The 55,935-nt window shown below is 69.9% G+C and carries 54 protein-coding genes and 1 pseudogene; 27 read left to right on the top strand and 28 right to left on the bottom strand.

The features are described 5' to 3' along the window. The first annotated feature begins 23 nt into the window (after positions 1 to 23). Positions 24 to 692 (top strand): class I SAM-dependent methyltransferase, encoded by a 669-nt coding sequence (locus ACWGIS_RS13670; protein WP_453362579.1) that lies wholly within the window; start codon positions 24 to 26, stop codon positions 690 to 692. A gap of 152 nt (positions 693 to 844) precedes the next feature. On the opposite strand, the gene ACWGIS_RS13665 is transcribed toward ACWGIS_RS13670, so the two are convergent. Next, positions 845 to 1,489, bottom strand: a complete 645-nt coding sequence (locus ACWGIS_RS13665) for a DsbA family oxidoreductase (protein WP_453362679.1) — start codon at positions 1,487 to 1,489, stop codon at positions 845 to 847. Positions 1,490 to 1,621: 132 nt separating this feature from the next. After that, a complete protein-coding gene (locus ACWGIS_RS13660; protein WP_453362578.1) occupies positions 1,622 to 1,768 on the bottom strand; it encodes a hypothetical protein in 147 nt (48 codons plus the stop codon). A 101-nt stretch (positions 1,769 to 1,869) separates the two neighbouring features. Between ACWGIS_RS13660 and ACWGIS_RS13655 the strand changes: the two genes are divergently transcribed. Next, positions 1,870 to 2,397: an HflX-like GTP-binding protein gene (locus tag ACWGIS_RS13655; RefSeq protein ID WP_453362577.1), complete on the top strand. Its 528-nt coding sequence runs from the start codon at positions 1,870 to 1,872 to the stop codon at positions 2,395 to 2,397. Between the two features lie 417 nt (positions 2,398 to 2,814). Here ACWGIS_RS13655 and ACWGIS_RS13650 read toward each other — a convergent pair whose 3' ends face one another. Beyond that, the gene (locus ACWGIS_RS13650) at positions 2,815 to 3,633 is read right to left on the bottom strand and encodes an enoyl-CoA hydratase/isomerase family protein (protein ID WP_453362576.1); all 819 of its coding nucleotides are present in this window, start codon (positions 3,631 to 3,633) and stop codon (positions 2,815 to 2,817) included. A gap of 996 nt (positions 3,634 to 4,629) precedes the next feature. On the opposite strand from ACWGIS_RS13650, the gene ACWGIS_RS13645 reads away from it, so the two are divergent. From ACWGIS_RS13645 to ACWGIS_RS13635, 3 genes are all read left to right on the top strand, one after another. After that, complete coding sequence (locus tag ACWGIS_RS13645) at positions 4,630 to 5,190, top strand: NADPH-dependent FMN reductase (protein ID WP_453362575.1); 561 nt, start codon at positions 4,630 to 4,632, stop codon at positions 5,188 to 5,190. 757 nt (positions 5,191 to 5,947) lie between these two features. Further along, entirely contained in the window at positions 5,948 to 6,316 is a 369-nt protein-coding gene (locus tag ACWGIS_RS13640) for a DoxX family protein (protein WP_453362574.1), read from the top strand. 279 nt (positions 6,317 to 6,595) lie between these two features. Beyond that, positions 6,596 to 7,264 carry a class I SAM-dependent methyltransferase gene (locus ACWGIS_RS13635; protein ID WP_453362573.1) on the top strand — a complete coding sequence of 223 codons (669 nt, stop codon included), beginning with the start codon at positions 6,596 to 6,598 and terminating at the stop codon, positions 7,262 to 7,264. Positions 7,265 to 7,495: 231 nt separating this feature from the next. Here the strand turns inward: ACWGIS_RS13635 and ACWGIS_RS13630 are convergent, their stop codons facing one another. The 3 genes from ACWGIS_RS13630 to ACWGIS_RS13620 are packed head-to-tail and all read right to left on the bottom strand — an operon-like array spanning position 7,496 to position 10,295. Next, on the bottom strand, positions 7,496 to 8,203 hold the full coding sequence (locus ACWGIS_RS13630; protein ID WP_453362572.1) for an NADPH-dependent F420 reductase: 708 nt from the start codon (positions 8,201 to 8,203) through the stop codon (positions 7,496 to 7,498). Positions 8,204 to 8,221: 18 nt separating this feature from the next. Further along, a complete protein-coding gene (locus ACWGIS_RS13625) occupies positions 8,222 to 9,253 on the bottom strand; it encodes an LLM class flavin-dependent oxidoreductase (protein WP_453362571.1) in 1,032 nt (343 codons plus the stop codon). After that, positions 9,246 to 10,295, bottom strand: coding sequence for an LLM class flavin-dependent oxidoreductase (locus tag ACWGIS_RS13620; protein WP_453362570.1), 1,050 nt, complete (start codon positions 10,293 to 10,295; stop codon positions 9,246 to 9,248). Before ACWGIS_RS13620 ends, ACWGIS_RS13625 begins: the two co-directional genes overlap by 8 nt. Positions 10,296 to 11,142: 847 nt before the next feature. Between ACWGIS_RS13620 and ACWGIS_RS13615 the strand changes: the two genes are divergently transcribed. The 5 genes from ACWGIS_RS13615 (at position 11,143) to ACWGIS_RS13595 (ending at position 15,637) form a co-directional block, all read left to right on the top strand. Beyond that, positions 11,143 to 11,454, top strand: a complete 312-nt coding sequence (locus ACWGIS_RS13615) for a WhiB family transcriptional regulator (RefSeq protein ID WP_453362569.1) — start codon at positions 11,143 to 11,145, stop codon at positions 11,452 to 11,454. Between the two features lie 217 nt (positions 11,455 to 11,671). Further along, entirely contained in the window at positions 11,672 to 12,274 is a 603-nt protein-coding gene (locus ACWGIS_RS13610; RefSeq protein ID WP_453362568.1) for a TetR/AcrR family transcriptional regulator, read from the top strand. A gap of 201 nt (positions 12,275 to 12,475) precedes the next feature. Then, a complete protein-coding gene (locus ACWGIS_RS13605; protein ID WP_453362567.1) occupies positions 12,476 to 13,162 on the top strand; it encodes an SDR family NAD(P)-dependent oxidoreductase in 687 nt (228 codons plus the stop codon). 184 nt (positions 13,163 to 13,346) lie between these two features. After that, positions 13,347 to 13,757: a nuclear transport factor 2 family protein gene (locus tag ACWGIS_RS13600; protein ID WP_453362566.1), complete on the top strand. Its 411-nt coding sequence runs from the start codon at positions 13,347 to 13,349 to the stop codon at positions 13,755 to 13,757. Between the two features lie 389 nt (positions 13,758 to 14,146). After that, complete coding sequence (locus tag ACWGIS_RS13595) at positions 14,147 to 15,637, top strand: hypothetical protein (RefSeq protein ID WP_453362565.1); 1,491 nt, start codon at positions 14,147 to 14,149, stop codon at positions 15,635 to 15,637. A gap of 232 nt (positions 15,638 to 15,869) precedes the next feature. On the opposite strand, the gene ACWGIS_RS13590 is transcribed toward ACWGIS_RS13595, so the two are convergent. Both ACWGIS_RS13590 and ACWGIS_RS13585 read right to left on the bottom strand, forming a co-directional pair. Next, positions 15,870 to 16,475, bottom strand: a complete 606-nt coding sequence (locus tag ACWGIS_RS13590) for a dihydrofolate reductase family protein (RefSeq protein WP_453362564.1) — start codon at positions 16,473 to 16,475, stop codon at positions 15,870 to 15,872. 240 nt (positions 16,476 to 16,715) lie between these two features. After that, entirely contained in the window at positions 16,716 to 17,564 is an 849-nt protein-coding gene (locus ACWGIS_RS13585; protein ID WP_453362563.1) for a class I SAM-dependent methyltransferase, read from the bottom strand. A 497-nt stretch (positions 17,565 to 18,061) separates the two neighbouring features. On the opposite strand from ACWGIS_RS13585, the gene ACWGIS_RS13580 reads away from it, so the two are divergent. Continuing rightward, positions 18,062 to 18,706 (top strand): MBL fold metallo-hydrolase, encoded by a 645-nt coding sequence (locus ACWGIS_RS13580; protein WP_453362562.1) that lies wholly within the window; start codon positions 18,062 to 18,064, stop codon positions 18,704 to 18,706. A 9-nt stretch (positions 18,707 to 18,715) separates the two neighbouring features. Here ACWGIS_RS13580 and ACWGIS_RS13575 read toward each other — a convergent pair whose 3' ends face one another. Beyond that, positions 18,716 to 19,141 carry a MarR family winged helix-turn-helix transcriptional regulator gene (locus ACWGIS_RS13575; protein WP_453362561.1) on the bottom strand — a complete coding sequence of 142 codons (426 nt, stop codon included), beginning with the start codon at positions 19,139 to 19,141 and terminating at the stop codon, positions 18,716 to 18,718. A 165-nt stretch (positions 19,142 to 19,306) separates the two neighbouring features. Next, entirely contained in the window at positions 19,307 to 20,269 is a 963-nt protein-coding gene (locus ACWGIS_RS13570) for a threonine ammonia-lyase (RefSeq protein WP_453362560.1), read from the bottom strand. A 209-nt stretch (positions 20,270 to 20,478) separates the two neighbouring features. On the opposite strand from ACWGIS_RS13570, the gene ACWGIS_RS13565 reads away from it, so the two are divergent. Next, positions 20,479 to 21,651, top strand: a complete 1,173-nt coding sequence (locus tag ACWGIS_RS13565; protein ID WP_453362559.1) for a hypothetical protein — start codon at positions 20,479 to 20,481, stop codon at positions 21,649 to 21,651. Between the two features lie 153 nt (positions 21,652 to 21,804). Here the strand turns inward: ACWGIS_RS13565 and ACWGIS_RS13560 are convergent, their stop codons facing one another. The 6 genes from ACWGIS_RS13560 to ACWGIS_RS13535 form a co-directional block, all read right to left on the bottom strand. Continuing rightward, the gene (locus tag ACWGIS_RS13560; protein WP_453362558.1) at positions 21,805 to 23,844 is read right to left on the bottom strand and encodes a condensation domain-containing protein; all 2,040 of its coding nucleotides are present in this window, start codon (positions 23,842 to 23,844) and stop codon (positions 21,805 to 21,807) included. A 127-nt stretch (positions 23,845 to 23,971) separates the two neighbouring features. Beyond that, positions 23,972 to 24,931, bottom strand: a complete 960-nt coding sequence (locus ACWGIS_RS13555; protein WP_453362557.1) for a 4'-phosphopantetheinyl transferase family protein — start codon at positions 24,929 to 24,931, stop codon at positions 23,972 to 23,974. An 89-nt stretch (positions 24,932 to 25,020) separates the two neighbouring features. Beyond that, positions 25,021 to 26,337, bottom strand: coding sequence for a hypothetical protein (locus tag ACWGIS_RS13550; RefSeq protein ID WP_453362556.1), 1,317 nt, complete (start codon positions 26,335 to 26,337; stop codon positions 25,021 to 25,023). A 77-nt stretch (positions 26,338 to 26,414) separates the two neighbouring features. Next, positions 26,415 to 27,359, bottom strand: a complete 945-nt coding sequence (locus ACWGIS_RS13545; RefSeq protein WP_453362555.1) for an SRPBCC family protein — start codon at positions 27,357 to 27,359, stop codon at positions 26,415 to 26,417. Between the two features lie 113 nt (positions 27,360 to 27,472). Next, positions 27,473 to 28,306: an AfsR/SARP family transcriptional regulator gene (locus ACWGIS_RS13540; RefSeq protein ID WP_453362554.1), complete on the bottom strand. Its 834-nt coding sequence runs from the start codon at positions 28,304 to 28,306 to the stop codon at positions 27,473 to 27,475. A gap of 1,138 nt (positions 28,307 to 29,444) precedes the next feature. Beyond that, positions 29,445 to 29,900, bottom strand: coding sequence for an ATP-binding protein (locus tag ACWGIS_RS13535; protein ID WP_453362553.1), 456 nt, complete (start codon positions 29,898 to 29,900; stop codon positions 29,445 to 29,447). 254 nt (positions 29,901 to 30,154) lie between these two features. Here ACWGIS_RS13535 and ACWGIS_RS13530 point away from each other — a divergent pair, with 254 nt between their 5' ends. Together ACWGIS_RS13530 and ACWGIS_RS13525 are read left to right on the top strand one after the other, a co-directional pair. After that, a complete protein-coding gene (locus ACWGIS_RS13530) occupies positions 30,155 to 30,577 on the top strand; it encodes an Hsp20/alpha crystallin family protein (RefSeq protein ID WP_453362552.1) in 423 nt (140 codons plus the stop codon). 91 nt (positions 30,578 to 30,668) lie between these two features. Beyond that, a complete protein-coding gene (locus tag ACWGIS_RS13525; RefSeq protein WP_453362551.1) occupies positions 30,669 to 31,064 on the top strand; it encodes a DUF2267 domain-containing protein in 396 nt (131 codons plus the stop codon). A 302-nt stretch (positions 31,065 to 31,366) separates the two neighbouring features. Here the strand turns inward: ACWGIS_RS13525 and ACWGIS_RS13520 are convergent, their stop codons facing one another. From ACWGIS_RS13520 to map, 4 genes are all read right to left on the bottom strand, one after another. After that, positions 31,367 to 32,788 carry an FG-GAP-like repeat-containing protein gene (locus tag ACWGIS_RS13520; protein WP_453362550.1) on the bottom strand — a complete coding sequence of 474 codons (1,422 nt, stop codon included), beginning with the start codon at positions 32,786 to 32,788 and terminating at the stop codon, positions 31,367 to 31,369. Between the two features lie 191 nt (positions 32,789 to 32,979). After that, a complete protein-coding gene (locus ACWGIS_RS13515; RefSeq protein ID WP_453362549.1) occupies positions 32,980 to 33,513 on the bottom strand; it encodes a cupin domain-containing protein in 534 nt (177 codons plus the stop codon). A gap of 295 nt (positions 33,514 to 33,808) precedes the next feature. Further along, entirely contained in the window at positions 33,809 to 34,075 is a 267-nt protein-coding gene (locus tag ACWGIS_RS13510) for a hypothetical protein (protein WP_453362548.1), read from the bottom strand. Positions 34,076 to 34,496: 421 nt separating this feature from the next. Then, positions 34,497 to 35,264 (bottom strand): type I methionyl aminopeptidase, encoded by a 768-nt coding sequence (gene map, locus ACWGIS_RS13505; RefSeq protein ID WP_453362547.1) that lies wholly within the window; start codon positions 35,262 to 35,264, stop codon positions 34,497 to 34,499. Between the two features lie 62 nt (positions 35,265 to 35,326). Here map and ACWGIS_RS13500 point away from each other — a divergent pair, with 62 nt between their 5' ends. Further along, entirely contained in the window at positions 35,327 to 35,602 is a 276-nt protein-coding gene (locus ACWGIS_RS13500; protein WP_453362546.1) for a helix-turn-helix domain-containing protein, read from the top strand. A gap of 215 nt (positions 35,603 to 35,817) precedes the next feature. Here ACWGIS_RS13500 and ACWGIS_RS13495 read toward each other — a convergent pair whose 3' ends face one another. Next, positions 35,818 to 36,534 (bottom strand): hypothetical protein, encoded by a 717-nt coding sequence (locus tag ACWGIS_RS13495; RefSeq protein WP_453362545.1) that lies wholly within the window; start codon positions 36,532 to 36,534, stop codon positions 35,818 to 35,820. 309 nt (positions 36,535 to 36,843) lie between these two features. Here ACWGIS_RS13495 and ACWGIS_RS13490 point away from each other — a divergent pair, with 309 nt between their 5' ends. The 3 genes and pseudogenes from ACWGIS_RS13490 to ACWGIS_RS13480 all read left to right on the top strand — a co-directional run bounded on the left by ACWGIS_RS13490 (position 36,844) and on the right by ACWGIS_RS13480 (position 38,111). Continuing rightward, on the top strand, positions 36,844 to 37,386 hold the full coding sequence (locus tag ACWGIS_RS13490; RefSeq protein WP_453362544.1) for a GNAT family N-acetyltransferase: 543 nt from the start codon (positions 36,844 to 36,846) through the stop codon (positions 37,384 to 37,386). A 112-nt stretch (positions 37,387 to 37,498) separates the two neighbouring features. Further along, positions 37,499 to 37,615: pseudogene (locus ACWGIS_RS13485) on the top strand (phytoene dehydrogenase); the annotation flags it as partial. Between the two features lie 340 nt (positions 37,616 to 37,955). Then, the gene (locus ACWGIS_RS13480; protein WP_453362543.1) at positions 37,956 to 38,111 is read left to right on the top strand and encodes a DUF6131 family protein; all 156 of its coding nucleotides are present in this window, start codon (positions 37,956 to 37,958) and stop codon (positions 38,109 to 38,111) included. A 243-nt stretch (positions 38,112 to 38,354) separates the two neighbouring features. Here ACWGIS_RS13480 and ACWGIS_RS13475 read toward each other — a convergent pair whose 3' ends face one another. Then, complete coding sequence (locus ACWGIS_RS13475) at positions 38,355 to 39,275, bottom strand: NADP-dependent oxidoreductase (RefSeq protein ID WP_453362542.1); 921 nt, start codon at positions 39,273 to 39,275, stop codon at positions 38,355 to 38,357. A 649-nt stretch (positions 39,276 to 39,924) separates the two neighbouring features. On the opposite strand from ACWGIS_RS13475, the gene ACWGIS_RS13470 reads away from it, so the two are divergent. The 3 genes from ACWGIS_RS13470 (at position 39,925) to ACWGIS_RS13460 (ending at position 43,055) form a co-directional block, all read left to right on the top strand. Further along, the gene (locus ACWGIS_RS13470) at positions 39,925 to 40,719 is read left to right on the top strand and encodes a PIG-L deacetylase family protein (RefSeq protein WP_453362541.1); all 795 of its coding nucleotides are present in this window, start codon (positions 39,925 to 39,927) and stop codon (positions 40,717 to 40,719) included. A gap of 157 nt (positions 40,720 to 40,876) precedes the next feature. Continuing rightward, on the top strand, positions 40,877 to 41,926 hold the full coding sequence (locus ACWGIS_RS13465; protein ID WP_453362540.1) for a hypothetical protein: 1,050 nt from the start codon (positions 40,877 to 40,879) through the stop codon (positions 41,924 to 41,926). Between the two features lies 1 nt (position 41,927). Beyond that, positions 41,928 to 43,055 carry a hypothetical protein gene (locus ACWGIS_RS13460; protein ID WP_453362539.1) on the top strand — a complete coding sequence of 376 codons (1,128 nt, stop codon included), beginning with the start codon at positions 41,928 to 41,930 and terminating at the stop codon, positions 43,053 to 43,055. A gap of 240 nt (positions 43,056 to 43,295) precedes the next feature. Here the strand turns inward: ACWGIS_RS13460 and ACWGIS_RS13455 are convergent, their stop codons facing one another. The 3 genes from ACWGIS_RS13455 to ACWGIS_RS13445 all read right to left on the bottom strand — a co-directional run bounded on the left by ACWGIS_RS13455 (position 43,296) and on the right by ACWGIS_RS13445 (position 45,553). Beyond that, the gene (locus tag ACWGIS_RS13455; RefSeq protein WP_453362538.1) at positions 43,296 to 43,511 is read right to left on the bottom strand and encodes a hypothetical protein; all 216 of its coding nucleotides are present in this window, start codon (positions 43,509 to 43,511) and stop codon (positions 43,296 to 43,298) included. 112 nt (positions 43,512 to 43,623) lie between these two features. Next, positions 43,624 to 44,157 carry a GNAT family N-acetyltransferase gene (locus ACWGIS_RS13450; RefSeq protein WP_453362537.1) on the bottom strand — a complete coding sequence of 178 codons (534 nt, stop codon included), beginning with the start codon at positions 44,155 to 44,157 and terminating at the stop codon, positions 43,624 to 43,626. Between the two features lie 367 nt (positions 44,158 to 44,524). Continuing rightward, positions 44,525 to 45,553, bottom strand: a complete 1,029-nt coding sequence (locus ACWGIS_RS13445) for a hypothetical protein (protein WP_453362536.1) — start codon at positions 45,551 to 45,553, stop codon at positions 44,525 to 44,527. 586 nt (positions 45,554 to 46,139) lie between these two features. Between ACWGIS_RS13445 and ACWGIS_RS13440 the strand changes: the two genes are divergently transcribed. Then, complete coding sequence (locus ACWGIS_RS13440) at positions 46,140 to 47,279, top strand: DUF475 domain-containing protein (protein WP_453362535.1); 1,140 nt, start codon at positions 46,140 to 46,142, stop codon at positions 47,277 to 47,279. A gap of 529 nt (positions 47,280 to 47,808) precedes the next feature. On the opposite strand, the gene ACWGIS_RS13435 is transcribed toward ACWGIS_RS13440, so the two are convergent. After that, positions 47,809 to 48,297, bottom strand: coding sequence for a TIGR02611 family protein (locus ACWGIS_RS13435; protein WP_453362534.1), 489 nt, complete (start codon positions 48,295 to 48,297; stop codon positions 47,809 to 47,811). Positions 48,298 to 48,851: 554 nt separating this feature from the next. Between ACWGIS_RS13435 and ACWGIS_RS13430 the strand changes: the two genes are divergently transcribed. From ACWGIS_RS13430 to ACWGIS_RS13420, 3 genes are all read left to right on the top strand, one after another. Beyond that, on the top strand, positions 48,852 to 49,325 hold the full coding sequence (locus ACWGIS_RS13430) for a hypothetical protein (protein ID WP_453362533.1): 474 nt from the start codon (positions 48,852 to 48,854) through the stop codon (positions 49,323 to 49,325). A gap of 269 nt (positions 49,326 to 49,594) precedes the next feature. After that, a complete protein-coding gene (gene chvE, locus ACWGIS_RS13425; RefSeq protein WP_453362678.1) occupies positions 49,595 to 50,683 on the top strand; it encodes a multiple monosaccharide ABC transporter substrate-binding protein in 1,089 nt (362 codons plus the stop codon). A gap of 154 nt (positions 50,684 to 50,837) precedes the next feature. Then, a complete protein-coding gene (locus ACWGIS_RS13420; RefSeq protein WP_453362532.1) occupies positions 50,838 to 52,562 on the top strand; it encodes a SpoIIE family protein phosphatase in 1,725 nt (574 codons plus the stop codon). Between the two features lie 27 nt (positions 52,563 to 52,589). Here ACWGIS_RS13420 and ACWGIS_RS13415 read toward each other — a convergent pair whose 3' ends face one another. Continuing rightward, positions 52,590 to 53,366: an acetoacetate decarboxylase family protein gene (locus ACWGIS_RS13415; protein ID WP_453362531.1), complete on the bottom strand. Its 777-nt coding sequence runs from the start codon at positions 53,364 to 53,366 to the stop codon at positions 52,590 to 52,592. A 112-nt stretch (positions 53,367 to 53,478) separates the two neighbouring features. Continuing rightward, a complete protein-coding gene (locus tag ACWGIS_RS13410) occupies positions 53,479 to 53,724 on the bottom strand; it encodes a hypothetical protein (RefSeq protein ID WP_453362530.1) in 246 nt (81 codons plus the stop codon). A 374-nt stretch (positions 53,725 to 54,098) separates the two neighbouring features. Between ACWGIS_RS13410 and ACWGIS_RS13405 the strand changes: the two genes are divergently transcribed. Then, positions 54,099 to 55,298 (top strand): hypothetical protein, encoded by a 1,200-nt coding sequence (locus tag ACWGIS_RS13405; RefSeq protein ID WP_453362529.1) that lies wholly within the window; start codon positions 54,099 to 54,101, stop codon positions 55,296 to 55,298. A gap of 11 nt (positions 55,299 to 55,309) precedes the next feature. Beyond that, positions 55,310 to 55,897: a hemerythrin domain-containing protein gene (locus ACWGIS_RS13400; protein WP_453362528.1), complete on the top strand. Its 588-nt coding sequence runs from the start codon at positions 55,310 to 55,312 to the stop codon at positions 55,895 to 55,897. The last annotated feature ends 38 nt before the right edge of the window (positions 55,898 to 55,935 follow it).

The raw sequence follows: 55,935 nt of genomic DNA, 5'->3' as shown, positions 1-55,935 counted from the left end.
GGCCGGGGTCATATCGTTGGGCGATGCGCGCACACCCAGTAGACCGCCCGGCCGATCTCGACACCGTCCGTGAGTCCTACGACCGCGTGGCCGACAACTACGCCCACATGGTGCTGACCACGGGGATCGGTGACATCCGCCGCGACCCTTGGCACAAGGCGTCGATCGACGCATTCGCCGACAGCGTCGGAGAGTTGGGGCCGGTCCTCGATGTCGGCTGCGGCCCCGGAACGGTGACCGCCTACCTCGCCGAACGCGGAATGGACGTGTCCGGGGTGGATCTCTCGCCTCGCATGATCGAGAACGCGCGCCGTCTCCATCCGGAATGCCGCTTCGATGTCGCCTCGGCCACCGAACTCGACCTGGAGGAAGCGTCCCTCGGCGGCGTGCTGGGGTGGTGGTCCCTGTTCAACCTGCCACGTGACGTCCTTCCTCAGGTTCTCGCCCTGTTCACCCGCGCCCTGAAGCCAGGCGGCTACCTCATCACCGCGACTCACGTCGGCGAAGAGGACGCGGTGCGCACCGAGGCCTACGGCGGCGTGGCCGTCCGCTGGACGACGCACAAGTGGCGGCCGGAGGAGCTAGTGGAGCTGATCGTCAACGCCGGCCTGTACCCGGTCGCCGAACTCCGGCTGCCGCCCACGGATTACAGCGGGCCGGGTGTGGTCGTCATGGCCAAGCGCCCTGACTGACGGTCAACACACGCGCCAGGTTGGGGATTTGGAGGCCGTTCAGGATGCCATCGCGCTTCGGGCTGAGTGCACACGCGAGCGGATCGGGCGTTCGGGCCGCCAGCAGGTCGCCTCCCCGACCCGGGCCCGGGGGCGGGGGTGATGTTCACCCCCTAGGCGGCCGGGCGATTCGCCCACGCCTGCTCCAGCGCCCGGGTGAACGCCTCGGGCGACTGGACACCGCTCACGCCGTAGCGCCGCTCCAGCACGAAGAACGGCACACCGCTCGCACCCAGTTCGGCGGCGAGCCGCTCGTCGGAGCGCACCTCTTCGGCGAAGGCGTCCGGATCGGCCAGCACCTCGCGCACCTCGGCCTCGTCCAGCCCGGCTGCCACAGCGAGCGCCACCAGGGTCCCCTCGTCGTAGATCGAGGACTCTTCGGCGAAGTGGACACGGAAGGCCTGGTCCAGAAGTTCGCTCTGCCGGCCACGGGTCTTGGCGAAGTGAGCGAGACGATGCACGTCGAAGGTGTTGCCGAAAACCCGTCCACCGACCCGGAATTCGAGCCCGACGGCGTTCGCCATACCCTTGGCCTGTTCCTCTCGGGCTACCTGCTGCTCATGGGTACGCCCGTACTGCGCCGCGACGGCATCGATGATCGGCACCATGCCGTTCTCCGCCTCCGGATTTAGCTCGAACGAACGGTGAACGACCTCCACCTCGTCGCGGTGCGCGAAGGCGGCGAGCCCCTTGGCGAAGTGCGCCCTGCCGACGTAGCACCACGGGCAGGCGACGTCTGTCCACATCTCGACTCGCATCATCTGAGCTCTCCATTCACAGTGCCGACGGACTCGTCCCGTCGACAGGTTGCGGTCCCGGTCTGGTCGATCATGCGGGCATCGCTCTCACTGAAGAATAGGCGACCGCCCGTCTATGAACAAAAGGCCAGCTCAGGCGGCTGAACGGTACCGACTGCGCGAGGTCAGCCCCACCATCACCGCGACGTACACCTCGCCCGGACAGGCGAGGGCGCGAAGCTCGGCTCCCGTGGTGGACGTCCGGCGCATGTCGACCCGGTCGACTTTCGCGAGCGCCATGCTGTCGAGTGCGCGATCAACGTCGATAACGCCACCGCGCTGTCGCCACGAGATACGACGAGCTCGCGGTCCGCTACGGGGCGACCGTCACCATCGCCGTCGTGAACGAGTGGCTCTGCATGTGCTCGCCGAGCCGGGTCAAGGGGAAACCCGATATCGCTCCAGGCAACAAGGCCTTTAACCTGTGGCGCATGCATCAGCCCCGCAGGCGCGACCGGCGCCCGGCTCGCCGCGTGCCCTCGGAGCCGACCCGGCGCCGGGCGTTTCGACTCACGGCCATGGGTGCTGACGTAGTCCTGGTTGGCTACTTCTCTGCGAAGCAGAAGGACTTCGAAACGCTCATGGCGTCGGCAGCCGGAGAACTGGCAGCGCGCGGTGCTCGGGTTGGCGTGCAGATGGTGCAACGGCGAGGCGTCTCGGCCGGCGGGGTCCAGAGGATGGGTCTGCCCTACTCCTCCCGGACTCTGCTGAGCTACGGGAAAGTCCGTGAAGTGGCGCAGGCCTGTGACCAGGCCAACGCTGACGCAGTGATCTTTGTTGCTTCCTTGACCGAGCGCCAGCAGCGCACGCTCACGGGCCTGCTTGGCCGCCCCGCTGTGAGTCTCTCCGACATCCTTGCTCCCGACTGACAGCGCACTCGCAGCGGGCTGACGAGAAACGTTTTGGCTGCCGCGAACGCGCGCCGTTCATGACGTACACGCTGGGGCCCTGATCGCTCAAGCCGATCCCTCAGGGACAGCGGCCATGAACGCGGGGTCAACCGCATTCAGGACGTCTCGACCGCCGCAACGCGCTCATAGCGGGCCGCGCGTCGATGAACGAAGTCGCCCTGCGCGTCGGCGCCGGCGCCGGCGCCGGTCACGCCCTGCCCGCACTGCGTTGTGCGTGGTCCGGCGGCCAACAAACTCGATGGAGCTACTCGTTCGCACACGGCAGCGCACCCAACCACATGAGGACGGCAGCGCTGACTGATCGTAGGAGGACGGCCTGTAACCGCCGCGTCCGCGATGCCGAAGCGTGTCGCAGTCTTGTTCACCTACCTCACCTCACCCCGCCACGCGACGGCCGAGGTCGAGCTCCACACCGTCGGGCCGCTGAAGGCCGCGATCGAACAGGGAACGGACGCGGTCGGCGTTCTCGGGCCGGCCGGACGTCTGGAAGAAGGCTTGCAGGCTCGCGCCGTAGGACTGGTCCGTGGGAAGCGACTCGACATCCACCAGGGCCTTGATCCGGGTGACGGCAGTCTTGTCGAAGCCGGCGACGCGACGGGCGAAGCCGTCCACGAACCGCTCCAGCTCGCTCTCGGGCACGACACGGTTGACGTAGCCGTACGCCGCCGCCAGATCGGCGGGGAAGTCGTCGGCGCCGAGCAGGATCTCCAGTGCGCGCCCACGACCGACGATGCGCGGAAGGCGGCCTGTGGGATTGCCGCCGGGGACCGAACCGACGCTTACCTCGAACTGCCCCAGGATGGTGCCGGGCCCGGCGAAGCGGACGTCCGTCGCGAGGACGAACTCGCTGCCGGCCCCGCGGGCACGTCCGTTGATCTCGCTGATCGTGAGCGCGGGGACCTTGCCGAGCCGGTAGAGGTTGTCCGCGAAGGGGTGCAGGCCGGAGGCGGCCGGTGTCATGGCAGCGACGCGGGACCTGTCGGACAGCATGTCCCAGTGGGCCATGAAGAAGTCCGGATTGGCACTGCGAAAGACGACGGCGGTCAGTTCCGGTGCCTCTTCGATGCGGGTGACCAACTCGGCCAGCTGCTCGATGGTGTCGGGATCGATCAGGTTGATCTCGCCGTTGGAGAAGGTCACCCGCCAGTAGGACGTGCTGACCTCTTCGACGGCGAACTGCTGCTCGGCGCTCATCAAGACTCCTTGAGAGGTGAGTGGGGTGCAGATGCGAGGCGACGTCCCGCCGCAGAGGAAGAAGCCGTCGGTGGCCGAAGAAACCCTCGATCCGCCCACCGGTACCACGGGCTACGGACAGCCGAGAAGACGACGCCCACCTCGCAGGCGGCGTCGCGCGGCCGGCCCCGACTGTGTCCATGGGCGCCCCGAGCCGGCCGACCTCCAAACTGAGATCCACTTGAGCACCTGACTGGAGCAGCCAGCGAAAAGAGGCAAGCCGGCAGCATGCCGAGGCAGCATCACGCGTCTGCTTCAAGTGACACACGTTGTCGCACCGACCGCACGCCGGAGCTGTTCGGCGATCACTGCGGCCTGCTGGTTGTGCGCGAGGCACTGCACGGAGCGACCTCCTACTTGGATTGCAGGGACCGCTTGACCGTCGCGAACGACGTGTTCCCCCAGGACCTCGGAGTCCGATTCCACGGCGCCCGCCATGTCTGGAGTCCGTAGGAGCCGAGCCGATCGTGCTCTCCGTGTTCGGATGGACGCCTGTCGTGAGCAGCGGACCACCGCCCTGGTGATCGCGGCACCCACCCCTACCCTCCGCACCTCACGACCGGCCCAGCATTCCCGGCAGCGACAGAGCACGACGGTTCCCCTCGTCGCGCCTGGTGAGCCCGCCGGATCGTCGTCCGCATACGGACGGGCGGGTTCGGGACGGCCGTCGCACCAGCTCCGCTGTACGCCGGCGGCCCTCGGTTCAGGTGATCCGATCCCCCGCTCTCCGGCCCATCGCCTGGCGCCGCCCCTGCAGCTCTGGTACCGCTTCCCCGCCGAGGAGGCACGACTCCGGTTCCGGTCGAAGCCTCGACGGAGCCTGCCCACGTCCGGCGGCACAGCGCCGAGGACGCGGCCGAATCGACATTACTTGACTCGACAAGTTTCGGTGTTATATTGCTTGTAGTAGCAATTAAGTCGGGCGGCTTACGGGTCACCCACACGAAAGGCTCTGGTATGACCAAGATCGGAATCATCCTCGGCAGCACGCGTCCCGGCCGGAACGGTGAGGCCGTGGCCCGTTGGGTGCTGGACGTCGCCTCGAAGCGCTCGGACGCCGAGTTCGAGCTGGTCGACCTCCTCGATTACAAGCTCCCGCACCTGGACGAGGCGCTGCCGCCCTCGATGGGGCAGTACGCCCAGCCGCACACCCAGGAGTGGGCGCGCAAGATAGCCTCCTTCGACGGATTCATCATCGTGACGCCCGAGTACAACCACTCGACGTCCGGCGTGCTGAAGAACGCGATCGACTACCTCTTCGCCGAGTGGAACAACAAGGCCGTCGGCTTCGTCAGCTACGGCGCCATGGGCGGTGCCCGTGCGGTCGAGCACCTGCGCCTCATCGTCGGCGAACTGCAGATGGCCGACGTGCGTGCTCAGGTCGGCCTCTCGCTCTTCCACGACTTCGAGAACTTCAGCGTTCTCAAGCCCGGCGACCACCAGGTCGAAGCGCTGAACGCGACCCTCGACCAGGTTCTGGCCTGGAGCCGCGCGCTCGCCCCGCTCCGCGCCGCCTGACCGGCGGGACCTACCCGCGTCACGGCCCCCACGCGCAGACCGACGTCACCAGACGTACGGCTGATGACGTCGGTCTCACGCCGGCGCAATCGGCTCCGCCCTCCCGCAGTCCCACGAAGACCATGAGGGACCGTCTGCTGCGGACGGTTGTGCGGAGGCGGTGAGCGGGGACAAGGGGGTCCATGTGCCCGTGGGCGGGTGGACCCCCTCGCGTCCCGCGTTCGACCACGGATGGGATTCCCGTCCCTCATGATCGAACCCCGTGATCGACACCCGTACGCGGGCAGAGCCTGGCGCAGCACACGCCGGTTCGGCCTACCGTGCGGACTAGAACAGCCGTCTCGGGCGAATCGGAACCAGTACTCCGCGATACGCAGCTCTGACGAGTCTCTTGCGCGGATCAGCGCCGACCAGTGCGGATCGGCACGGAAGGGCCGGGTGCACCGCTGAGCTGAGCCCCTGCGCTCCCGCCTCGCCGCTCGCCGGGATCACGGCAGTACGTGGTCCGGTCGCCAGCCGGGGCCGTGCGCACTTGCCCACTCCCGCGTCCTCACCCATCGGCGGCGACGCAGCCATGCTCGGCCCCTCCGATGCCGCTCACTGGGCGGGCAGCTCGGCGTCCGCGCCTCCCACATGCCCGTCCCCCACCGCGAACGGGCCGCGCTGCCATGTGCCCGACGGACGACGCACGTCCCTTCAGCCCGCTACGGGCGGACCACATGGCCACATCACCCTTCAGCCTCGAACAAGGATCCTCGTGTACATCGCCGCTGTCATCCTCAGTGTTCTCCTCGCTCTCTTCTCGCTCGCCGCGGGTGCCCCGAAGGCCCAGCTGAAGGGCGACGTGCCGGAGGGCCTCGTCGCCAAGGGACTCAGCTCCGGCCTGGTCCGCTTCATCGGACTCTCCGAAGTGGCCGCCGGTTTTGGCCTGTTGGCCGGCATCTGGTGGCAGCCCCTCGGCATAGCCGCCGCCATCGGCATGGTCCTCCTGCTCATCGGCGCGATCGGCTACCACGCGAAGTGGGGCGACTACGCGGACAGCAAGACCCGCAACGCCGCGATGGCGCCGGTGATCTTCTGCCTGATCTCGATAGCCACGGCCTGGACTCTGGCAGCCTCGCTGTAAGGCAACTCACCCTCCCCGGGCCCACCGAGGAGCTGCGCAGTGGCGGCCTGACCGAGGCCACCTCCCGTACTGAGTACGGGAGGTGACGCGGTTCGGCCGCCGCTCACTGCACGCTTCCGGCGACAGCCTTCGCCGACTCGACTGCCCGACGCCTCCGTGTTGACCGCGAAGCTCGCAGGGTTGCTCGGACGTTGATCGCCGAGGCGTGAGCCCACTCCAGGTTCGACCACTTGCTCACCGGGCAACGGCGATGTCGGTGCATCCGTCTACATTCGCCTCGTGACTGAGCCTTCTTACCTGTCTCAGGTCCGGGAGTCGTACGACACCGTGGCCGACGCTTACGCCGCCCTGGTCAAGCCGCCATCAGAGCTGGACCCGTTGTCCCGCTCGATGCTGACCGCGTTCGCCGAACTCGTGCGGGCATCTGACCGAGGACCGGTCGCAGACCTGGGCTGCGGCCCGGGCAAAGTGACGGCTCACCTCGCGGGACTCGGGGTGTCGCCGATCGGCATCGACGTGTCCCCGAGAATGATCGAACTGGCGCGCACCGCCTTCCCAGACCTGTGTTTCTCCGTGGGATCCATGACCGCCCTGGAGTTCGCAGACGACGCGCTCGGAGGCATCCTGGCCTTCTACTCCACCCATCACACGCCTCCGCAGCTGCTGCCGCTCGTGTTCGCCGAGTTTCACCGCACCTTGGCACCCGGTGGACATCTCCTCCTCGTGGGCCACGTCGGTTCCGGTGAGCACCGTCGTCCTGCACAGGCCTACGGCGGCCTTCCCGTGTCCTTCGAGTCCTATCGCCTGCCTGCAGGCCGGCTTGCGCAGTTGCTGAACGGGGCGGGGTTCGCCATCGACGCTCAGCTGGTGCAGGAGCCCGACGAGAAGTTGAACTGGAAGATCGCCGGCTTCCTTGCACACAAGCCGACCTCCGAGATGCCAGCTTGACTCCTTGGCCCCCTCAGCGCCTTTGAGAGCCCGAACGTGCAAGCCGTCCTCGGAGCGGTCACCCAGGTCCAGCAATGTCGGTACTACGCAGCTCGCTCGCTCAGCAGGGCGGCGTGCGGGCGTGGCCAGACGCCGCCCTCGGCCCAGTCCAGCAGCCGACGCCAGGTGTGGCTCCCGTCGACGCTCGCCGAAGTTTCCCTCTCGCTTCGCCTCACGTGAGGCCGACAGGTTTCAGTTCGCGTCCGCCGCCTGAGTCGAGCGGGCCTCGGTGATCAGTCGTCCGTGTTCCGACCTGGGGAACCGTTCGAGCATCGCGCGGAGTTCGCCGGCGGCGACGTTGGCCCCGAAGAGCTCGGTACCCGGACCCAGCCGGACGCCTTCCGCGAGCGAGCCGGCGTCGACGGGGTCGAAGCCGAGGGCGTCGACCAGGACGGCGACCGCCGACAGGTCCGCCGGGCCGTCGCCGGCGATGGCGATCGCTTTGCGCCCGGCGGTGCCTTGCGGCGACGCCCCGTCCTCCAGGTCGTGGTAGCCCATGTGGTTGAACGCCTTGACGACCCTCGATTCCGGCAGGAACGCCTGAACCATCTCACTGGTGGAGGTGCGTGGATCGGTGAATTCGTCACGCACGCCGTCGACCTCCCACCAGTAGTTCATCGCGTCGATGACGAGCTTTCCGCGCAGCGCGTCGACGGGGATACCGCGGTACTTGCCCAGGGGAAGGGCGAGGATCGCGACGTCCGCCTGGGCCGCCGCCTCGGCCGCGGTGACCGCGACCGCGCCCGGGGCGAGGACCTCGACGGTGAGCGCGATCTTGTCCGGTGCTCCCGAGCCCGCGACGAGTACGCGGTAGCCGGCGGCAACGGCCAGCCGGGCCAGCACGGTTCCCACCTTTCCGGCGCCCAGAATGCCGATCGTGCGTACGTCTTCGATGTCCATTCCGTCTCCTTCCACGGGTCAGCCTGCGAGGATGTCGCGGACCATGGGGATCACCTTCGTGCCGTACAGCTCGACCGAACGCAGGCGAGCGCTGATCGACTGCGAGCCTGCGGCGTAGATGAGGTCGAACCGGCCGACGCCCAGTTCGCTCACGGCCCGGGCGATCTTGCGGGCGACCGTCTCGGGAGAACCGATGTACAAGGAGCCGTGCGCGATCTCGGCCTCGTACTCCTCCCGGCGTATCGGCGGCCAGCCGCGCAGGGCGCCGATACGGTCCCGGATCACCCGGTAACCCGGCCAGTGCGCCTCGCGGGCCTCCTCGTCGGTGTCGGCGACGAAGCCGGGCGAGTGCATGGCGACCGGATGGGCGGTGGTGCCGAACTGGGCCGTGGCGCGCTCGTACAGATCGATGTAGGGCGCGAACCGCGCCGGGGAACCGCCGATGATGGCGATCATCAGGGGAAGTCCGTGCCGAGCGGTGCGCACCACCGACTGAGGGGAACCGCCGACGCCGACCCACGTGGTCAGGTGGCCGGACTCCGTCGTCGGGTAGACCTCCACATGGTCGAGCGGCGGCCGTACCGTCCCCTGCCAGGTGACGGGCTTCTCCTTGAGCAACTGCACGAAGAGGTCGAGCTTCTCCTCGAAGAGGAGGTCGTAGTCGGCGAGGTCGTAGCCGAACAGCGGGAACGACTCCGTGAACGAGCCGCGCCCCAGGATGACTTCGGCTCGTCCGTCGCTCAGCGCGTCGAGCGTCGCGAACCGCTGGAAGACCCGGACCGGGTCGTCGGAGCTGAGGACGGTCACGCCGGAGGACAGACGGATGCGCTTGGTGCGGGTGGCGATGCCGGACAGCACCGTCTCCGGGGTGCTCACCGAGTACTCGGGGCGGTGGTGCTCGCCGAGTGCGAGGACGTCGACGCCGATGTCGTCCGCGAGGATCGCCTCGGTGACGGTCTGGCGTATCGACCTGGCGTGGGAGACGAGAGCACCGGAGTCGTCTTGGGGCACGTCGCCGAAGGTGTCCAGGCCGAGGATGAGATCAGACATGTGTGACTTCCTTGCTCAACATCTCCCGCACGCGCGGCGCGACTTCACTGCCCAGCAGTTCGATGCTGCGGGCGCGGGCCTGGCGCGGAAGATGCATGATGTCGTATTTGAGGTCGAAGCGACTCAGGTGCAGGTCACGGGCGACTTCCGCGATTTTGCGGGCGACCGTCTCCGGGGACCCGACGAACAGCGCGCCATCGTCCAGTTCGGCCTCGTAGCGCTGTCGGTCCGGCTTGTAGAACCCGCGCTCCTCCGCGAGCCGGGTCACGACCGGTTCCCAGTACTGCCACCAGGTCTCCCTCGCCTCTTCATCGGTGTCGGCGACCAGCCCGAGTGAATGCTGACCGATGGGCTGGGGGTCGTGTCCTGCCTGCTCCAGCGCCCGGTGGTAGAGCTTCACGTGGCCGGCGAAGCGCTGCGGCCGGCCGCCGATGACGGCAAGCATCATCGGCAGGCCGTAACGGGCGGCACGGAGGACGGAGTTGGGACTGCCGCCCACGCCGATCCAGGTGGGTATTCCTCCGGGGCGCATCCGCGGACGCAGCTGTTGGTCGGTGATCGAGGTACGGGTCTCCCCGTTCCAGGTCACCCTCTCTTCCCTCTGCAGCCGCAGGAAGAGGTCCAGTTTCTCTTCGAAGAGCTGCTCGTAGTCGGCGATGTCGTAGCCGAACAGGGGGAACGACTCCGTGGCCGAGGCGCGCCCGAGGACCAGTTGGGCGCGGCCGTTCGACACCGCGTCCAGCGTGGAGAATTCGTGGTAGAGCCGCACCGGGTCATTGGTGCTCAGCACCGTCACGGACGTTCCCAGCCGTATCCGCTCCGTGGCCGTGGCCATGGCGGCGAGCAGAACGGGAGTGGCGCTGTCGACATGTCCCGGCCGGTAGTGCTCACCGACACTGAACACGTCGACCCCCGAAGCCTCGGCGAGCTTCGCCTCCTCCACGAGGAGTCGGACGGTCTCGGCGTCGTCGAGCGTCCGGCCGCCGTCCGTCGCGACTTCGCCGAAGGAGTCGAGGCCGACCTCGAAGGCGCTGGTGTGCATGGCCTTTCCTTCCGTTGCTCCGTTGCCACTCCCGGACGGTGACGAACCCGGAAGGGTTTACTTGACTCGTCAAGCATGCCTTCATGTGTTTGACTAGTCAAGTAGATGGGCATGCATGTGTCCCGCTTCACCGCGGAGGCGTCAGCCGACGCCGATTTCATGGTTCGGACACAGGACCCGCAGCTCAGCGGCGCTCGCTGTCCCGACCGGCCGGCCTCTCGCCGACTCGCCGCAGACGCCGGTGACGGACCGACCCATCGACGCCGCACCGCCGTAGCGACCACATGGCCGCCCGCAGCAAGAGCCGAGACCGTCCGGCTACGAGCACTCGGCACGGCTCGGCACGGTCCACGCGGTCGACCCGACGCGACGCGGACGACCTGATGCGGCGCGAACGACCCGGCGCGGCGCGCACAACACGGCCCCGACGGGCCCCGCCGGTCGCAGGCAGGCAGGCCGGTCGGTGGCAGCCGGCCGGGCCGGTCGGCCCGACCGCCGCATTCCCGGCAGACGAGGATCCCCTGCGGCATGCCTTCCGAGCCGACGAGGTGGCGACCAGCAGCCCTCGTGCACATGGCCAGGCAGCCGCCTCTCCCACTTTGGGTCCTTACCTGCCAACGCAGCCCTCAACCGGACCGCCGTCGGTGACGCGCCGACCTCCGGGCAAGGCTCAGTCGACACGCGCGAGTAGGCGGTGCACCTCTCGATGCTTTCGCCATTCGCCCTCAACGGGTCTTATCTTGCCGGATTTTGATTAGGGATCAGATGACGTAGCGTGATGCCTGACCTGATGGGGGACGACCATGTGCGTTCGCAAGGGAGCCACGAAAAGGGGGCGGCACGCTGTATGGCGAACACCGACTGGATGAGACAGGGGTCGTGCCGGACAGCCGACCCGGACGAGTTGTTCGTGGAGGGTGCCGCGCAGAAGCGCGCCAAGGCGCTCTGCACCGGCTGCCCGGTCCGTACGGAGTGTCTGGCTCACGCCCTGGACGGGCGCATCGAGTACGGCATCTGGGGTGGCATGACCGAGCGGGAGCGGCGCTCCCTGCTACGGCGCCGGCCGACCGTCGTCTCGTGGCAGGACCTGCTGCGGACAGCCCGGTTCGATCACGCGCGCACCAGCAAGGACCCCGTCTTCGAAACCAGGGCAAGCTGACGGCCGCCAGGGCCCGGCCCCGGAGTGACTCGGCAGCGGTAGTCACGACGCGCGTCGTCGCTCTCGGCCACCGGGATCGGCGTGGCATGACCACCTGATCACCTTCAATCGTGAAGTCGAGCCCTTCGCCGTCACCGCTATCGATCGGAAAGGGCACTCCGGCCGACCGCTGTCACGTTCTGGATTCCCGGTTCCAAAACCTCTTAGCATCGTCCACATGGGTAGGCCACGATCGTTCGACGAGGCCGCGGTGCTTGACGCGGTGGCCGCGGAATTCCGGGTGCACGGCTTCGCCGACACCTCGACCGAGCAGCTCTGCGAGGCGGCGGGGGTGCGGCGCAGCAGCCTGTACAACGCCTTCACCTCCAAGGACGAACTGTTCGTGCGTGCCCTGGAGAGGTACGTGGCCGGGTACCGCGAGGCACGGACACGGCTGCTCACGGACGACCGGCTCAGCGGGGGCGAGCGGCTTCGTATCCACATGGAGGGGGTCGTCGAGGAGGAGCGCCTCGCGCGGGAGCAGGGGCATGCGGCCGGCTGCATGGTCGTACACACTTTGATGGCTCCGGACCTGCGGGAACGGGACGAGCGCGTGACCCGCATCCTCGACCGGGACCTGCGCGACCACATGACTCTCCTGGAGGAGGCGATCCGGGCCGGTCGCCTCGACGGCAGCATCCGGGCGGACGTCGATCCGCAGGAAGGTGCCTTGCTGATACTGGCGGTCATCTCCGGCTTGCGCGTGACCGCCCAATCCGGGGTGGAACCCGCACTGCTGCGACAGGTCTCACTCAGCGGCCTGCGTTCGCTGCTGAGTTGATGGCGTGACCGTCCTTGACGGGCAGTCGCTTGCCTTCATTTTAGATTTTGAAGTACAGAACAGTGCACGACAGCATCAGCCGATCACACATCAACTGTCACGCCGGCTGACCGGCCGATCCACGGAGTCGGCGTCATCAACTCCATGAACAGTCCGAACATCGTCAACGGCCCAGTCGAGCCACGTAATCGAAGGACACGCATGACCATCACACTCATCACCGGGGCCAACAAGGGCATCGGCTTCGAGACGGCCAGGCAGCTCGTGGCGTTGGGCCACGTCGTCTACGTCGGCGCCCGGGACGTCGAGCGGGGCGAGAAGGCCGCCGCGGCGCTCGGCGCACGCTTCGTGCAGCTCGACGTGACCGACGACGCATCGGTGAGCAGGGCTCTCGCGACGATCGACTCGGCCGAGGGCCGGCTCGACGTGCTGGTGAACAACGCCGGCATCCTCGGGAACGGCGCCCTGGACGGTCCCACGGCACTCCGGGCTTTCGACACCAACGCCGTGGGGGTGGTGCGCGTCACGGAGGCGGCGCTTCCCCTGCTGCGCAAGTCGGCGAACCCCACCGTGGTCACCGTGTCGAGTAGCGCGGGATCCTTCTGGGCGGTGACCAATCCGCAACGGCCGGAGTTCAACCTGCCGTTGGCGCTCTACTCGGCGTCCAAGTCGGCGGCCACCATGCTCACGGTGCAGTACGCCAAGTCCCAGCCCGGCATCAAGTTCAACGCCGTCGAGCCCGGTACCACCGCGACCGACCTGACCGCGGCGTTCGGCGTCGGAAGGACGCCGGAGGAGAGCGCCAGGGTCGTCGTGCGCCTCGCGACTCTCGACGCGGACGGCCCGACCGGAACGTTCCAGGACGAGAACGGTGAAGTGCCCTGGTAGGAGCCTGGAGCGGTCGGGGCGGCCAGGCATGGGCCGTGCCCGACCGTCCGCGGTGTGCCTTGGCGCAACTGCCCCACTCACGCGGGTGTTGCCGAGGACGCCCGGAAGCACATCCCTGCCGACCACGATCGGCATGACGAAGAGGAGCACGGAAATGGTGAGCGGGAACGTGAGGGAGGAACCAGTGAGTCAGCGGCATGAGATCGTCCGTGCATACTTCGAGCGAGTGGACCGGGGAGACCCACGAGCAGCCGATCTCTGTACTGACGACGTCGAGCTGTACTTCCCGAAGTTCGGGTTCGGGCGAGGCAAGGGCGCCATCGCCGACCTGGCGCGACGGCTCGACCTCGGGCACCTCGAACATGACCTCGACGGCCTGGACATCATGACGAGTGGAGATCGCGTGATCGTCGAGGGACGCGAATGGGGTACCACTCGCGACGGCCGCACATGGCCCGACGGCGAGGTGTCCCAAGGCCTCTTCTGCAACGTCTTCACGTTCCGCGGCCTCCTGATCAGCAAGCTCCACATCTACACGGACCCGGACTTCACCAGCAGCCATCAGGAGAAGGTCAGGCAACTCCACGTAGGCTGATCCTTCGCGCTGTCCGGGGCTCAGCGGGCCCCGCGACGCCCCGGGGCGGTGATGGTCGGCGATTGCGGCGCTCGGCCTCGGGTCCAGCGTCGGCGTCGCCGATCACCGCTCCCATGAACGGGCAACGGCACAAGGCACTTTCGCCACGGCGTGCAAATGCTGCGGACGCACGGCACGCGGCTTGATGGCTCAGGCTCGCATCGCGGGCTCGGGCGGCGGCGGCCGTGCCGACGCGCCGCTCGACGCCGCCACCCTGAACGCCACATCCCTGCGTACCCTTCCGTGCCGTGGCGTTCACCGTTCCGTCGCTCGGTGGCAGGCATCGGGCCATGTCGCTGACCGGACCATCAGGTGTGATCGAGAGCCCCGTTCCCCCACCGCGTCCGGCGGTGCCGATGCCGCACGGTGTCGCCGCCTGGAATGCGACGGACACCCGCCGGTGGCTGGCAGCACGCCCCGGCGTGTGGTCGCACCCGCTGCCCACAGCCCTCGCCCTGGGCGCTGCGTTCGCCGTTGCGACGGACGCCCCGTCCGGCGAGCTGCACACGTACCTCTGCGGTGGCCACGCATCGTGTGATCCCCGGTGGTGGGTCACCGCGCACCTGGGACTCGCCGTCGTGGTCGTCCTGCACTGGCTGCGGCGCCTGCCGCTCCTGGCGGCGTCCGCTCTGCCGCTGATCGTCCTCGGCACAGCGGTGCAGCCCCGCATCCCGGCTGCGACGTGCGCCGCCGTGGCCGTCGCGGCCGGGTACGCGGCGCTCGGATGCCTGCACCGCCTGCACGTCGCCCGCCGGCAGAGACACCTCGCTCTCCATGCCGCCGGTTCCGCGCGGTTGCCCCTGCCGGAGGATGTCGACACCAGTGGTCGCAGCGGACCGGACATCGGCTGCGGTGTGCCCCTCCTCGCGTTCGCTCTGCTGGCTCTCACACTGTCGGCTTTCCACAGCACCGTGCTGTGGAAGCCCTCGGACTGGCAGTACCTCGGGCTCTTCACCCTTGTGATGGGACTGAACACGGGCGCAACAGGACTGGCGGCACGACGCAGGATCGCCGTCCTGCGCCGGTCACCGGCGCCCGCGCTCCGGGTGCTGTTGCGTCCCGGCGGCGGCGCCGACGACCGGCGAACGGACATCTTCGCCGCGGACGACGCCGAAGGAAGCTCACCCGTCTTCTCCTGCTGGACCAGCCTCCCCTCGGACGGCGTGCTGCGCGAGGCAGTGCTCTACGGAGTGCCGTGCACCGGAGCCGAGTTGATCCTTCGCACGGAGGAAAAAGGCGGGTTCACCACCGAGCCGGTACGGCCTCAGTACCGCGCGGAGCCGCCCGCCGACAGCTGGGAGACCGGCGCGGGAGTGGTGCGGTGGCGGGCCGGGATCGTGGCCCGGTCGATTGTGCTGGCGTATCTGGCGCTGCTGCCGCTCCTGGTCGCGGGAACACAGGGGCCCACCCCGAACTTGCCAGGCGCGTACGTCCTAGCAAGCGTGGTGGCGGTGTCGGTGCCGCTCGTCGTCACCGTGCTCAACTGGCAGGTGCTGGCCGACCGCGACGGTCTCAGGATCACCACCATGGTCACGACTCACCGTGTGCCGTGGGACAAATTCCGCAGCGTCACCGCCGACGACTCGGGATTTCAGGTCCGGTACGCCGTCGACCGCACCGCGGAGGTCTACCCCGCACTGCCTCCCCGCTGGATCGCCGCGCTTCTGTCCCGTCGACCACGCGCACGTGCCGCGGTCGACGCGATCCGCGTCCTGGCGGCTGATCCGGCACTCAGACCGACCGAAGCGGCGCGGGCGGCGCGCCCGCACGAGCGGGTGGTGGGTCCGGCAGTCGCCGTCTACTGCCTGGCGATATGCATCGCCTCGGTGCTCGTCGCCTGACCGCGCACAGCGCAGTGCACGGACGACGATGCCGGTCCGGCTTTCCCGCGCTCGATGACGTCGCCGGGCGTCGGGGAAGCCGGGGCGGCAGAGGCCACCGGCTTTCGACCGCGAGGCCAGAGACCGCGGGCGGCGCAGTGCCGTCGAGCGGTGCATCAGCCGCCTGGAGCCATGGCGTGGCACCGGCACCGGGCACGGAGGACCTCGACATGACGACTGTCGCCTGCGACTTTCAGTAGCTGTCGTAGTCGGGCTCGCCGGTCGGTCGGAAGACGCCGACGACGGTGCCGCCCTTCGTCGTCGACACGCTGACCGGCTCCAGCGCGGTGGGGATCGCGCCGTCGGCGAACAGCCGCTTGCCGCTGCCGATGATGACCGGGTGAATGGTGAGCCGGTACTCGTCGACGAGGCCGTGCCGCATGAGCGTCTGGGCCAGGTCGCCGCTGCCGACGACATTGATGTTGCCGCCGTCGGACGCCTTCAGCTTGCGTACGGCATCGGCGGTGTCGCCCTCCAGCAGCGTGGAGTTCTGCCACTCGACGGACGTCAGGGTGCGGGACGCGACGTACTTGTGCATGGCGTTCATGCGATGGGTGAACGGGTTGTCGGGGTCGGCGGTCGGCCAGTACGAAGCGAAGATGTCGTACGTCTTGCGGCCGAGCAGCATGGCGTCGGAGTGCTCGTACCAGCCGGCGATGGCGGCGCCGACCTCGTCGTCCGACACCGGCTTCTGCCAGCCGCCGTGCTCGAACCCGCTCTCCGCGTCCTCGTCCGGGCCGCCCGGCGCCTGCATGACGCCGTCCAGCGTCAGGAACGTGCAGATGATGACCTTGCGCATGGTGCGCTCCCTTCGTCGACAGGTAGACCGCAAAGCCGCCGAAAACTCATCGGCGGAACAGCGCGGCGCAGCACCCAGGCCGCCACTCGGGTTAACGGCTTCGCCCGTCGGGCCGCCCGGTCATCCGATCCCCCGGTCTTCCGGTCTTCCGGTCTTCCGGTCTTCCGGTCTTCCGGTCTTCCGGTCTTCCGGTCTTCCGGTCTTCCGGTCTTCCGGTCTTCCGGTCTTCCGGTCCTTGGTCTACGCCGCCGCTCGGGCGCACAGCATCCAGCAGGCCGCGGTGAAACGTACTTCCGTGCCATGGACGTACGGGTCGAAGGCCGGGCGGACCATCTCGACGGCCCGGGCGCGCGTCCCCTCGTCCGCGTCGCGCAGTTTCAGGCCGACCGGGCCCAGGCGGGTGAAGTAGCCGACCAGTTCGGCTTCGGGCAGGACGCAGGTCACGTCGATCGGCCGGATGTCGACGTCGGCCCAGCCGCTTTCCCGCAGGATGCGGCCCACCCGGTCCGCGTCGGCGAAGCCGAACTGGCCCGGCTCGTCCGCGCGGCGGACCGGGAGGTCCGGCAGGAGCGGTGCCGCGGCGCGCTCGGCCGTCGTCATGAACGGATTGTCCTCGGGACCGCGCCACGCGATGGCTCGGAGGAGGGCGTCGTCCGCGGCGGCCCGCCGCAGGTTCGCGAAGGCGCGGACGGGATCCGGGAAGAACATCACCCCGAAGCGGGACACCACCGCGTCGAAAGCTCCCGGGTCGAAAGCGTGCTCCTGCGCGTCTCCGACGAGGAAGGACACGGAAGTCCGCTCACGCTCGGCGCGCTCCCGGGCGGCGGCGACCGCCGCCTCGGAGATGTCGAGGCCGACGCAGCCGCTCGATGTGCCGAGTCGCCGCGCGATGGCCAGGGTGGTGGAACCCGTGCCGCAGCCGACGTCGAGCACCCGGCCCCCCGGGGCGGCGGCGACCGCCTCGACGAGCAGTTCTTCGAGCGGCCTGAAGAGGTTCTCCAGGACGTCCTGCGCCGCCACCCAGGCGTTGCCTGCCGCTCCGTTCCAACGGGCCGCCTGGTCGCCCTCGTTGCGCTGTGCGCCGCCCATGGTCGCCTCCTCAGTTCTCCTCGTCGCGCCGAGGCGACACTGTGCCGCCTCCGTACGACCCGAGGTGAAGGCCATGATGTACCTGGGTCTCGCCGGTGTGACGCGGCGCGCCGACATTTCCGCATGGCCGCCGCGCGGCTTCCTCGCCTGAGCCGGCTCCTGGCTTCCGGCTCCTGACTTCCAGGCTTCCGGCTTCCGGCTTCCGGCTTTCGGCTTTCGGCTTCCGAGCCTTCTCTCGACCGGCCGACTCCGCTGTGTCCGCTCAGGCGGGCCGGACTCAGCCCGTACCAGCTCGCGCACCTTGACGACGTCGGCCCGCCACCCACTCCCTCGTCATCGTGACTTTGCCCGCGCAGGCCCGACGGCATCGTGGTCGGTGCCGCGCCCGCGAAGGCAACGCAGCCGACGCCATCTCCCCCTCCGACAACCGACAGCACCCTTTATTCGCAGCCTACCTGTACAGTTTGGCTGTACATATTTTTCGGCGGAGGATCACCATGAAGCTCACCAAGCACGCCCACGCCTGCGTGACCATCGAGAAGGACAGCGCCCGCCTGGTCATCGACCCCGGCACCTTCACCCCGGACGCGGCGGCGGCCGTCGCCGGCGCCGACGCCGTCCTGATCACTCACGAGCACTTCGACCACTTCGACGAGCAGCTCGTCGCCTCAGCCCTGGAGGCGCGACCCGAGCTGCGTGTCTACGGCACAGCCGCCGTCGCGGCCACCCTCGGCAGCCACGGCGGCCGCGTCCGCGCCGTCGCCGCGGGTGACACTTTCACCGTCGGCGCCCTCGACGTCTCGGTCCACGGACACCGGCACGCCCTGATCCACGCCGACATTCCCTGCCCCGACAACGTCGGCTACCTCTTGGACGGCGGAGCCGTGTACCACCCGGGCGACGCGTACTTCGCACCCGACGCCGCCGTACGGACCCTCCTGCTGCCGACCAGCGGCCCCTGGACCAAACTCGGCGAAGCCGCCGACTACGTCCGCGGCGTCAAGCCCGAGCGGATCATCCAGATCCACGAACTCATGCACAGTGAGCTCGGGCAGCAGTCCACCGCCAACATCCTCGGCGAGAACGGACTGACCGGAACCCCGATCACCCTGCTGGCCCCCGGCAGCACCGTCGAGCTGTGACGCAGCGCCTCACGCGTCCCGCAGACGGTCGGTCACCCGGGCCAACAAGCCCACGCAGTCGTGCAGTTGCCGCTGCTCCTCCGTATCCAGGGCTTCCCTGATCGCGGTGCCGAGCCGACCGGACCGCTGCTCCCGTTCGGCCTGCAACCGGGTCCGTCCGGCGTCGGTGAGGTGGACCAGGAGCTTGCGCTTGTCGGTGGGGTGGGGCTCGGTGCGGACGAAACCGTCGGCCAGGAGTTCCTTGACGGTCTTGGCGGCCGATTGGTGCGTCACCCGACGGTGGTGTGCCAACTCGGCCGTCGTCTGCGGACCACTGCGGTCGAGGTGGCCCAGGGCGGCGGCTTCTCCGGACGGCATGGTGTCCACCGTGCGTACGGCGCGGACCAGCTCACCGATCGTGTGGCGCAGCTCTTCGGCCAGCGCTTCGTCGTCCATGACCGCACCCTACCCGCAGCACTGAACCCGACTGTACAGTTCGGCTGCGCATTGCATGCCTGGGCCACTGCGGCGAGCGACACCGGCGTCACCCCTCGGCGCACGCTGCGCCTCTCCCGTACCGCCCAGGCCCCATGCACCCGGTATGCCGGTCATCGAGGTGCCCTACGCGTGCACCCAGCCGCGGTACGCGTCCATGTCGACGTTGCTGCCGCAGACGATGACGGCGAGGTGCCGGCCGGCGAAGCGGTCCCGGTCCTCCAGGACGGCGGCGACGCCGAGGGCCGCGGAGGGCTCGACGACCAGGCCGGCGCACTCCAGGAGCATCCGCATGCCGGTGACGATGGTCGTCTCGCGGACGAGGACGGCGTCGTCGGCCACCGCGAGAAGGTCGTCCAGGACGGCGGGGATGGGGTACCGGCCGGCGACGCCGTCGGCGATCGTGTCGGTCGACTCCGTGGTGACGACTCGGTGCTGGTGCCACGAGCGGGTCATCGCGGGTGCGCCGGCTGGCTGCACGCAGACCACCTCGACGTCCGGCGACAGGCTCTTGAGGACGAAGCCCACCCCGGTTGCCATCGCGCCACCGCCCAGGGCGAGCAGGACGGTGTCGAACGGGTCTGCTGAGCCCGCCAGTTCGAGACCGATCGTCGCCGCGCCCTCGCAGGTCTCGATGTCGAGGCTGTCCTCGACCAGCCGTATGCCTCGCGATCGCGCGAGGTGCGCGGCACGTTGGCGGGCGCTCTCGAAGTCGCCGTTCACGACCTCCAGTTCGGCGCCCACCGCGCGGACGCGGTCGAGCTTGGCTGCGGGCGCCGTGCGTGAGGCGACCACCGTCACCTGAAGGCCCCGACGGCGGCCGGACCAGCCGAGTGCCTGCCCGAGGTTGCCTGCACTCGCGCACACCGCCGCGGCGCTGCCCCGGTCCGCCAACTGCTGTGCGACGAGTTCCGTGCCACGCGCCTTGAAACTGCGCACCGGATTCGCCGTCTCCAGCTTGATGCTCACGGTGCAGCCGAGCTCACGTCCCAACGCGTCGCACCGGTACAGCGGTGTGTCCAGGAAGACCGGGTCGATGATCCGGCGGGCCGCGCGGATCCGGTCCAGATCGAGTCGCGTCGAAGGCATGCGCAAGAACGTAGCGTGCAGGACGGGCAGGCGGAGACGATGTCGATGAGACGAGAGCAGAAGCCCTTTGCGGCGGTCTCGTCGCCCCGGCGTCTACCCGTCTGTCGAGCCGGTTCCCTGCGGAAACCACTCTCACCTGGGGTGCGGCTTCACGTAAACTCCGGCCCGCTCCCCCACCCGCCGATGATGATCGAGACTCAGGGACACACATGCCCGTGCTGCGCCGCCTCGCCGCTCTCTGCGCGGCTCTCGTGATGCTCGCGGGATGCAGCGACTCCCGGGGAGAACACCAGGACCCCTCGCCCCGTACCAGCGGTCCGGACGGCAACGGGCGTGCACCCGCCTGGAGTTACGACTACACCGGTCGGAGCACCAACGCCTCCTTCACGGACATCGCGGCGGCCTCCGCCGACGACGCCTGGGCGGTGGGCAAGAGTCCCGTCACCGGCTGGGTGGACGATCAGCGGACACTCCTCTTCCACTATTCCGGGAAGGCATGGCGCCGCTATGAGCTTCCGCCCGCCCTGCGCCGCCTCGACGAGCTCCCGACCGTCCGGCTCGACTCCTCCGGCCCCGGGGACGTCTGGCTCTTCGCGGGCGTCCTCACCAATCCCGACAGGAGCCGTCCGCCCCTGGCCGCGCACTGGGACGGCGCGGTGTGGCAGACCGTCGGCCTACCCCGGGACTTCCCGCAGATCGTGAGGGGCGCCGCCGTCTTCGGTCCCGAGGACGCCTGGGTCGTCGACGGTTCGCGCACTGCCTGGCACTTCGACGGACGGCGCTGGCGCGCCTTCCCGCTGCCCGCTCGGGCACAGGCACTGGCAGGTGTGTCCGGGCGGGATCTGTGGGCGGTGGGATCCGATCCGACGCCTGCCCGCGATCCGGGTGCTGGCGCGGCGCACTGGGACGGCAGCCGGTGGACGAAGGCGACGATGCCCGAACTGGCACCGGGCCCGGAGGGCGACCCGCACTACGCCGGACTCACCGGCGTCATCGCCCTGTCGGCGGACGATGTGCGAGCCTTCGGCACCGTCTTGAGCGAAGGCGGGGACACGGACGCCTACTACGCTCCGCTCGCCATGCGATGGGACGGTTCGCGGTGGAGTGAGGAGGAAAGACCTCCGTGTTGCGTGAGCGGCCGGGCCGCGGGCGGCCTCCTTCTCACACCCAAGCGCTACCTGACAGCATCCGGCGAGGCGAGGCGGATCACACAACCGCGCTGCCGGATCCCACGGTCGGGCAAGGGTGGGTGCAGGCAGCACCTCGAACTCGAGGACTACGCGGCGATCCCGGGCACCCGACAGGTCTGGGGCGTCGGTTCGCTCAGAGGTGGCACGCCTCCTCCCCGCCCGGTCATCGTGCGCCTCTTCACGGCTCGCTGACCCGGGACACCCGCTCGGTTCGTGGCGCAGCCGCCGACGCTGTCGCGCCGCCGGGCACAGCTCAATCCGGCTGTCACCGGGGGTCGTTGGCACCGCCGGCGTGACCGTTGTCCGATGGCCGCCCACCCGACCGCGGACCGCAGTGGTCCGCGGTCACGTGCTGCGCGCCAGCACCGCCCCCAGGGCCCGGGACAACGCCCGGGCGCTCGGGTCCGCGCCGCCGGTACCGGTCATGACGACGGTCGGTGCCCTCCCGGTGCGCCGAGCGGTGCGACGGGCGATGTCGTGAGCGGGCCCGGCGGCGGAGCCCGATCCGCACAGGAGCAATCGCCGTCCCTCCCCGGCCAGTTCGGGCAGGGGCCCGGACGGCACCCGAAGACCCGTCATGTTGAGGGAGAGGATGCGCTGCGGCCCCTCGTGCTCGCGCAGGAGGGTGTCGTACACGCCGGGTGTGACTCCGGGTGCGGTGAGCAGGCACACGACGTCCGCTCCCGGCTCCCCGGCCCGCAGTACCGCCGGCCGGAGGCCCGCGCCGTCGGGCGGGGGTGATGCCATGCCGGGCACCGAGGAGCCTGCCAGCAGGTGCAGGGCGTCGCCCACCGTCAGCTGCTCGTCCCGGTGCTTCGGCAGACCGTCCAGCAGGTGCAGGCACTGGTCGAGGACGGTGCGGACGTCGGCGGCCGTGAATCTGGCCCGGTCGTACAAGGCGGTCAGTACGAGGGTGCCCTCGCTGTCGTGGTGCGCGGCCAGGGTCAGCGGGGTCGCCGTGTCACCGCCGGTACTGTGCGGCGCGCCCGCCCCGACGCCTTGCGCCGCCAGTTCGGCCCGCACGTTCTCGGTGAGGCCGGGCTTGCTGTCGAAGCGCACAGTGGTCTCGACGAGGCCGGCGTCCGGTCCGCGTCCGCTCCACCGGCGGACGTCCTCCTCGCAGACCCAGGCGTACGGGGGCAGGTCGAGCGCGGCGTCCCGAACCCGCAGCAGCAGGTCGGACAGCGGCGCGGCGGGCTCCACGTTGACGGTGACGGGCAGCGTCTCCCCCAGCAGCCCGGGGGTGTCGGCCGCGCCCCGCAACGACATGTCCCGCCCGGAGACATGCACACCGAACGCCACCGGCAGCGGCCCCCGGGACCCGGCCGCCCGGTACAGCAGCAGCGCCCATACGACGTGCAGCACGCTGCTCTCCCCCGCCCCCCGGTCCGCCGCCCACGCGCACAGCCGGTCCGTCTGGGAGGCGCTGAGGCGGCACTCGATGCGGCCGCGCCCTCCGCCGGGCAGGGGTGGCCCGCTCTGCCGGCCCACCCTGACGGCGGCAGCGGCCGGCGGCGCGGCCGAGGCCCAGAACGCGCTCGCGCCGGCCGGGTCCTGCCGGTCACGCCACCGGGCGTGGTCACGGAGGTCGGGGCGCCGCTGCCCGCCGGGCAGGACACCGCCGGCGAGGTAGGAACGGTAGAACTGCCGTACCAGCAGCCGCACTCCGCGTTCGTCCAGCAGGGCCGCGTGCCAGCTGACGACCACACGGGCGAGCCTTCTTCCGGTGCCGTCCCCGTGCGGCGCCCCGTCCAGCAGCAGGACGCGCAACAGGCCCGGCCGGTGCAGCTCGAAGCCGCGGGCCCGCTCCCGCTGGAGCAGTTCGCCCAGCGCGACTCCGGCGTGCGCGTGGTGGACTACCTCCACCGCCACGCGGTCGTGGAGCACCAGGCGAGCGGCACCCGCGAGGTCGAAACCGGCCCGCAGGACCGTCTCCCGCTCCGCGACGGACTGCCAGGCGGTGATGAACCGCCCGGAGTCCAACGGCCCCGTCCAGTCCCACCACAGCTGCTCCACGTACCGGCCCGACCCGTCCGAGTCCTCGACCGCCGCCGTGAGCAGGCGGCGCTGATCCCCGCTCACGGGGAGCGTGTCCGCCTCCGGGGGTGCCAGCAAGTCGGCCAGCAGGTCGTCGGTGAGCGACGCGCGGGATCCGGTCCGGGCGTGCAGCGTGAGCCGTTGGGCGGACCGGCCGGTGTGCCCGGTGTCCGCGCCGTCGGCCAGGGCGACGTCGTAGGACCGGTGGCGTGCCGCGACACGGGCCGCGACGGCCTCCGCACCGGTGCGGGTGAGCGAGCACAGGTCGAAGACGAGCGGCGTCCCGGTCGAGGACGGTTCGTGCACCACCGCCGGAACGGTGCCCAGGTGTTCGTGCCGGCTCATCATCCGTCCTCCCGGATGCCGCACACCTGCGCCGGACCAGTCGTCCCGGACCCCTCGGGTCCATTGGCGAACCGTTTCGGCACGGTGCGTTGCCACGGGACTCCAACAAGCCGCCTCCCGGCCCCGGCGCTCACTGCCGACGGGGACTCCGACGCCCCGGGAAGTCGATGATCGTCACGTCCGACACTGGTGAGGACTCCCGGCCCCGCGCTGACGCCGAGGCGGCCCCGGACGCCGATGCGGATGCCGACATGGATCCTGACGCCGGTGCGGGAGCGGATGCCGGTGTGGACACGGACGCGGATGCCGGCGAGGCGGCTGCTGGTGTGGACACGGACGCGGATGCCGGCGAGGCGGCTGCTGGTGTGGGCACGGATGCGGATGCCGGCGTGGGTGCGGAAGTCTGCGGCCCGTATCGCGGTGCCGTGCTCCGGCAGTGCGCCTCGCTCACGAAGAAGCGGCCCTGGACCAGGTGCGTGGTGAAGGTCCACTCCCCGTCCGCGTCCCCGACGAGACGTGCGCCGCCCGTCGCGTCCCAGGCGAAACCGACCGCCGAGAACCGACGCCGCATGCCGTGGCCCAGCGCTTTGGTGTACGCCTCCTTCAGTGTCCACAGCCGCAGGAACCGCTCCGTACACTCCGTTTCGGGCAGAGCGGCGAGCAGTTCGCCCTCCTCGGCGGTGCACACGTGCTCACGCAGCGCCTCGAAGGAGATACGGCGGCCTACGGGTTCGGCGTCCACGCCGATGGGCCCGCTGCGGCTGACTCCGACGACGATCAGCTCACCGGTGTGGGTGAGGCTGACCTCCAGGTCCGCACCGAGTCCGCGCAGCACGGGCCGCCCGCCCGGCAGGTAGGCCAGGTCGAGCCGGTCCGCCGGTACCTGCAGTGCCGCGGCGGCCGTGTACTTGACGACCGCCCGCGAGACGGCGAGGCTCATCCGGCCCGCAGCTGCCGGGTGTTGCCGGTAGCGGGACCAGTCGCGGCCCAGCAGTGTGCGCAGTCCGGGGTCCAGCAGCACAGGTGTCAGCCACTGGCCCCAGGTGGCGTGCACCACCGCACGGCCCGTCTCCTCGACCCGTTCCTGCACCTCCTCCCACGGCCCGTCCGGCCCGGGAGCATGGCAAGGCGGCGACGCCGGTGCCGTGATGACGACGGGGCGAGGCTCCCGGGGCGCGCTCACCATGTCGTCCTCGTCGCATACAGGTCGCAGTCCACACGGCCGCCCGCGCGCCGGACCAGCTCGTCCCACACGCCGGACGAGGTCTCGGGCTTCTGGCCGGGCAGCGGCAGGGCGAGACGCCTACTGATCCGGCCCAGCGCCAGGAGCGCCCAGTCGGCTTCGCCGAGAAAGGCCGGATCCGTCCCGGCCGCCGCGTCCCACACGCCCAACACGGCGACGGCGAGGGCCAGAAGAGCCTGACGGTCCGCGAGCGCCCGCGCCTCAGGGTCGGCGGGGTCGTGAACAGCGTCGGCCGCGCAGGCGAGTTGCAGCGCACGCTGCTCGGCGAGCAGTGTGCGGACGAGGCGGGACAGCCCGGCGGCGCCGGGGCGGCTGTCGTCGGCGAGTCGTTCGTCGGCCGCCTCCAGCGTCGCGGCGAGGGTTCTGGGGCTGCAGCCGCCAGGTGGCACGTCCCGGACGCCCTCGGTGATCGTGAACAGCCCGACGGCGCCCGGGACTTGAACCGGCCGAGGGGTGCCCGCCGCGCTCAACGTGCGCACGACACGGGCCTGGGCGTCACGTGCGGACGCCCAGTCGGCTCCGGCGAACGTCTTGTCCCGCTGGATCCTGGCCAGCGTGCGCCGTTCAAGGGTGTCCGCGCCGAACCCGCACTCGTTCAGGACCAGTTCGAGATCGCCGAGCAGCTCGTCGAGCAGCTGAGGCACGAGGTAGCCCACGACGTCGGCGAGCCACTGCCCGACCTGGGCCGAGTCCGGTCCGTCCGTGCTTGGAGTCCGTTGCGCGCAGGAGCGCAGGGCCACGGCCGTCAAGGACTCGCAGGCAAGCAGGTCGGCGAAGGCCGAGGCGAGGACCGGCCGCCACTGCCCGGCACCGGGTTCGTAACCGCCCAGGCCGTCCACGATGCGGGTGGCCCCGCGCAGGACCCCCGCCGCCGAGGCGAGCAGCGCTGCCGGCCCGAGCAGCGGCACCGTCGGCGGTGGGACGGGAGCGTTCAGAAGCGGACCCGTGGTCCAGGCTCGCGCGAGGGCCAGATCCCGGCGCAGGAGCGGGCGCAGGGCGCGAGCGATCTGCCACGGGGCCGCCCGCACCTGCATGTCGTCGGGCAGACGGTTCGGCGGGGCGGGCAGGGCGCCGTGTCCCGCGGCCCACAGGGCGGCGCGACCGTAGGGGTTGGTGCGGTCCCGTGGATCACCCAGCAGCGCCTCAAGGTGCGCCGCGTACCGCGCCGCACCGAATGCGTCGTCCGCCGGGCCGGCGAGGGTCCGCGACGCGAGGTGCCGGTCGGTACCCGTAAGCGGCCGGGTCTGGACCATCGCGGACCTCCTCGTCGTCGTGTCTGCGCTCGCTTTCGTGTCTGCGCTCGCTCTGCTCGTCGGTTCCACGGCGGTGTTCATCGCAGTCGGCGTACGGCGCTCTCGGCATGCCAGCGCGCCAGGTCGAGGGCCTCGGTGCTCGACCGGCCCAGCCATTCGCGCACGTAGCGACGAGCGTCCACGAGCAGGGCGTCCTCACCCAGGACGGACCGGACCGCGCTCTCGTCGAGCATCACCTGATGGCCGGAGACGACCCGCACTCCGCTCTCGTCCGGCTCCAGGGACCACTCCCCCCAGTGCGCGGCGACGAGATCCGGCGTCACGGTGTCCTTGTGGACGATTCGTCCGGCGGCCGGGAAGCACAACCGCACGGACTCCGACACCCGTGCGTCCCCCGTCTCGGGGGCGAAGGTGTGCAGGACTGTCAGCTGTACGCCCGGCTGGTCCTCGGTGACGTCGGCCCGCTCGACGTCCGGCACCAGGTCGACCCAGTCCTTGACGCGGTAGAGGAAGTCGTAGACCAGCTCCGCGGAGCCGAGGACGTAGACGCTGTCCTCGAAGGACAGCAGCAGTTCGTCCAGTCGGTCCCACCGCTCGGCCGCCTCGCGGAGCGCGGCCAACTCGTCCGCCACGTCCGCCCGGAGCACCTCGATTTCGCCCCCGAATTCGCGCGGGCGCTCCTGGCGCAGGGTCAGCAGGCACCGGTCGACGCTCTCGGACGCCACGCTCCAGGAACCGGACGTCGGCGAGTCGGGCAGCAGGTCGTCGCGCGTCTCGAAGTCGATTCGGCGTTCAACGGGCGCCAGTTCACGCCGGGCCAGCCCGGAACGCACCTCGCCGTACCGCAGGTACCACAGGCGCAGGCTCTCCTGCGCGCCGTCGAAGCCCAGGCGTTCCACGTGGACGAAGGGGGCCAGCAGGACCGGCCAGCGCGGGGCGTCGGCGAGCATGCCGTACACGACGTCGGCGGGCGCCGCGACCGGGACGGTCTGCTCGGCGACACACACTGACTGCGACGGCATGCGCGACCCCTTCCTCCAGATGCGCCCAACGCTGCACGACCAGACCTGAGCGGTGCTCGATTCCTGGCGGAGAAGTCTCAAAACGACCCGTGCCGAGGTCAGGTGACGTTGCGTCAGCCCACCGGGACAACGGAGGCGTTCGTCGTGGGGCGCCCGGGCAGCGTGCGGGGACCGGACATCAGCATGGAGCGCTGCAACTTGGCCAGCGTCGACGACGGTTCCAGACCCATGGTGCGTACGAGGGTGGCCCGCAACCGCTGATAGGCGTCCAGCGCCTCGCCTCGGCGGCCCGAACGGTAGAGCGCCAGCATGAACTGGCCGCACAGGCTCTCGTGCGTCGGGTGTTGACCGACCAGCACGGTCAGTTCGGCGAGCAGCTCACGGTGCCGGCCGAGCCGCAGGTCCGCGTCGACTCGCTGGTCCAGGGCACACAGCCGGCTCTCCTCCAGCCGCCTGACCTCGGTTTGCAGTTGGGGGCCCACCCGGACTCCGGCCAGTGCCGGACCGGTCCACAGGTCGAGAGCCTCGCGCAGCAGCCTGGCGGCCCGGGGCCCGTCCCCGGCGTCCATGGCACGGTAGCCGCAACCGGCGAGGCGTTCGAACTCCTTCACGTCGCTGGTGCCGTCGTCCTCCTTGAGCAGATAACCGCCGGGGACGGTGAGCAGGACGTCCTTGGCCGGGCGGCGCTGCTCGGCACTGTCGCCCGGGCTCTTCTCCAGGGCGGCGCTGATGAGTTCGCGAAGTTGCAGGATGTAGGTCTGCAGGGTCGCGCGGGCACTGCGCGGGGGCCTGGCCCCCCACAGTTCCTCCGTCAGGGCGCTCACCGGAACGACCTGACCGGCCCGCAGCGCCAGAAGCGCGAGCACCTGGCGCGGTTTGGGCGCCGTCGGCGTGATGGGTATGCCGTTGAGTCGTACGGCGAGTGTCCCGAGTATTTCGATGTCCACGCGTCCCCCTGCGGTCTGGTGGAGCTCGAGTGCTTCCCCAGCACCGCGAGTAAAAAACAGCACGCGCGGTATGTCAATACCGTACCGGCTGCCCTGTTTCCCGTCGAGAGGGACTCCAGGGGTACGCGAGCGCGACGAATTGCACCGAAGGCCACCTTCGTCCCGCTGAAGCTGCGTGGAAGTGGACCGGAACAGGCGACACGCGGTCTCTTTTCACGAAGGACCTGACCAGGGCATCCTCCCGCGTGCGCAGCCACGGCACGTCGGTAGCGGAGGACGAGGCGGGTCGTGCGCCCTCCATGCGGTGGGGGCGCACTTCTGGCGGGCGGAGCATGGCAGGACGGGTCGGTCGCGCGCAGAGGCTCGAAGGCGACGTGGGCTCCGTCCAGCGTGGCGGCAGGTTTCCCGGGCCGGCCGACTAGCCCGCGTACCGAGGGGTATTGGCGTTCTCACGCCAGCGTGGGAACAGGACGGCAGCCTGGTTCGGTTCCGGGCCAGGCGGAGGCGTAGGCGATTCGGTTCGCGATGCCCACGGCGGCCAGAACTCTCAGCGCGGCGAACGTGCCCGTTGACCGGCATGGCCTGCTGCCGGTCACCGTGGTTCCCCCTCAGGGCATAGCGCCGCCAGCACAGGGAAAACACGTTTCCATGCAGACAGGCATCCGAGAGGGACGCATCGGCCGCCAGAGAAAGCACAGTTGAGGTGGTCCGCAGACACAAGGGGGCCTACCGTGACCTCGTACGTGGATACGAGGTCCTCATCGATGGCCGCATGGTGGGGACAGTCCGTCGCGGACAGCGCGCCCGCTACGACGTCGCCCCCGGTCCTCACACGGTCCGGATGCGGATCGACTGGTGCTCAAGCCCCGACGTCGAGATCACTGTGGAGGCGGGGGAATCGGTCACGCTGGTCTGTGAGCCGAACGGTTCCGCCGCTCGCGGGATGTCGCAGATGTTGGTCTCTCCCCGCGAATACATCCGACTGCGGCTGGACGATTCACCCTCGGCCTAGTTGGCGTCGCGCCACAGCTGCACGCCTCGTTTGCCATCCGTCGTCGCGCACTGCCAACATCGACGACTTGCGGCACGCATCGCAACCTGAAACTGCCCGCGCCTGATGGCCAGGCCGCTCCGGACGCTACTGCCGTCCGTGCGGCGTGACCGGAGTCCGGTCCTGCGCGCTTCTGGCCGGGGCCGGCACGTGGGGAGCCCACACGGTGATCCGGATCGTGGTGCCGATGCCGGGGGTGCTGTCGATGGCGAACTCGTGGACGAGACGTCTGGCGCCACTGAGCCCGAGACCCAGGCCGCCGCCGGAGGTGTACGCGTCGGACAGCGCCTGCTCGACACCGGCCATGCCGGGTCCGCGGTCGGTGAAGACGACCCGCACTCCCCATCTGCCAGCGGCTTCCTCGTAGGCGATCTCCGCCTCCCCGCCGCCTCCGTGGATGAGGGTGTTGCGCGCGAGCTCACTGGCGGCGGTGACCAGCTTGGTCTGTGCCACCAGGCCCAGGCCCAGATCGGCGGCGGCCCGGCGCACATGCCGGCGCACCCGCGCCAGCGCACCCTCCGTGCAGGGTGTTTCACTACACATTTCTTGTCGTACGACAACTTTAGCCGGTAGGCGGCTTCGCGAACACCAAATCCCGGCAAGGACGCGGAGCGGCCCGAGCACCTTCCGGCCGGCTCCGTCAGGACAGCACTCCAGTCACCCGTAGCACTCTTTGGCGGGCGTCTGACCTGCGAGATCGACGTAACTGAGTCCCCCCTTGTCAAGTTTCATGACGCGAGGTATATAGGTGATGTCGTCTCATGCGCATCCTGTCTGCGGAGAGGAGTTGACCCACGATGCTCATGCGAACCGACCCCTTCCGGGAGCTCGACCGGCTCACCCAGCAGGTGCTGGGGACCGTCGCGAAGCCGGCGGCCATGCCGATGGACGCCTTCCGCGTCGGTGACACCTTCGTCGTCGAACTGGACCTGCCCGGCGTGGCCCCCGAGAGCATCGACCTGGACGTGGAACGCAACATCCTGACCGTCAGGGCCGAACGCCGGCCGAGCGCCGAGGAGAACGCCGAGGTCGTGGTCACGGAACGGCCCGCCGGGACCTTCAGCCGCCAGCTGTTCCTCGGCGAGACCCTGGACACCGAACGCATCGACGCCTCGTACGAAGCCGGTGTCCTGCGGCTGACGATCCCGGTCGCCGAACAGGCCAAGCCTCGCAAGATCATCATCAGTGGCGGCGACGCGCGCAAGCAGATCAGCGGCTGAGACCGCCACACGCGGCGGGTGGGAGCCGCACCGAGGGCTTGCGGGCTCCCACCCGTACGAAGCCCGCTCGGAGCGCTACTCGGAGGCTGTCATGCGTATGCACTGGAGCGCGTTCCTCGCCGCGGTGCAAGAGCGCGGCCAATACCCTTCCCCGCAAGAAGCCGAACGAGCGGCCCGTGTCGTTCTGGCCCTCCTCGGCGCGCACCTGGTGGGCGAGGTGCGGGCCGAACTGGCCGCCCGCCTCCCCGAGACGCTGGCGCTCATTCTCCTCAACCCGCTCCGGGCCCACGAGCCCCTGTCTCCGGAACGGTTCATCCGGGCCACCTCCGCCTGGATAGAAGGCGCCTCGGAAAGGAGCGCTGCATGGGACGTGAGCGCCGTCCTCAGCGTCGTCGCCGACGTAGCGGGCGACGCCCTGACCAACCAGCTCCTCCTCCAGCTTCCGCCCGGCTACGACCTCCTCTTCGGCCGCCTCCGGACGAGGTGAACGTCATGCGCACCGCCTGAGGACGGCACTGGTCACCTGCCCGGGTACGAAGTCCTGCACGTCGTGCGGGGAAGCGGCCAGGCGGTTCGCGTGGAAGGCGCTGGGAGCGCCCCCCGTGCGCGATTGCTCAACGCCTCGGCAGACAGGCCGTGTTGTCGATGGCCACCGCCGACGATGGCCCCGAGCCGCCCTCGTCACCGGCGGCAGGCAGCCGACCGAAGGCCCTACCCGGGAGGTCACGGAGACGCCCGGGCAGAGAGACGCAACGTACCCGGGACGCCACGGGACCGCCGCCGGCCGGATCAGCGGCCGAAGGTGTCCGCGAACCTGCGCCCCTCGACGACCGGGTAGTCGAAGTCCGTCGCGTTGAAGGCCGTGGCGTAGGTGCTCGTCAGCCCCGTGGTCGCTCCGCGCAGGACCCAGGCGGCGCCGTCGTCGTATCCGTTGGGCAGGACGTCCTCGCCGAACGCGCCGACCGCGAGGTCCGCGCGGCCGTTGCCGTTGATGTCACGCAGCCGCAGCGAGGAGCCGAAGTGGTCGCCCGCCTCGGCCGCGCCCGGCACGCCCGAAGTGGCCTGGTGGAAGGACTGTGCGCCGCTCGTGGTCAGACCGCCCGAACCACCCTTCAGGAACGCGATGTTGCCGACGTTGCGGTGGCCGTCCACGTCCTCGTACGAGGCGCCGACCGCCACGTCCGCGCGCCCGTCACCGGTCGCGTCCCCCACCGCCACCGCCGCACCGAAGTTGTCGTACGCCTCGTCGGTGCCCGGGACGCCCGCGGTGGCCTGGGTGTAGGTCGTGCCCGCGACCGGCAGTCCGCTCGCCGTGCCGTACCTGACCGTGAACGAACCACCCTGCGAGACCGCCGTGTTACCGGTGACCAGGTCGTCGTACCCGTCGCCGTTGATGTCCCCGCCGGCCACAGCCGGTGCCCAGGTCGCGCCCTGCGAGGCGGTGCCTTGGGCCAGTACCGAGTAGGAGCGGCCGAGGTCGCCGGGGCCGCCACGCAGGAGACCGACGTAGTTGCCGGTTCCGCTGTTCTCGCTCACCTTCCGGCCGTGCAGCACGAAGTCGCTGCCGTCCGTGCCGGAGAAGTGTCCCGCGACGACACCGTCCAGGATGACGTCCTCGGGCAGGAAACCGACCTCCGGGGCCAGCGCCCCGTCCTGGGTCGGCTTCCCGTCGGCGTACCACCAGAAGCTGCGGGCGCCGACAACGACCAGGTTGCCGGTGCCGTCGCCGTCGAGGTCGGCGAAGGCGGTGCCCTCGCCGAAGGAGAAGCCGTCTCCGGTCGGGGCGGTGAGCGATATGCCGCCGGAGGTGAAGGGGTTCGGTCCACCCCACACGACGGTGACCGAGCCGCGCGGCTTGCCGGTCACCTCCTCGGCGGGCGCACCCACGATCAGGTCGGCGTAGCCGTCGCCGTCGACATCGCCGCTGGTGACGTTCTCGCCGAACTTGTCCTCGGACTCGGAGGTACCGGGTACTCCCGGCGTGTTCTGCGTGATGTTCACCGAGCGCGCGGGGCTGACGCCGGAAGCCGAGCCGAACAGGACGGTGACCGTGCCTCCGCCGGCCTTCGGAGTACCGATGGCCAGGTCCCGGTAGCCGTCTCCGTTGAAGTCGTCCGCGAGCGCGGAGGGGGCCGCGAAGGCCACCGGGGCGCCGAGCCCGGCGACGGCGAGGACGGCAGCCGTGGCAGCGGCCAGAGTACGTGCGCGCAAAGTGATGCTCCCTGTTCGTGTCCCGAAACCGATGACGGCATCGGCTTCGGTGGTCTACGACCACCAAGGTGGACAAAGGGTTGTACGCGCGGGAAGGCAGGATGAACGGCCCGATGGGAGAACGAGCACTTGCGGCGAGCGTTGGAGGCCCGACCGTCACGACCTACGGCGCTCGGTCCCTTCCCCGCTCCTCACGTGCTGCGTCCGCCCGGGCCGGACTCCGGCGGGGACGGCTGGGAGCGGTCCGGTCCCACCGGGAAGGAACGGGTGCGGTAGCGGCTGCGGAACTCCGCCAGCAAGGCGTCGGTGACTTCGGCTCCGGCACTCACGGCGGCGTGGACCTCGCGGAAGTAGTCCTCGTATCCGGCGGGGGTGTAGAGGCAGAGGGCCCGCACGGGGGACGGACCCGCGTTGCGGAACCCGTGCGGGGTGCCGCGCGTGGCGGCGAGCAGGTGACCGGGACCGAGGGTCTCCTCCCCGTCTCCGGTGTGCAGCGTCAACTCGCCTTCCAGGACGTAGAAGTACTCGTCGTGGCCGTCGTGTACGTGGGGCCTGGCGCCGATGGTTCCCGGGGCGAGGCGGAACTCCTCGAAGGCGAAGTGTCCGCCCGTGTGCTCGCCGGTGAGCCGGAAGAAGTGGGCGACGCCCGCGACGTCGATGAGCTCTCCGTCCTCGGGACGGCGCAGCAGCGGACGGGCTGGATCGTGGTCGTCGTGAATTGTCACCGGGACATTGTGACGTGGCGCCGACGGCTCATGCGGCCCGGTCGCGCTGGGCCCGCCACCACAGCGCTGGACGCTGTGTCCCAGCCCATGGTGGCGCGGTCATGGGCCGAAGGCGAATGACGGCTTGGTTGACAACCGCGTTAGCAGTCACCGGTGTTGGGACCGAGGGATCGCCACTCCACCGGTCGCGACGGTGCCGCTCAGCGTGCGAACGGCACCGGGTCAGTCGAGTGAGGTGACGAGTGCGGTCCCGGCAGGCCGCGAAGGCACGGTCTGCCGGGAACTCGCGCACTGGTCAGTCGTCCCGCTTCGGCAGCGGCGAGTAGCGACTCGCCCCCGGGGACCGGCCCTCCGGCGGGTACTCGCAGTCGAGGCTGGACACCTCGTAGTCGTCGCCCTCGCTCTCGTCCTGGTCGACGACCACCGCCGCTGTGCAGACGCGTCCGTGCTCGTCGGTGAACGTGACGATCTCGGTGTAGTCGGTCGGAGTACCGCAACCCGCGAGCAGCAGTGCCGCGGATCCGGCCGCCACCGCCAGGCCGACCCCACGCAGCCGTTTCATCCCTTGCCCCCTCCGAGATGGCTTCCCTGTCCCCACCAAGACGGCTGCGCAGTGCGACTCGGTTGCTGCAACTGGCGTGCCACAGAAGCCGGTTGACAGGTTCCGAGGGCGAAGGTGAATACCACTTGGTCGACGTGCGGCGACTACGGAAAGGCCGCGTTGACGGCGCCTCTGCCGGTTTCACCGCCGTCGACGTACAGGTTGGCTCCGAGGAGGAAGCTGCTCCTGCTCGGCTGCGAGGAACGCCACCACGTCGGCGATCCCGTCCGGGCACCCAGCCGGCCGAGCGGGGTGCCCGCGGCGAACGCGCGCCGGCTCCGAGAACCTGCTTTCCGCCTACCCCCAGGTCGGCTGTAGCGGCCGCATCCGCGACCGCTCTCCGGAGCCGGGCGGGGAGTCGCTGACGCGCGCCGACCGCCAGTCAGGGCAGGGTGAGGATGCGGGGGCCGTCCTCGGTGACGGCGATGGTGTGCTCGAAGTGCGCGGCCCGGCTGCCGTCGATCGTGCGCAGGGTCCATCCGTCTCGGTCGGTGCGGTAGTCGTTGTGCCCTCCGGCCATCAGCATGGGTTCGATGGCCAGGGTGAGGCCGTGGCGCATGGGGAAGCCGCGACCCGGTCGCCCGCGGTTGGGGACGTGGGGGTCCTCGTGCATCTGGCGGCCGATGCCGTGGCCGCCGAAGTCGGACGGCATGCCGCAGCCCGCCTTGCGCGCGACCGTGCTGATGGCATGGGAGATGTCACCGATGCGATGGCCGACCGTGGCGGCGGCGATGCCGGCGTCCAGGGCCTGCTGGGTGGCCGCGATGAGTTCGAGGTCGACGGGCCGGGGCGTGCCGACGACGAAGCTGATCGCGGCGTCGCCCGTCCACCCGTCGAGTTCGGCTCCGCAGTCGATGCTGACCAGGTCTCCGTCGCGTAGGCGGTAGTCGCCCGGGATGCCGTGCGCGACGGCATCGTTGACCGACGCGCAGATCACGGCGGGGAAGGGGATCGGCGCGAAGGAGGGCTGGTAGCCGAGGAACGGGGAGCGCGCTCCGGCCTTCGTGAGTACGGTGCGGGCGGCCTCGTCGAGCTCGCGCATGCGGACGCCCACGGCCGCCGCGTCGCGGGAGGCCGCGAGTGCCTGGGCCACGACGCGCCCCGCCTCCCGCATCGCCTCCAGTGCCGTGTCGGTCTTGATCTCCACCATGTGCTGCGACTCCTCGCGATGCGGCGTTGCCCAATACTTATACCGGTATTAGTATCACGGGCATGGTGAGAGTTCCTTTGAGTCCGCAGGAGCGGCTCCGCGGAGAACGCTTCGGCGCCTTGCTCCGGCAGGCCCGCGGTGACCGCAGCATGGTGGACGTGGCGGCCGCCGCCGGGGTGTCCGCCGAGACACTCCGCAAGATCGAAACCGGCCGGGCCCCCACCCCGGCCTTCTTCACCGTGGCCGCCCTGGCCCACGCCCTGCACCTGTCCCTGGACGACCTCGCCGGCGCCTGCGCGCAGGACACCGACGGCGAGGAGCAGGCGATGTCGGCCTGACCGACGGGCGCACCGCGCCGGCCCGGGTACGGGCACGCGCCCGCGTCCGGCGGGGGTGAGGACACGCCTCACGCAGCCGGTGCCCAGCCCCGCCCACAGTGACGAAAGGCCCCGATCTGCTCGGCGTGAGCAGATCGGGGCCTCTCGGGGTGTGGCCGTGCACCGCGGGAACACTCACCGCGGGTCAACGCCCGTACGCGGAAGCAGGGTTGCCGTCAGGCGGTCTTCTCCAGCTTGGCGACCTGCGCCTCCAGGACACTGGTCGGCGCCTCGGGGGCCTTTCCGCCCAGCGCGTCCATCGCGTAGATGACGACCAGCGTCGAACCGCTGCGCACGATCGTGTAGCTCATCGGGATCTTGCTGCCGTCGATGGCACCCGTCATCGAGTAGGCCACCGCTTCGTCGCCCAGGTCAGGCGCCGTGAGCGACTTGATGCCGGTGTACTGGTAGTCGGTGTGCTCGTAGGACGTGCACTTCTTGCTCTGCGTGCGCAGGTCGGCGATCACCTTCTTGGCGTCCGCCTCCTTGTGGGCGAGCAGACCCATCCGCACCAGCGTGGCGTCGGTCTTCTTCTCGTTCGTGAGGGAACGGGACACGCGTGCCGCCGCGTCCGGTTCGGTGCCGAGGAGGAACAGGTCGGCGATGGCCTGGCAGGTGGCGGGCTTCGCGGGCACGCTCACCTCCGGGATCTCGTCGTCGGGCGTGTTGCCGACGCGGTATCCCTTGACGTCCGCCTTGGTGACCGCGGCCTTCGTCAACTGCGCCTTGGTGAGGGGCTTCAGGCCTTCCTTGGCCGCGGGCGACGCCTTGACAGCAGGCTTCTTCGACCCGCTGCTCTTGTCGTCGGTGTCCTGGCCACCGCAGGCGGCCGTCGCAGTGAGCGCCGCCGCCATCCCGATACCGACCAGCACGCGACCCAGAGCTGACTTCACGTTCGTTCCCACCCTTTTGCATCCATGGGCGCATCCATGATCGCGGACCCGCCGAGCCGACATCAAAGCCCACAAGCAGCGGTCTTTGCCAGCGCGTTAAGGTCCCTTGGCGTAACGATCGGAGATCGGCGCTTTGGTTGTACGTCCCCCGAGTGGCGCTCGACACAACTACAGGCGCCACCGCGGCGAACCGGACGGACCCGCACGAGGACCAGGTACCGGTCGGCCGTCGATGCGCCACTGCCAACAGGTTCCGCGTCGTCCTTTAACCGCTTGCCGCCGATCGTCGGGGTCGGATAGGAATCTCGCATGTTGAGGGGTAGCAAGGTCGGGCTCAGGGCCCGGCACGAGGACGACGTTCCGGTCCTGCACGCCGAGCTCTACGACGACGTGGTCAACGCCTCGCGGGCCGAGAGCCGTCCGTGGCGCCCGATCACGCCCGGCGCCAAGGATCCCCGGCTCGTCGTGGACGACAACGAGCACGGGCACGTCCCGTTCTCCGTGGTGGAGCTCGAAGGCGGCACGCTGATCGGCACGGCGAATCTGTGGGGCATCGACACCCACAGCCGATCGGCGCACATCGGACTGGGCCTGCTGCCGGCCTCGCGGGGCAAGGGCTACGGCACGGACGTGGTCGCGGTGCTCTGTCACTACGGTTTCGTCGTACGCGGCCTGCACCGGCTGCAGATCGAGACGCTGGCGGACAACCCGTCGATGCTGCGCGCCGCCGAACGCAACGGCTTCGTCCGCGAAGGCGTACTGCGTTCCTCGGCCTGGGTGATGGGCGAGTTCCTCGACGAGGTGCTGCTCGGCCTGCTGGTTCGGGACTACACGCCGAACCTGGAGGACTAGGACGCGTCGCCACACCAGGCGCTACCGAGTTCTTCTCGCTCGCCGGCGTCGGGACTGCGCCGTTGTCCCCACCAGGACCCTGCTTGCCGACCGGAGTTCGTCGCGCCGCCGGCCCACGCCTGAGGGGGCCGGGGCGGCTGGGCGCATGCGGGCGCCCACGCCTGAGGGGTCGTGGGGCGGCTGGGCGCATCCGGGCGGCGGGCTGCCGCACGCGGGCATGTCGGGCGCGTGCCCTCCGCCGCGAGCCGCCGCCGACCGACGCCCACGCGGTTTCCTCGCCGGCCGCACCGCACCGCATGCTCACCGCGCCGCGATCGGCCCTTGGATCGCCCGTCGCGTACCCGGCCGATCGTGGGTCCTGACTGCCCGCCGTAGGACTCACGACTCCTGCGTGCCGATCCGAAGCATCCGGAGCCAGGAGGTCCCTCGCCGGGGGGCGCAAAGATGGTCCGCTCGCTACAAGCTGCGCCCAGTCGGGGCGGCGAATCGATTCATCGCCGCACTCAGTCAGGGTGGCGATTTTCGGGGTACACGGTAGGTAGCAGTACTACTCCGCGCAGGAGGCGGCCATGCTTCTCATCGGTGTCATTCTTCTGATCATCGGGTTCCTCACCGGCATATCGATCCTGTGGACGATCGGGATCATCCTCGCGGTCATCGGCGCGATCCTGTGGATCATGGGCTCCATGGGGCACGCGGTGGCGGGGCGCAGGCACTATTGGTGACCTGACGTAGCGAGCAGGACCTCCCCCTCGCTCCTCGGGGGCCGCGTCGGTCGTCACTGTCCCTGCGGGGGCAGAGGCGACCGACGCCGTGCGCTGTGCGGACTCCCCTCGAACCTCCGGCACCGCGCAGCGCGCCCGCCGGCCGGTACCGCAGACCAGCGTGACCGTCCTGCCGCTCACGCGAGCCCGTCGGTGTGATGCCGGTCGAGTGAGCCCGCGATCCCCTCAGTCCTCGCCATCCCCTCATCCCTCTCCCACGCGGATGATCGTCCTGCCGCCGGCACGTCGCCCGGACGCCAGTGCCTCGACTGCCTCCGCCAACGGCCGCACCTCACCCACCCGCACCTGGAGGCGTCCTACGCGAACCCGTTCCGCCAGGTCGGAGAGTTGAGCGCGATCGGGTTCCACGACGAAGAACACCGCCCGTCCGCCATCGGGCCGGACATTGGGTGGCTGGGCGATGGTGACGAGCGTGCCACCCTCCCGTACGAGCGCGGCCGAGCGGTCGAGGATGTCACCGCCGATGACGTCGAAGACGACGTCGACCTTTCCGGCGTTCTCCAAGGGCTCCGCCGCCAGGTCGAGGAAGGCGTGCGCGCCCAGGGCGAGGATGGTTCCTCGGTCGGCGGTGCGACCGGAGCCGACCACGCGGGCTCCCGCCTCCCGCGCGAGCTGCACGGCGGTCGACCCGACACCGCCTGCCGCGCCGTGGACGAGGACGGTCTGGCCGGTCGTGAGACGGGCGTGGTCGAACAGTCCCTGCCAGGCGGTCAGCCCGGAGATCACCAGCGCGGCCGCGGCCGTGTGATCGACGTCCGCCGGAAGCGGGGCGAGGTTTCTCGCCTCGACGGCGACGTATTCGGCCAGTGAACCGTCGCGGGCCCAGTCGGTGAGTCCGAACACGCGCTGGCCGACGGTGAGGCCGGTGGTTCCGTAGCCGAGGTCCGTCACGACACCCGAGACCTCGTGTCCGGGCACGCTCGGAGTGCGGTCACGTCCGGCGCGGTCGGTCCAGGTGGCGGGCCAGTCGAGCTCTCCGCGCGTGAACCCCGCGGCGCGCACCTGGACGATCACGTCGTTCTCGGCGGCATGAGGACGGGGCAGGTCGGTCAGCGTCAGCCCACTGACTCCGGCCTCCCGGTCCTGGGCGGTGATGGCGAGCATGGCCCCTTCTTCCGTCGATACGTCAGCGGCTTCTCTCTCCGCCACGTTGGCGGCGCCGACCCGATCAGGTCGGCGTGCGCCCTCCCGCCGTCCTCGCCCACTCTCAGTGTCCCGCCTGGGTGAGCCGCTCGCATCGGTCGCACAGTTTCGGCACGCGTAGGACGTCACGAGGCGCGAACCCAAGATCTGAGCCGTCCAGGACCGTGCTTTACGGTGCCTCATGGTTCGGGAAGCCGTCTGGTCGTCTCCCACAGTGCCGAGCGGACTGCGTCCTGCGCCGCCTCCTTCACGCCGTGAAGCACTCGAAAACGGACGCCCGGCCGGACCCCGGGCCGGACACTGGGACGGCGATCAACCGCCTGCCACTTCCGCGAAGACCGCCGGGCGGTCCAGGCGACGATTCCGGCATCCACCGAGGATGCTGCCTCTAGGCTCGGGCCATGGATCGTCGCTGCCGCGCAGGCGGGCCGTCCCTGGCAGATACCCGGATGACGCCCCCGGCCTCGATCCCGCCCGGCGGCCGAGCGACCCACCCCGCCGCACCCATGCCGAAGCCCTGCCCTGCCCTGCCCTGCCCTGCCCTGCCCTGCCCTGCCCTGCCCTGCCCTGCCCTGCCCTGCCCTGCCCTGCCCGCGAGAAGGGATCTCCCGTGCCAGCACCCGCACTGCCGCAACCGGAGCCACAACTCCCGTCACTGCTGGGCGTGTTCGCCCATCCGGACGACGAGAGCCTGCTGGCCGGTGGTGTACTCGCCCAGCACGCGGCCTCCGGTGCCCGTACCGCGGTCGTCACCACGACTTGGGCACCGGAGACCCCGAGGGCCGCCGAACTGGCCGATGCGCTCGCCGTCCTGGGAGCGGGTGCGCCGCGGATGCTCGGCTACGGTGACGCCCGCAACGAGGCATCGGCACCCGGACGGCCCCGGTGGTGCGACCTCGACCTGGACGAGGCCGTCACTCAAGTGGTCGTACACATCAGGCAGTTCCGCCCCATCGTCGTCGTGACGCACGATGCCGTGGGTCAGCTCACCGGCCACCCGGACCATCGGCGCACCCATCAGGTGACGCTTCTCGCGGTGGAGGCCGCCGCTCTCGCTCATCTCCACCCCGAGGCCGGACCCCCGTGTCGCGTCAGCGCCCTCTACGCCGCAACCCACCCCCACTCCGGGATCGGCGCGTTGAGGCCACTCCTGCGAGGGGTCGGCAAGACGCTGCTGAGCGTGCCGGACGAGTACGCGAGCGCGACCGTGGACGTGACGGCCTGGCTGGACCAGAAGTGGGCCGCGATCCGCTCCCATCACAGCCAATGCGCGGGCGAACGGCCGCTGCCCGCACTGCTGTCCCGCCTCGACCACGCCACCCGCGCCCAGATCCTCGGCACGGAACACTTCAGCCGGCTGCGCCCTTTCCCGGATGCCCCGGGTTTGCGACACCTGGGCCCCTGACGGGCGTTGGGCCCCGGCTTCGCTGCGCCCCCGACAGGCAACGGCCGGCAGGCCCGCTCGCCTTCCCGATCCGGGACAACTGACAGGCCGTGTTCCGTCTGTTCACTTGTGGTGGACGCCCCTAGGCTGAGCGACCCTCGCGTCCTAGGGAGGTCTCGTGAAGGGTCTCCGTGCGGTCATCGTCGCCTTCGTCCTCGCCTGTGCCGCGGTGGCGTCGCCGGCGGTGGCCGTGACACCGGGCTGGTCGCCGCTTCCCGTGCCCCCGGCCACCCCGCCGGTGACCGTGTCCGATCTCGCCGCTCGCGGGCCCGCCGAGGCGTGGGCGACCGGCTACGAGGGCGCCGCCGACGAACCGCGGCCGTTGCTGTACCGATGGGACGGCACGACGTGGAGCCGCGACACGACGTTTCCCGGCGCCGGTGAACCCGGCTGGCTCGGAAAGGTGCAGTTCGTCGGCGAGGAGATGTGGATCTTCCACAACCGCGCGGGCACCGGTGAGATCCTGCGCCGGTCAGCACAGGGCTGGGACGCCGTTCCGCTGCCGACGGCCTTGTGGACCTACCAGGACTTCGCGGCGGTGCCGGGCGCCGCGTGGGTGGTCGGCGAGGACGAGACAGGGCTCAAGGTTCTGCACTACGACGGTTCCGGCTGGACCACTCAGTCCACCCCGGACGGCGTCCTGTACCTGATGGGGGTCACCGCTCGCACCGCCACCGACGTCTGGGCATGGGCGGACACCAGCTCCGGCACCACCGTCCTGCGCTCGGACGGAGTGAGGTGGCGGGACGCCAAGGTGCCGCTGCCGCCGGACAGCAACGTCCACACGATCGTGGTCGAACCGTCCGGACGCGTCACGATCGGCGGCAGCCAGTACACCGACGGCGCGGCCCGTACGTACCTGATGACCTGGAACGGACACGCCTGGCGCACCGCGCGTCCGCCACTGGGCGACACCTCCACCGAGGCCATGGTGCGTGGCCCGGACGGCGCGCTGTGGCTGCCCGTACGCAGCGACCGCGCGTTCCAGTCGAAGTACGCGCGGGTGGACGGCCTCCGTACCACCTTCTCCTACGGTCCCGAGCGCACCAACGCCATCGACGTCAGACCACGTGCACTCGCGGCCGCCGGATCCTCCTTGCTGTCCTTCGGAACCGTCGAGGTCTACGGCTCGAAACCGAACCTGATGAGTGAGCGGCTGGGAGGCTGACATGGCGCGTCGATTCCTCGTCACGGCACTCACCGCGGCCGCGGCCGCCTTGGCGCTCCTCACTCCCGCCGCGGCCTCCGTGTCGCTCGCGGCGGAGACTCCGTCCTGGCAGCACGCTCCGGTGCCGCCGGAGGTGCGCCCGCAGGCCGGGCTGAACGAGGCCGTGGCCCTCTCACCGGACCGCGCGTGGGCGGTGGGAGCCGACGCCGTCGGCCGTGAGGCTCCGGGCTTCCCGCTGATCCTGCGCTGGAACGGAACCGCGTGGCAGCGCCAGAGCCTGCCCGGCGCCGGCTGGCAGGGAGAGCTGTTGTCGGTCGCCGCGACCTCGCCCACGTCGGTCTGGGCGGTCGGCCGTGACTCGGCGGGTGGCGCCCGCCTGCTCCGCTTCGACGGTCTCACGTGGTCGGAGAGCCGGCCGCCGCGCGGTGTCGTACTGACCAAGGCCGTCGCCGGCAGCGGTGAGACCTGGCTCATCGGTTCCCGGGACGGTGCGCAGGTGTTGCTGCGCTGGGACGGCCGGGGCTGGCGGGACGTCCCGGTGCCGCCGGGCTTCGTGCACGGCCTGCACATCCGGGCGGCCGACGACGTCTGGGCCGCGGGCTCGGCGGACTCGGGCGCGGTCGTGTCCCACTGGGACGGGCGGACGTGGCGGCAGACGGTCGTGGACGCGTTTCCGCGGTCGGCCGTGAGCAGCGTGCTCGCGGTGTCGCCGACGGAGGTCTGGGCGGGTGGCACGGCCGGATTCGTCGGCGGGCCCGTGGGGAGACCGATTCCGCCGCTCCTGGCCCGCTGGGACGGTCAGGCGTGGAGCAGGGTGCCGGTGCCCACCGACTTCGGTTCGATCACTTCACTGACTCCCACCGCGTCCGGCGGCCTGGGCTGGGTCTCGGTGGCCCGCTCGCAGAAGTGGGGTCCGCCCGGCAGCTATCCCCCGCTGGTGGCCGGGCCGGCGTTCCTCGCCCGGGACGGAGAGTCGTTCACCGCGTACCAGGAACCGGAGGTGGCCGGAGAGGGCCAGTCCTCGGCACTCCGCCTGGCACCGGTGCCCGGCACGACCACGGTGTGGTCCGTCGGCCGCGCGGACGGTCCGGAGGGCACCTTCGCACCCCGCATCCTGCGCTTCGGCTGAGAGCACGGTTGCAGCGCCGCCCGACGGCGGGGCGCCTCGCGTACGTGCGCGGTCCGTGTCCTGGGCTCCCAGGGCCCTCGGTCGGCGACGCGCGGTCCCCTTCCGGATCAGCGATCACGCTCCCGGCGGAGATCATGACGTCGCTCCCCCGGCCCCGGACGGGACGACGAACGGGCCGGCGACAAAGGAGCGCGACTGGGGACACCGACCAGCGACCAGCGACCAGCGACCAGCCGAGCGTCATGGACCGCGACGCCGACCGACCTTCGTTCCGACGACCAGGACGATTCCGCTGATCAGCGCCAGCCCCACGATGATCGCCGCCGCCTGGATCTGAAGAATGGCGAGCGCGGCGACGAGGGCTACGGCTACGAGGCAGCCGAGCACAACCCGGACCTTGGTTGTCGGGGGCGTCGACCGCGGCTCCCGCCACGGGCTCCCCTCGTGATAGGCCATCGCGCACCTCCGGACTGCGGTCCTACCTCCAGGGTGCGCCTGCCGGCGGACCGATGCACGGCGGCCACCCGGACGCAGCCGATGGCCCTGTCCAGGGCATGACGACCCTCGACTACGAGGGGGTCCCGCCGGTGAGGTTCCGTTCCCAGAACACCTCGTCCCGCCAGGCGCCGTCGGCGTAGAAGTGCTCATGGGCGATGCCCCAGGAACGGAATCCGTGCCTGCGCAGGATCGCCTGCGAGGCGAGGTTCTCCAGTTGGGTGTGCGCTTCGAGGCGATGGAGGTCCAGTTCGTCCTGGGCGACCTCCATCGCGAGGCCGACCGCACGGCTGGTGTGCCCGAGTCCCTGGTGGAGGGAGGAGATCCAGTAGCCGAGGAACCCCTTCTGGAACGGTCCGCGCAGGATGGAGCTGATGGTGACCTGCCCGATGACCTTTCCGTCGGACACCACGACTCCGGGCCAGGCGAGCCCTTGTGCGTGCGAGGTCAGAAGGGAGGCGATGACCGACGCCTGGCCGTCGGGCGTGTAGAACTCCGCAGGCTTGGCGGGCATCCAACGCACGTACGCCTGCCTGTCCCGGACGAGCAAGTCCGCCAGTACGGGGCCGTCAGAGGGCTCGATCAGGCGAATCGACGTGGAAGTCACGGGCGTTCTGCTGTCTGGTCGGCTGCGATCGCGAAGGGGCAGCGCAGGAGTCCAACGGGAATTGCGTTCAAGGGTACGCGAGGATGAGCCGCGTACCTCGGCAATTCTTACCGGAGAAGGTGCTCCGGCGAACCTGACCCCCGCCAACTTCCCTGGGCGTCGCGATCGGGGTCGAGAACCGCATCCTGAACAGATACCAGTCGGGAGAAATTGCCGCTTCATGCACGTGACTTGACCGGCGAGGCGTCACCCTTGCCGGCGCACTGAGGGTTTCAGAGACGCCAACTTCACTTCGCCCGGGAAACGGCCGCCCACCTGATCGGCGAGCCATGGTCGCCCGGACGGCACCCGTCACCACGCACCCCGCTCAAGCCGCCACCCGCGTCCGGGAGAACCTCGGCTTGGCCGCCACCAGTAGGGCGGCCACAACTGCCCAGATGGCGAGCGTGATCATCGGCATGAGCATCGGAGTGCCCCTGAAGTAGCTGAGGTTGCCCACGGCTCGGACGGCTGCTCCGGGAGGCAGCACGGGTGAGATGTGGCGTGCCGGGCCCGGCAGGAGGTTGGCGCCGATGACGGCACCACTCGTGGCGTTGCCCAGGGTGAGCAGGATGATCGTGGCGACAGGCACGCCGATCGGACCCAGGTAGGTGCCCAGCATCTGGGTGGTGAAGGCCGCGGCAGCCGCCAGGAGCGCCAACGTGATGGCCAGCGGGAGGACAGGCGCCGGGACGGCACCCAGCACGGGTCCCGCCAGGATGGCCGCGAGAAGGCCGGCAACAGCGGAGAAGACGATGATGAGGACGAAGCGGTGCCGTGGGGGCAAGGCTTTGGTGAGCCCGAGCACGCTCTGCCCGACCACGAATCCCGCGAGGGTGACACCGAAGGACAGATAGAAGCCCGCGAGTCCCCGGGCGTCGAAGGCGACCAGCGGGATGACGTCGGCGACGGTGAGCCTCTGGCCGGTCTCCTGCGCGTAGGTACGGGCAAGGCCCGTGGCGATGGCGGTGGTGGACTGCCCGTTGGCTCCGGCGACTTCGAGGTGCAAGGTGCCGCCGGCGTCGCGAGGCCCCTGACTCAGGGAAGCCACGACCTCGCGGCGATCGAGGGCCTGTCGCCCGGCGGCCGGGTCGGCGACCGCGACGATGTGTGCGCGGGGCCCCAACGCGTCGTCCACCTCGTGGGCGAGCCGGGTGCCCGCCACCGCGACCGGGAGCCCGTGCGGCTGCGGGTCCCGTTGAAGGCCGATGTAGGCGGCGACGAAGGCCGCCAGAACGGTCAGGCCGATGAGCGCGGGCTGCAGCCAGGCTTTCACCGGGACGCGACGCCGCTCGGGCTCGGCGGGCGGATCGGGCGCCGTTTCGCCGGACTCGGCACCGGGTCGGTCGGAGTGCAAGGACGCCTCCGCGAGTGCTGGTGGGCCGAAGTCTTCCTGGGCGTACGTACGAGGTCCTGAGCTCCCAGGGACTCACGTGTCCGCGTGGGAGCGGAACTGGTCGGCATCCTGCCGCCCGCCGCCATGTTCCCTACGGACGGCCGCGACGGTCTCGGGACGGGGAGACCCCGCCGGTACGCACCAGTCTCCCACCGTCGCTTCTCGGTCGCACCGTCGCCGCTCCCCGGTCGCCGCTCAGGACGGGCGTGGATGCTCGGGCGGGGCGGACGACATCCGCGTACGGACTCGGGTGAAGTGACGGCCGGAGCCGGCCGCGCGATGCGGCGGGAGCCATGCGCCTCAGCCCTGGGCGCCTTCACCCCCCCCACGGCGTCTCACATGGGCGTTTCGGCGGGCTGTTGACGTGGCCTCGGAGACCGCGAACGTGCCTGCACCATCAGGCGCGAGGCGGCCGCTCCGAGTGTCGGTGAGCGGCCGGTTCGGAGCCCTGGATCTAGACTTCCCGGGCGGTGGTGCCGTAGGCGCCGCACGGTATGAGGAACCCTCGCCTGCATGCCCGCGAGCCGATTTCACGAAAGGAAGACCAGTGCTTCTGAGAACCTTCGGCTGGTCGTTCGCGATCACCGTCCTCGGTCTGGTCGCAGCGGTCTTCTACGACGGTTGGCATGCTTTCGGAATCGTCGCCATCCTGGCGGTCCTCGAAGTATCGCTGTCGTTCGACAACGCCGTGATCAACGCCGGAATCCTCAAGAAGATGAGCGCCTTCTGGCAGAAGATCTTCCTGACGGTCGGCGTGCTCATCGCGGTCTTCGGAATGCGGCTGATCTTCCCTGTCGTCATCGTCGCCATCAGCGCGCAGCTCGGGCCCCTCGAAGCCATCGACCTGTCGTTCAACGACCCCGACAGGTACAAGGAGCTGGTGACGGACGCCCACCCGGCGATCGCCGCCTTCGGTGGCATGTTCCTGTTGATGATCTTCCTCGACTTCATCCTGGAGGACCGTGAGATCCAGTGGCTGCGCTGGATCGAGCGACCGGTCGCCAAGCTCGGCAGGGTCGACATGCTGTCCATCTGCCTCGCGTTGATCGTGCTGCTGGCGGCCGCGCTCACTTTCGCCACACGGGCGTACCAGCACGGCGGTGGCCACGCGGACAAGGCGGAGACCGTCCTGCTCGCCGGCGTCGCGGGCCTGATCACGTACCTCGTCGTGGGAGGGCTCTCCGGCTTCTTCGAGAACAGGCTGGAGGAGGAGGAAGAACGCGAGCAGGAGGCGGAGGAAGAAGCGGTCCGGGCCGGCAAGCCGGCTTCGACGGTCGTCCTCGCGGGCAAAGCCGCGTTCTTCATGTTCCTGTACCTGGAAGTGCTCGACGCCTCATTCTCCTTCGACGGCGTCATCGGCGCTTTCGCCATCACCAACGAGATCGTGCTGATGGCTCTCGGTCTCGGGATCGGCGCCATGTACGTCCGGTCCCTGACCGTGTACCTGGTCCGCCAGGGCACCCTGGACGACTACGTGTACCTGGAGCACGGTGCGCACTACGCCATCGGCGCGCTGTCGGTCATCCTGCTCGTCACCATCCAGTACGAGATCAACGAGGTGATCACCGGCCTGGTCGGCGTGGTGCTGATCGGCTGGTCGTTCTTGTCGTCGGTCCGCAGGAACCGGGCCATTGCCTCGGCGGGCGGCGACGGCGGGCAGGGTCCCGTGCCACACCAACAGCCGTGACCGGAGCGCCGTTCCAGCGCGGTGCCCGTGGCGAGCGGTCAGTCGACCTTCTCAAGAGACCGCCGCTGTCTCGGAATGGGCACCTGAGACGGAACCACGCCGTAGGCGAGGTCCCCGCCGGGCTCGAGGGGCGTGGCGCTCATCGTGCCCGGCCAGCCGCACAGACGGGGATCGGCCGCGTACGCCGACCAGCCACCGCCGTACTGGAAGGCATCCCCTGCCCAGCGCAGGGACCTGGCGACCGGGGCGAGGTCAACCGCTCCGCGCAGACGCCTCTTCGACCATCTCAGTGACCTCAAGGCATGTCGCATGGCTTACACCTCAATTGTCGGGCAGAGCAGCGGACTTGGACACGCATGCACGGCGCCGCATGCGACCGATTCAAGCAGCCACTGCCATCGCCCATTTCCTGATGACACCTGTTGTCGTGAGGACACCGGCTCTCGACATGGCCGCCTGCTTCACTGGAATTCACCGGATGGCGTCGCCGTCCCGGCTTCACGGCTCTTCGAACCGGACATCCGCACCTCTACAGCATGACGAAAAATCCGAACCTCCACACCCAGAGGAATATCGCCGCCACGAGAAGGACTGCGACGAACGCCGCGATGATCAGGTTTCTGCGCCGCACCGCCGGATCGAGTGCCTTGCGGGCGGCGGTGGTGATCTTGCGTTTGACCCACCGCAACAGAAGCTGGGCCCAGACGAATTCCGTTGCCCAGACACCCACGCCGGCGAATATCACCAGCCAACCCGGCCCGGGCAGCGGCAACAGCACGACGCCCGCTCCGACCACGGCCAGGCCGGCGAAGAACACGCCGACCTTCCAGACCGTGTGCAGCACTTTCGAGCGCTTGATCCGCGCCGGGGCCCGCGAGCCGAGGGCTCTTTCCTCGGGCCGGTCCCGGCCGTCCCCCTCGGCTGGTCCGGCCGGTGGGCGCCATGGCTCCTGAGTCGCAGTGGAACTCGAGCCCGCTGGACCACGGGATTGCTTGTCTGCACTCCCAGTCGCCTTCATACACACAAGCTACTCCCGAATAATCGAGAGCCAAATGGTCACTGTTGGTACTCGCGGATATCAAGACGTCACCAATTGGGGCACGTCGAGATCGTTCGCCGGAATGCGGACGACCGCGGTAGCGGATATCGCGCGGCGGGCGGAGACTAGGGAGGCACCGCCCCGCCGGGATACAGTGCGTCGCCCGACGGCGGAGACGCGCATGGTGCGGGGACGGCCGTTGGAGCGAACTCCTGGCCGCTTCCCGGGGATGGTGCACAGCGCCCCGTGCGACGGACGAGTTTCGTCGACGTGGGTCGTCCATGACCGCAGTGGAATCGGTCGAGACCGGCCGAGAGCACGTGCGGCCCTCGTGTCACGAGTCAGCCATCAGCCGGCAGGTCTTCCACGACGCCCGAACGCACCGTAAGCCGCTGTCGTCCCGGAGCGCCGACGAAGCCCCCGCGACTCCCGCCCAGGGATGCCTCGTAGGCGCCCGGGAGTCCCGGACAGCCGGCCGGGGTCCGGTGACCCCGCCGCTGCCCGCGGGCAAAGGGCGCAGAGGAGTGTTCCGCATGAGCGACCTTTTGGACTTCGTCATGACACAGCACGGCGGTGCCGACGTGTGGAAGGGCGCGCGGAGCGTGACCGCCTCCGTGAACATCCACGGTGCGTTCTGGCCCTACAAGGGACAACCCGGCCTGCTGGGCGTCGAGTCGGTCATCGCGGACCTCACGGCCCAGCGGATCACGATGACCCCGTTCGGCGAGGGACGGACGCTTCACTTCGACGCCGGCGAGGACCTCGTCACGACGACGTCCGGCTGCACCGCTGACCGCCGCCGTCCGGCCACTACGACGAGCAGCCCGGGGTCAGCGTTCCGCGGACTCGAATCCATGCTTTGGAGACCCAACTTCCGTCAATGGACCTGTCCGAAACATGGCGCGACAAGGGTGGCACCGAACTCGCGGCACAGTGCGGTTGCGAACAGGGCGAGAACACTGGAGCGTTCGCCATTTCGAACATCATCGGCGCCTGAACTGCCTTGACTGGACAACCAGTTGATGCAGTCGTCTTCGCACCTCACATCCGCTGCTGCTTTCGTGAAGAAGGCGTATCCGCTTGCCGCACGTCGAGATAGGGTCGGCTTCCGGCACCGGCGATGACGCAGGGCGCAATCCGTCATGGAGTCATACGCCTGTGGCCGCCCCCCGCAAAGCCTCCCCGACGCAGCGGAACGGGTGAGGACATCCGGCCTCCCCTTTTTATGGCTCACGAGCCCCGCTGAACGTCAGTCACCCAGTGAGGAACGATGAGCATGCGCGCCCGCACCACCGTAGCTGCGGCCCTTTCCACCGTCCTGGCCCTCTCCCTCTCCGCGTGCGGCGACAGCGCCGGCGAAGGAGACGACGGCACGGCCTCCATCGGCATCGCCATGCCCACCAAGACATCCGAGCGATGGATCAACGACGGCCAGGACATGGTCAAGAACCTCAAGGTGTTCGGCTACAAGTCCACGCTGAAATACGCCGGCGACAACCCCGAGACCCAGGTCGCGCAGGTGGAGGACATGATTTCCCAGGGGGTCGACGCCCTGGTCATCGCGTCGGTCGACGGCCACGCCTTCAAGGACGTGCTGGACAAGGCGCACGACGCTCACATACCCGTGATTTCCTACGACCGGCTCATACTCGACACCGAGAACGTCGACTACTACGCGTCCTTCGACAACGTGGAAGTCGGGGAGCAACAGGCCCTGTTCATCGCCGAACAACTCGGCCTGGTCAATGGCACCGGCAAGGGCCCGTTCACGGTCGAGCTCTTCGCCGGGTCCTCGGACGACAACAACACGCGCTTCTTCTACAAGGCCGCGATGGACATCCTCAAGCCGTACATCGCGCAGGGCGACCTGGTCGTCAGAAGCGGAGAAACCGAGCTCGAAGAAGTCACCACCCGTCGCTGGGACGGTGTGCTGGCCGAGAAGCGAATGAACAGAATCCTCGACGCCGACTACGCGGGAAAGCGCATCGACGCCGTCCTGTCTCCGTACGACGGGATGTCGCTCGGCGTCATCAGAGCGCTCAAGAAGCACGACTACGGCACCGCCGGCCGCCCCCTGCCCCTGGTGACCGGGCAGGACGCCGAGATTCCCTCGATCAAGTCGATCAAGGCGGGCGAGCAGTCCCAGACCGTGTACAAGGACACCCGCAAGCTGGCTCTCATCACGTCCTACATGGTCAACGCGGTGCTGAACGACAAGAAGCCCGCCATCACCGACGAGGAGACGTACGACAACGGCCGCAAGGTGGTCCCCGCGTATCTCCTGCAGCCGGTGAGCATCGACAAGAGCAACTACCAGTCCGTGCTCGTCGGCTCGGGTTACGTGGACAGCGGCGATCTGGACTGAGCCGTTTGGGCGGTTGGTGACAGACGGCGCCTGCCACCACCCGTTCGTCACGCTGGGTGAAAACACCTGGCTCCTCGCGAGACGACGGTCACCATGGGCATGCAATTACGGCCTGGGGGGAACTCGGACAAGTCTGTAATCACCGAGGAGGGTCATGGACGTCGCCGATGCCGACACGGGCGGTTCCCCCGTGCCCGGGCACGAGATGCGTTCCGGCACCCTGCTCGGGACGGCTCTCGAAGGCCTGCACGCGGCCGCCGTCCTCGTCGATGACGACGGCCTGCTGGTCGCGTCCAATCGCGCTGCCCAGAACGTTCTGGGCCGCAGCGCCGAGGACCTGGTCGGCCAGGACTCCCACGACCTGCTGCACCGGGACTGCCACGGGCACGCCGTGCCTCGTACGCGCTGCGCCATGAGGAAGGCGCTGCTCACCCGGCGTACCGAGCAGGGTGAGACCGAGTGGTTCGCGCGCGGTGACGGGACCCTGATCGGGTTGTCCTGGATGGTCACGCCCTATGCACTCGGGTCCGGCAGGACGGGCGCGCTCGTGCTGCTGTACGGCGCACAGCGTGAAGCGCCGAAGCGGGGCGACGAGGGGAATCCCGCCCCCCTGTCGGAGCTCGACCGCCTGGCACTGCTGGCGGAGACCACCACCCAGCTCACGTCCACCCTGGACATCGACGAGGCCCTGCACCGCCTGGCGGCCCTGACGGTGCCCCGGCTGGCGGACTGGGCGATCTTCGACCTGCTCATCGACGGGGACGAGGTCCGACGCTCTCTGGTGATGGAGCACAAGGACGGCGTCCTGGTCCAGCGCGACGACCTGCAGGGCCCCATGCCTCCCGTCCCGGAACTGTCACCGATGCCGCTGTCCCGCGCCCTGCGCGGCGCCGCCTCCTCCCTCGCCGGGCCCTCCACCTACCAGGGCCCGCCCGACTCGGGTATCGCGGTCGAGCAGCAGCGCCTTTTCAGCGAGACCGGCATGCACTCAGCCGCCATCGCGCCCATCCGGGGTCTGCGCGACGTGTTGGGTGCTCTGACCCTGGGTCGTTCCCAGCGCCCCGGCGCCTTCACCGCCGGCGACCTGCCGCTCCTCGAAGACCTCACCCGCCGGGCGGGACTGGCGCTGGACAACGCCCGCCTGTACCAGCGTCAGCGCAAGGTCGCCGAGACCATGCAGCGCCACCTGCTGCCGCAGCTCCCCACGATCCCCGGGGTGCAGATGACGGCACGCTATGTGCCCGCTCCGCACGCCTCCTCCGTCGGCGGCGACTGGTACGACGCCTTCGCGCTGGCGGACAGCGCCCACGCGCTGGCAATCGGTGACGTCGTGGGGCACGATCTCGACGCCGCGGCCGGTATGGCCCAGGTGCGCAACATGCTGCGGGCCTTCGCGTGGTCGCAGCCCGACAGCGCCCCCAGTGCCGTCGTCAGCCAACTCGACGATGCCGTACGGCACATCGCCGAAGTCCCCATGGCTACCATGATCCTGGCGACGCTCGCCCGGCGTGACGACGGGCAGTGGGCGCTGCACTGGACTAACGCCGGTCACCCGCCCCCGCTGCTGGTGAGCCACGACGGCCAGGCCCGCTATCTCGAGGACGCCCACGGCATACTCCTCGGAACCGGGCTCAACAGACCCCGCCCGGACGCTCTCACGGTCCTGCCGCCCCGGTCCACGCTCCTGCTCTACACCGACGGACTGGTCGAGACCCCGCACCGCTCGATCGACGAGGGCCTCGACCGGCTGCGCCGGCACGCCGCCGCCCTCGCCCACCGTTCCCTGGACTCCTTCTGCGACTCCCTGCTGGAGCAGGTCCGCCCGACCGGCAACGACGACGACGTCGCCATGCTGGCCCTGCGCACGCCCGCCGACTAGCGCGACGGGCGCGCGCCTCGGGCCTGTTCACCGGTGGCGGGACGTCCGGTCCGCCGTCCCGGTCGGATGTCCTGCGGCGGGAAGGCGGATGTCCAGGTCCGTCAGAAGCACTCCCGTGCGGCGTCCGGCCGGGAACCAGTCGCGCAGTGCCGGGGGTGCGTCGACGCGGACGCTCAGCCGGGCCCGGCGGGTTCGGCCGCGGGCACGCGCGCGGAAGGTGAACGGCGTCCCGTCGGGGCCGAGTTGGAGGAGCGGCAGCACTGGGGGGACATACGCCGGAAGCGGGAGCCGGCCGGCGGTCGTCTCGACCTCGATGCGCCAGCCGCGGCCAGCCGCCGCTGTGCGTGTCACGCCGTAAGGGGTTCCCACCGGTTCTTCCCGGCCGTCTTTCGGGTGGTCCGGGTCCTGGAAGTGCGCCGACGTCTTCGGGAGGGCCCAGTTCTCGCGTCCGGCGACGAGGCCGGCCGGTGAGTCGACCGCCATGAAGGGCACGGTCGCGAACAGCGCGGCGGCCCGCCGGTAGACCACCGCCGCGGTGATCTCGTCGTAGGGGCCCACCGGTGTCGACTCGTAGTGGATCAGAGCGCCCACCACCAGCTCGGGTGTGGCGTCCCCGCGGACGGGCGCCGGCACGGCCGCGTCGATCGCCCGGCGAGCCGGGGCGTCGGGGCGGCCCGTCCAGCACAGGGCACGGGCCCGTACCGTCCAGGGAGCCGGTGACCGATTCTCCGGCAGACCCACCTTCTCCTCCGGGCTCAGGTCGATGCCCGGCACGCCCACGAGGTCGGCGTAGGTACGGCGCACGATCGCTCTCCGTTGTGATGTCCCGGCGGTGTCCGTCCCGGCCAGGGGTTCGGCTGGTGGGGGCGGTGCCGACCGGGGTCGGCGGTGGTCGGCCGGGGGTCTGTGCCGCTGGTCAGGCGCCCGTCTTCGCGGCCATCGCGTCCAGGGTCGCGGCCAGTTCCCTGATCTCGTGGTCCGAGGGCGTCTGCGTGCCCAGCCGCTCGGCGAGATCACCGCGGGTGAGCAGGACGGCGGCCTCTCGGTGTTCGTCGGAGGCGAGGGAGGCGGCGTCGAGCACCTGGGCGCGTCCCTGCAGAAGCACGAGCGCGGCGTCGTCCTGCGAGCCGAGCAGTTCCCGGACGTGGCTTTCGCTGATCATGTGCGGATCGGCCTTTCTGCGTAGGGGGCGGCCGAGTACCCCGTCCTGCCGGCTCTACTTCCCGGTACGCGGCCCGTCCACGGTGGAGCTCCGGTGCCGGTCCGCCTTGCGGCGGCCCGCGTGAGGTGGCTCGGCGGCGCGGCTGACACGGACGTGCGGGGACGGGCCGACACGTCACTCGTCTGGAGCAGTCCGCACGAGTCGGACTTCCTCGTCGGCGTCCACCAACCGGGTGGCGGCTCGCCGAAGGCGGGCGGGGCGGGGCGGCACCGGCTGTGGGCAGTGCCAAGGATGAGCCTTTCCCCCGTTCACGAAGTGAGATCTTGGTCGCCCTGGGTAATCGGGCGTACCCACAACCGGCTGAGGAGACGCAGGTGACCTTCAATCCCCTTGAGGAGCGTGGCATCCCGCTCGACCGTCAGTTGCGGAACTGGCGCGAGCTGAACGTCGAGCCGATCGACCCCGACCACTGCGACCCGTACACCCGATGCCGCATCATCACCATGAACGGCATCGAGGTCGAAGCGATCATGTTCAGCCATCAGCTGGCACGCAACACCGTCGACCCCGAGGTGAAGCGACAGCTCGCCCGGACCCGGTACATCGAGGCGCAGCAGCAGAAGGTCGTCAACTGGCTGCTGCCCGGCGTCTCTTCGGTCCTGGAGACGACGATCGCCTACGAGCAGGTCGCGGTCGACCTCACCGCCTGGGTGGCCCGGATGGAGCCGGACCCCTACCTGAAGCAGGCGTACCAGTTCGGCGTGCTGGAGGACTTCGACCACCTGTACCGGTACGCGAACCTGTACGAGATGATCGAGCACCGCAAGGCGGAGTCGATCGTCGACAACCTGACCGAGGTCATGCCGGGCCGGCCCACGCGCTTCCACCACCGGAACCCGGTCGACAACGTGCGCGACCCGTACGACAAGGACGCCACGAACCCGCTGTCGAAGCTGCACGCGCTGACGATCATGTCGGCGGAACAGCAGACGATGAACTTCTACATGAACACCGGTCCCACCTACATGGAGCCGATGGCGCGCCAGCTCTACCAGGAGATCGGCCTCATCGAGGAGGAGCACGTCACGCACTACGAGTCGCTCGTCGACCCCGGCGAGACGTGGTGGGAGCAGCTCGTCAACCACGAGTACAACGAGTGCTACCTCTACTACTCCTTCATGGAGCAGGAGAGCGACCCCAAGGTGAAGGCGATCTGGGAGCTGCACCTGAACCAGGAGCTGGAACACCTGCACATCGCCTGCGACCTGATGCGCCGTCACGACGGCCGGGACCCGGAGTCGGTGCTGGCTCCCGAGCTGCCGAACGTGCTCACCTTCGAGCCGAACAAGGGCTACCTGCGCGAGCTGCTGGACACCCAGATGGACCTCACCACGCTCGGTGCGGGCTATGTGCGGGAGGCGCACGAGCGGTTCGAGAAGATGCAGGAGGACATCCACGGCGGCGAGGCACCGCCCAGCGACCGGGTCATGGCCGAGCACGACAGCATGTTCGGCCGCGAGTACCGGGTGCAGACCGAGGGCGAGCACCCCGACCCGTCCCAGCGAGAGAAGTGAGGCGGCCGGCCATGACCGAACTGCAGACCCCGCAGGCCGGAGACGACGGCGCGCCGGACGACGACGTGGTGGCCCTGCTGATGCGCCAGCACGGTGACATCCGCAATCTCTTCGACGAGGTCGAGGCCTCCAGTGGGGACGCCCGGCAGGACGCGTTCCGCCGGCTCGTGCGGTTGCTGGCGGTGCACGAGACCGCCGAGGAGGAGGTCGTCCATCCCTTCGTCCGCCGCAACGTCAAGGGCGGCGAGGAGATCGTGGACGCCCGCCTGGGCGAGGAGCGTGCGGCCAAGGAGACGCTGAGCGCTCTGGACGACACGGACACCCGCGACCCCAAGTTCATGCCGCAGCTCCTCGCGCTGCGCGCCGACGTCCAGGAGCACGCCCGGGCCGAGGAGCGCTACGAGTTCACCCACATCCGCCGCAGCACCGACGCGGCCGCCCTGGCCACGCTGGCCAAGGGCGTCAAGGCCGCCGAGGCCATGGCGCCCACCCGCCCGCATCCGGGCGTGGAGTCGGCCACGGCCAACGTGGCGCTGGGCCCCGTAGCCGCTCTGATGGACCGCACCCGGGACGCCGTCCGCAAGGCCATGGACGGCTGACCGCCCCCAGGACGACCGGCGACCGGGGACCGCGGATG

This window comes from Streptomyces sp. NPDC054842 (assembly GCF_053611025.1).
Note: the sequence above shows the minus strand (reverse complement) of the source record. Positions and strands in the feature narration are given on the sequence as shown.

Bases quoted from the DNA above. Each gene is read 5' to 3' on its own strand.
- ACWGIS_RS13670 (WP_453362579.1), top strand. From the start codon at position 24: ATGCGCGCACACCCAGTAGACCGCCCGGCCGATCTCGACACCGTCCGT.
- ACWGIS_RS13665 (WP_453362679.1), bottom strand. From the start codon at position 1,489: ATGCGAGTCGAGATGTGGACAGACGTCGCCTGCCCGTGGTGCTACGTC.
- ACWGIS_RS13660 (WP_453362578.1), bottom strand. From the start codon at position 1,768: ATGGCGCTCGCGAAAGTCGACCGGGTCGACATGCGCCGGACGTCCACC.
- ACWGIS_RS13650 (WP_453362576.1), bottom strand. From the start codon at position 3,633: ATGAGCGCCGAGCAGCAGTTCGCCGTCGAAGAGGTCAGCACGTCCTAC.
- ACWGIS_RS13645 (WP_453362575.1), top strand. From the start codon at position 4,630: ATGACCAAGATCGGAATCATCCTCGGCAGCACGCGTCCCGGCCGGAAC.
- ACWGIS_RS13630 (WP_453362572.1), bottom strand. From the start codon at position 8,203: ATGGACATCGAAGACGTACGCACGATCGGCATTCTGGGCGCCGGAAAG.
- ACWGIS_RS13625 (WP_453362571.1), bottom strand. From the start codon at position 9,253: ATGTCTGATCTCATCCTCGGCCTGGACACCTTCGGCGACGTGCCCCAA.
- ACWGIS_RS13620 (WP_453362570.1), bottom strand. From the start codon at position 10,295: ATGCACACCAGCGCCTTCGAGGTCGGCCTCGACTCCTTCGGCGAAGTC.
- ACWGIS_RS13615 (WP_453362569.1), top strand. From the start codon at position 11,143: ATGGCGAACACCGACTGGATGAGACAGGGGTCGTGCCGGACAGCCGAC.
- ACWGIS_RS13610 (WP_453362568.1), top strand. From the start codon at position 11,672: ATGGGTAGGCCACGATCGTTCGACGAGGCCGCGGTGCTTGACGCGGTG.
- ACWGIS_RS13605 (WP_453362567.1), top strand. From the start codon at position 12,476: ATGACCATCACACTCATCACCGGGGCCAACAAGGGCATCGGCTTCGAG.
- ACWGIS_RS13590 (WP_453362564.1), bottom strand. From the start codon at position 16,475: ATGCGCAAGGTCATCATCTGCACGTTCCTGACGCTGGACGGCGTCATG.
- ACWGIS_RS13585 (WP_453362563.1), bottom strand. From the start codon at position 17,564: ATGGGCGGCGCACAGCGCAACGAGGGCGACCAGGCGGCCCGTTGGAAC.
- ACWGIS_RS13580 (WP_453362562.1), top strand. From the start codon at position 18,062: ATGAAGCTCACCAAGCACGCCCACGCCTGCGTGACCATCGAGAAGGAC.
- ACWGIS_RS13575 (WP_453362561.1), bottom strand. From the start codon at position 19,141: ATGGACGACGAAGCGCTGGCCGAAGAGCTGCGCCACACGATCGGTGAG.
- ACWGIS_RS13570 (WP_453362560.1), bottom strand. From the start codon at position 20,269: ATGCCTTCGACGCGACTCGATCTGGACCGGATCCGCGCGGCCCGCCGG.
- ACWGIS_RS13565 (WP_453362559.1), top strand. From the start codon at position 20,479: ATGCCCGTGCTGCGCCGCCTCGCCGCTCTCTGCGCGGCTCTCGTGATG.
- ACWGIS_RS13560 (WP_453362558.1), bottom strand. From the start codon at position 23,844: ATGATGAGCCGGCACGAACACCTGGGCACCGTTCCGGCGGTGGTGCAC.
- ACWGIS_RS13550 (WP_453362556.1), bottom strand. From the start codon at position 26,337: ATGGTCCAGACCCGGCCGCTTACGGGTACCGACCGGCACCTCGCGTCG.
- ACWGIS_RS13545 (WP_453362555.1), bottom strand. From the start codon at position 27,359: ATGCCGTCGCAGTCAGTGTGTGTCGCCGAGCAGACCGTCCCGGTCGCG.
- ACWGIS_RS13535 (WP_453362553.1), bottom strand. From the start codon at position 29,900: ATGTGTAGTGAAACACCCTGCACGGAGGGTGCGCTGGCGCGGGTGCGC.
- ACWGIS_RS13530 (WP_453362552.1), top strand. From the start codon at position 30,155: ATGCTCATGCGAACCGACCCCTTCCGGGAGCTCGACCGGCTCACCCAG.
- ACWGIS_RS13525 (WP_453362551.1), top strand. From the start codon at position 30,669: ATGCGTATGCACTGGAGCGCGTTCCTCGCCGCGGTGCAAGAGCGCGGC.
- ACWGIS_RS13510 (WP_453362548.1), bottom strand. From the start codon at position 34,075: ATGAAACGGCTGCGTGGGGTCGGCCTGGCGGTGGCGGCCGGATCCGCG.
- map (WP_453362547.1), bottom strand. From the start codon at position 35,264: ATGGTGGAGATCAAGACCGACACGGCACTGGAGGCGATGCGGGAGGCG.
- ACWGIS_RS13500 (WP_453362546.1), top strand. From the start codon at position 35,327: ATGGTGAGAGTTCCTTTGAGTCCGCAGGAGCGGCTCCGCGGAGAACGC.
- ACWGIS_RS13490 (WP_453362544.1), top strand. From the start codon at position 36,844: ATGTTGAGGGGTAGCAAGGTCGGGCTCAGGGCCCGGCACGAGGACGAC.
- ACWGIS_RS13480 (WP_453362543.1), top strand. From the start codon at position 37,956: ATGCTTCTCATCGGTGTCATTCTTCTGATCATCGGGTTCCTCACCGGC.
- ACWGIS_RS13475 (WP_453362542.1), bottom strand. From the start codon at position 39,275: ATGCTCGCCATCACCGCCCAGGACCGGGAGGCCGGAGTCAGTGGGCTG.
- ACWGIS_RS13460 (WP_453362539.1), top strand. From the start codon at position 41,928: ATGGCGCGTCGATTCCTCGTCACGGCACTCACCGCGGCCGCGGCCGCC.
- ACWGIS_RS13455 (WP_453362538.1), bottom strand. From the start codon at position 43,511: ATGGCCTATCACGAGGGGAGCCCGTGGCGGGAGCCGCGGTCGACGCCC.
- ACWGIS_RS13435 (WP_453362534.1), bottom strand. From the start codon at position 48,297: ATGAAGGCGACTGGGAGTGCAGACAAGCAATCCCGTGGTCCAGCGGGC.
- ACWGIS_RS13430 (WP_453362533.1), top strand. From the start codon at position 48,852: ATGAGCGACCTTTTGGACTTCGTCATGACACAGCACGGCGGTGCCGAC.
- chvE (WP_453362678.1), top strand. From the start codon at position 49,595: ATGCGCGCCCGCACCACCGTAGCTGCGGCCCTTTCCACCGTCCTGGCC.
- ACWGIS_RS13420 (WP_453362532.1), top strand. From the start codon at position 50,838: ATGGACGTCGCCGATGCCGACACGGGCGGTTCCCCCGTGCCCGGGCAC.
- ACWGIS_RS13410 (WP_453362530.1), bottom strand. From the start codon at position 53,724: ATGATCAGCGAAAGCCACGTCCGGGAACTGCTCGGCTCGCAGGACGAC.
- ACWGIS_RS13400 (WP_453362528.1), top strand. From the start codon at position 55,310: ATGACCGAACTGCAGACCCCGCAGGCCGGAGACGACGGCGCGCCGGAC.